Source organism: Streptomyces sp. NPDC003034, from assembly GCF_053591375.1.
The window spans coordinates 1-57,671 of sequence record NZ_JBSFTS010000005.1 but is presented as its reverse complement, the minus strand read 5'-3'; the positions used below and the strand labels follow the sequence as shown (position 1 = coordinate 57,671).

Below are 57,671 nucleotides of genomic sequence, written 5' to 3'. Positions count from 1 at the left end.
CGGCACCACCCGGGTCCGCCTGCTGTCCGTCGATGCCTCGGGCCCCTTCCTGACCGCGGAACTGGAGGAGCTCCCCGAGGACCCGGGCGAGGGCGCCGCGACCCTGGCCGAAGGAGTCCTACGGGCCTTTCGCACCTACCAGAAGCGCCTGGCCGGGGCCCGCGAGCGGTCCCTGACCGGCGCGGAGCTGCCGGACGACCCGTCGGTGGTCTCGTACCTGGTGGCAGCGGCGGCGGTGCTGGACATCCCGGCCCGGCAGCGGCTGCTCCAGGCCCCGGACACGGCGACCCGGCTGGCCGAGGAACTGAAGCTGCTGCGCACGGAGACCGCGGTCATCCGCCACCTCCCGTCCCTGCCCGCGGTGGACCTCACCCGCGCCCCCACCAGCCCGAACTGATGGGGAAGAAGAAGCAGCAGCAGCCCGCCGGTACCCCGGCGATCGCCGCCCTCACGGCGGCGGGTGTCGCCTTCACCACGCACGCCTACGAGCACGACCCGGCGCACCCCTCCTACGGCGGGGAAGCCGCCGAGGCGATGGGCGTCGCACCGGAGCGTGTCTTCAAGACCCTGGTCACGGACGTGGACGGCGTCCTCACGGTGGCGGTGGTCCCGGTATCCGGCTCGCTGGACCTGAAGGCACTGGCGGCGGCGGTCGGCGGCAAGCGCGCGGCGATGGCCGACCCGGCGCTGGCGGAACGCACCACCGGATACGTGCGCGGCGGCATCTCCCCCCTGGGGCAGCGCAGGCGGCTGCCCACGGTCCTGGACGCGTCGGCCGCCGCGCGGGCCACGATCTGTGTGTCGGCCGGCCGCCGCGGCCTGGAGGTGGAGCTGTCCCCCGGGGACCTGACGGCGCTGACGCGGGCCGTGCTGGCGCCCATCGCCCGCCCGTAACCGCCCACCGGGCGCCCTCGCGTGGGCTCCGCCGGGGGTGTCAGCCGCGCGGCGGCTCCGGCGCGGCCGGGTCGGCGTGGACGTGCGGCGGCGGGTAGACCGCAGACCATCCGGCGGCCGGGTCCGGTACGGGATCCCGCGGCGACCACAGGGCGGTCAGGGCCAGATGCGCCGCCACCGCGGTCATCGGCCAGACCAGCAGCACCCCGTGCGCCAGCAACTGCAGCGGCGCCTCGAACGGAACCCCCTTGCCCGCCTTCGCCGCGGCCGCCGCCAGGTCCGTGCTCGGCCCCAGCCACAGCCCGAGCCGCCACCCCACCAGCGCGGCGAAGACCGATCCCGCGGCGAGCCCGAGCACCAGCGGTACGCCGCCCCGGCGGCGCCACAAGAAGGTGGCGACGGCGCTGAGCACGCCGAAGCCCACCGACAGCAGGAAGAACGCCCCGTCGGACCCGATCCGCGCCTCGCTCTCGGTGCTGCGCAGGAACACCGCCTCACCGTTGGAGACGTACTGCGCCCGCGGCGCCAGCCAGGCCCACAGCAGGGCGAGGAACACCCCGGCCACCGCCACCAGGATGGCGGTCGTGGCCCCGTCGCGGACGTCCCGCGCGGTGATCCGGTCGGCGGCGTCCCCCAGCTTCCCGTACGGGAAAGAAGGCGGGTCGAAGGAGGAGGGCGGGGTCACGGCGTCGGTCACCCTCACATCGTGCCAGGTACGCCCGCCGCCGGCGTCAGCGGACCGCTGCCCGCCGGTACGCCCAGGTCGCGACGGCCAGCGAGAGGACGCCGACGCCGGCGCACACGCCGAGGTCGAGCGCGACGGCCGCCCAGTCCGGGTGGGGGGCGAAGGTGGCCGCGAAGGCTTCCACGGCGTAGGTCGAGGGCAGCAGGTCCCGCGCCCACACGATGAGGTCCGGCATCCGCTCCGGCGGCAGCACCCCCAGCAGCAGTGCCGCCGACATGCCGAGCTGTCCGGCCAGCGTGGCGAGTTCCTGGCGCGGGGCCAGCAGCCCGAGGGCCGCCCCGAGCCCGGCCAGCGCGGCTCCGGCCAGGGGCACCACCGCGGCCAGGATCCACAGCGCGCCCATCGGCAGCCCGAACAGCACGCACCCGAAGACGGCGGTGACCAGGGTCCCCGGCAGCGTGAAGGAGGCGTACGCGCCCGCCGCGCCCAGCACCACCGAGGCGGGCGGCACCGGCAGCGTGGCGTAGTGGTCGAGCCCGCCCCCGGCGCGCAGCTGCCCGAAGTACTGGGCGAGCAGGTTCAGCGCGACGAAGGCGACGACGAGTACGGAGGAACCGGCGACGACGGCGCGGGCCTCCGAGCCGCCGTCCACCACGCCCCGCATGAGGATCATGATGCCGACCGACTGGAAGGTGGCGACGAACAGCAGCGGGATCCGCGCCACCCGCGCCCGGGACAGCTGCGCCCGGTAGACGGCGGCCAGCGCGGGGAAGAACCGTGCCCGCGGAGCCAGCGGCGCGGCGACGGCCGGACCCTCGGCCGGGGCCTGCACGACGGCCGGACCCTCGGCCGGGGCCGGTACGACTGCGCCCGTGGAGCGGTCGGTCACGACTTCACCAGCCCGTTCGTCCTGCCGCCGAGCGCGAGGTACACGTCCTCCAGGCTCGGGGTCGTCCATGTGAAATCGTCGAGCGCGGCGAAAGCCGGCCCTCCGGTGACGGCGGCCACCGCGGCCCGCGCCTGGTCCGGGGGCAGCCGCAGCACCCAGCGGCGCCCCGACTCGACCGCCAGCGGCGCCAGCGCGGCGACCTCCGGAACGTCCAGCGGGGCGGTGGAGCGCCACACCAGCTCCAGCCGGACCTCGCCCGAGACCCGCGCCTTCAGTCCGGCCGGGGTGTCGCAGGCGATGACCTGGCCCTGGTCCATGACGGCGACCCGGTCGAGGACCGTCTCCGCTTCGATGACGTTGTGCGTGACGAGCAGGACGGTGACGCCGTGCTGTGCGCGCCGCCGGTCGACGGCCGACCACACGGCCCGCCGGGCGACCGGGTCCATGCCCGTGGTGGGCTCGTCGAGGACCAGCACCGGGCGCTCCCCCACCAGCGCGGTGGCGAAGCACGCCAGCCGCCGCTGGCCGCCGGAGAGCTTCTTCAGGGGCCGCCCGGCGATCGCGGTCAGCCCCAGTTCCTCCAGTACGGCGTCCCGCGCGGCCTTCGCCGCCCGTGCCCCCAGTCCGCGCAGCCGTCCCGTCGTCTCGGCGGCCAGGGCCACGGTGAGCTCGTCGAGGGCGGTGGATTCCTGCCCGAGGTAGGCGAGCAGCCGGGCCGCCCGCTCGGGGTGGCGTACGAGGTCGTGGCCGAGGAGGGTCACGGTGCCCGAGTCGGGCCGCATGAGGCCGGTGAGCTGGCGGACCAAAGTCGACTTGCCGGCGCCGTTGGGGCCGAGCAGGCCGAAGACCTCGCCGCGCCGGACGTCCAGGCAGACGCCGTCGGTCGCGCGGGTCTCCGGCAGGGCGGGGGCCCCGCGCCGTCCCCGTACCGCGGGATAGGTCCTGACCAGGTCACGCACCGCGCAGACGACGTCGCGGGCCCCGCGCGCGGTCGCTGCCGCCGTCGTGCCCGCCTGTGCTGTGCCCGTACTCACGAGGGAGCAGCCTACGTGCTCGCCGCCCCTACTCGGCTGCCGGGGCCCCGGGCCCGGCGGCGGGTACGGCGCCCGCTCCGGCGGCCACGTGGTCGGCCGCGGCCCGGACGTCGATCTCCCGCCAGAAACCGGCCCGGATGGCATACCGGTCGTGCTCGTCGATCTGGTCGTCCTTGTGCGCGAGCAGGCCGAACCGGGCGGCGTAGCGCAGCAGCTCCCCGTCGATCCGGTGCGGGATCCGCGGGTACATCGTCGCCAGCTTCTGCAGGTGCACGTTCTCCGGGAGGCGTTCCATCCACCGGCGGGCGAAGACCTGTCCCACCTCGAACGGGTCACCGCCGACGGTGGTGATGTCCTCCTCCCGGTCCGCCCAGCGCTGTTCGGCGCTGGTGAGCTGGGCCAGGGTGGGCAGGGAGGCGGTCTCGGCCGGTTCGCCGAGCGGTCCGGCCCGGTCGATCCACCCCTTGTCGGAGGACCAGCGCAGGGCGCTGCCGGCCGGGGGCTGCTGGGCGTGCTGCCCGGCCTGCTGGCCCGGCGCGCGCAGCGAGCCGGCGAGGTCCTTGGGCGTGGGTACGGCCCTGCCGCCGGGGCCGACGGGCGCCGGTACGGGGCCGCCGTCCCCGGCGCTCTCCCCGGCGGCGGCGGAGCCGTTGCGGGCGGCCTCGGCGAGGGCCGCCTCGGGCAGCGGGGCGGAGAGGATGGCGGCGATGTCGGGGCGCGGCGCGGGCGGCGGGGAGCACAGGCCGGTGAAGTCCTTGGCCCGGACGGCCCGGGTGATCCAGGCCCGGTCCAGGACGCGGCGTTCGTCCGCCTCGGCGACGAGGTCCTCGGACTGGTTGTAGTCCCCGTCGGCGGCCTGGACGGCCCACAGGTGGACGGCGACGCCGTGTTCCTTGGCGGACATCAAGCCGGGCAGCAGGTCGCCGTCGCCGGTCACCAGGACCACGTCGGAGCAGGCGCGGTTGCGGGCCAGTTCGGTCAGCTCGGCGTGCATGGCGGCGTCGACGCCCTTCTGGGCCCAGCGCCCGTCACTGCGGGTCAGGGCGCCGAGGCGCACGGTGACGCGGGGCATGACGCGCAGCCGCCGGTGTTCGGGCTGCGGCACCCGGTCGGGTGCACCGTCGAACCAGTAGATGCGCAGCAGCGGCTGTTCGGTGTCGGCTTCGGCGCGTTCGCGCAGGCCCTGGATGAGGGCGGCGTGGTCGACGGTGATGCGGGAGCGGGAGGGCTCCCCTGCGAGAAGGCTCGCGGCGGCGCCCAGCAGATAGCCGGCGTCCACCAGGACGACGCAGCGGTCCACGCGTTCCACCCTCTTCCCTGGGGGTCCTCTGGATATTCCCCGAGTCTGCCCGACGGCAAGGGTGTTGAAGGCCGGAACTCGATCACCGGCGTGGCGGATCTCCCGTGCCGGAGGAGAAGGATCACCGGTTACGAACAGCAATGATCCAAAATGCGCGGTTTCCGGTGCTGTGTGAGTGTGAAGGCGGTCCTGGCCCCTAGACCCTCATGGAGGCTCCACCATGGCCAAGAACAAGAACCAGAAGCAGCCGGCGAAGTCCCAGGAACGCGCCTCGGCGCAGGATCCGGGCAGGAGTCCGGCGCACTCCGGCAGCGAGTCGGTGTCGCCGTCGCCGAGTCCCATGGACCTGGCCCACAAGAGCAGGCAGAAGAAGTTCGGCCACAACTGATCCGGCCGCTCCGGTCAGGAGCGGCGCGGAACGGGAAGGGTCCGCCCGGCGGCGCCGGTCGGGCCCTTCCGTCCGTTCCGCGGCGGTCTCATCCCGCCAGGCAGGACGGCCCGAGCAGCACCTTGAGGTCCCCGAAGAGCGCCGGGTCGGGCTGTACGCGGTGCTTGTCGAGGCGCAGCACGGTCGTGGTCCGCGGTCCCTGGAGCTTGATCCGCACCTCGGTGTTGCCCCGGTGGTGGCGCAGGATCTCCCCCAGCCGGGTCACCATCGGAGGCGTGACCTTGACGGTGGGGATGGTGAGCACGACGGGGGCGTTGGTTCCGGCGGACGTGAGGTCGGGGACCATCAGCTCCATGGCGACCAGCCGGGGGACGTCCTCGCGCTTGTCGAGGCGGCCCTTGACGAAGACGACGGTGTCCTCGACCAGCTGGGTGGAGACGAGCTGGTAGGTCGCGGGGAAGAACATGCACTCGATGGAGCCGGCCAGGTCCTCGACGGTGGCGATGGCCCAGGCGTTGCCCTGCTTGGTCATCTTGCGCTGGAGGCCGGAGATGATGCCGCCGATGGTGACGACCGCGCCGTCGGAGTGCTCGCCGCCGGTCAGCTGGGAGATTCCGGCGTCCGTCTTGTCGGAGAGCACGTGCTCCAGGCCGAAGAGGGGGTGGTCGGAGACGTAGAGGCCGAGCATCTCGCGCTCCTGGGCGAGCAGGTAGGACTTCTCCCACTCGACGTCGGAGAACTCGACGTCCAGGCCGAAGCCCGGCTCGTCGCTCGCGCTCTCGTCGCCCATCGCGCCGAAGAGGTCGAACTGCCCCTCCGCCTCCTTGCGCTTGACCGCGACGACGTTGTCGATCATCTGTTCGTGGTGGGCGACGAGCCCCTTGCGGGTGTGGCCCATCTCGTCGAAGGCGCCGGCCTTGATCAGCGATTCGATGGTGCGCTTGTTGCAGACGACGGCCTCGACCTTGTCCAGGAAGTCGGGGAAGGAGGAGAACTTCCCCTTCGCCTTCCGGGTCTTGATGATCGATTCCACGACGTTCTGGCCGACGTTGCGGACGGCGGTGAGCCCGAAGAGGATCACGTCGTCGCCCTGGGCGGCGAAGTTCGGCTCCGACTCGTTCACGTTCGGCGGCAGGACCTTGATGCCCATCCGGCGGCATTCGTTCAGGTAGATCGCGGACTTGTCCTTGTCGTCCTTGACCGAGGTGAGCAGGCCGGCCATGTACTCGGCCGGGTAGTTCGCCTTGAGGTAGGCGGTCCAGTAGGAGACCAGGCCGTAGGCGGCGGAGTGGGCCTTGTTGAAGGCGTAGCCGGCGAAGGGGACCAGGACGTCCCACAGGGCCTGGATCGCCTGGTCGGTGTAGCCGTTCTTCCGGGCGCCCTCCTGGAAGATGGTGAAGTTCTTCGCCAGTTCCTCGGGCTTCTTCTTGCCCATCACGCGGCGCAGGATGTCGGCCTCGCCGAGCGAGTAGCCGGCGATGATCTGGGCGGCCTTCTGCACCTGCTCCTGGTAGACGATCAGGCCGTAGGTGACCGCGAGCACCTCTTCGAGGGGCTTCTCCAGCTCCGGGTGGATCGGGGTGATCTCCTGCTGCTTGTTCTTGCGCAGGGCGTAGTTCGTGTGCGAGTTCATGCCCATCGGACCCGGCCGGTACAGGGCCGAGACGGCGGAGATGTCCTCGAAGTTGTCGGGCTTCATCAGCCGCAGCAGGGCCCGCATGGGGCCGCCGTCGAACTGGAAGACGCCGAGGGTGTCGCCCCGGCCGAGCAGTTCGAAGGTCTTGGGGTCGTCGAGCGGCAGGGCCAGGAGATCGATGTCGATCCCCTTGTTGGCCTTCACCATCTTGACGGCGTCGTCCATGATCGTGAGGTTGCGCAGGCCGAGGAAGTCCATCTTCAGCAGGCCGAGCGCCTCGCAGCTCGGGTAGTCCCACTGGGTGATGGTGACCTGGTCGGTGTGCCTGACCCAGACGGGCACGTGGTCGGTGATCGTCTCGCTGGACATGATCACGCCGGCGGCGTGCACGCCCATCTGGCGGACCAGGCCCTCGACGCCCATGGCGGTGTCGATGACCTTCTTCACGTCGGGCTCGTTCTCGTACATCCCGCGGATCTCGCCGGCCTCGCCGTAGCGCGGGTGCTTCGGGTCGAGGATGCCGGAGAGCGGGATGCCCTTGCCGAGGACGTCGGCGGGCATGGCCTTGGTGAGCCGGTCGCCCATGGCGTACGGGTAGCCCAGGACGCGGGCGGAGTCCTTGATCGCGTTCTTGGCCTTGATCGTGCCGTAGGTGCCGATCATGGCGACCTTGTCCTGGCCGTACTTCTCGGTCACGTACCTGATCACCTCGACGCGCCTGCGCTCGTCGAAGTCGATGTCGACGTCGGGCATGGAGACGCGCTCGGGGTTCAGGAACCGCTCGAAGATCAGACCGTGGGTGAGCGGGTCGAGGTCGGTGATGCCCATGGCGTACGCGACGATCGAACCGGCCGCGGAGCCTCGGCCCGGGCCGACCGCGATGCCCTGGTTCTTGGCCCACATGATGAAGTCGGCGACCACGAGGAAGTAGCCCGGGAAGCCCATCGAGATGATCGTGTCCATCTCGTACTCGGCCTGCTTCATCCGGTCCTCCGGAATGCCCCCGGGGTAGCGGCGGTGCATGCCGCGCATGGTCTCCTCGCGGAACCAGGTGACCTCGGTGTAACCCTCCGGGATGTCGAACTTCGGCATCAGGTTGCGGAACTGGAACATGCCCTCGGTGTCGACCTGCTCCGCGACCCGCCACGTATTGGCGCAGCCCTCCTGCCAGGCGTCAGAGGAGTCGATGGCGTACATCTCCTCCGTGGACTTCAGGTAGTAGCCGGTGCCGTCGAAGCGGAAGCGGTCCGGGTCCGAGAGGTTCTTGCCGGTCTGGATGCAGAGCAGCGCGTCGTGGGCGCCGGCCTCGCTGGCGTAGGTGTAGTGCGAGTCGTTGGTCACCAGCGGCGGGATGCCGAGCTTCTTGCCGATCTCCAGCAGCCCGTCGCGGACGCGGCGTTCGATCTCGATGCCGTGGTCCATCAGCTCCAGGAAGTACCGCTCCTTGCCGAAGATGTCCTGGTACTCGGAGGCCGCCTTCAGGGCCTCGTCGAACTGGCCGAGGCGCAGCCGCGTCTGGACCTCGCCGGAGGGGCAGCCGGTGGAGGCGATCAGCCCCTCGGACCACTTGCTGATGGTCTCCTTGTCCATGCGCGGCCACTTCGTGAGCCAGCCCTCGGCGTACGCGTCGGAGGACAGCCGGAAGAGGTTGTGCAGGCCGGTTGCGTTGGCCGCCCAGATCGTCTTGTGGGTGTAACCGCCGGAGCCGGAGACGTCGTCGCGCTTCTGGTGCGGCTGGCCCCACTGGATCCTGCGCTTGTTGCGCCGGGACTCGGGGGCGACGTAGGCCTCGATGCCGATGATCGGCGTGATGCCGGCCTTCTTCGCGGAGTGGAAGAAGTCGTACGCCCCGTGCAGGTTGCCGTGGTCGGACATGGCGATGTGCGTCATGCCCATCTCGTTGCACGCGTTGAACATGTCCTTCAGCCGCGCGGCACCGTCCAGCAGCGAGTACTGGGTGTGGACGTGCAGGTGCGTGAACGGCTGCTTGGTCACGGTGGGAGCCTCCGGAGGGCAGAGAGGGTGGCAGCTTCGAATCCTACGTCGGCCGGGTGACAGGTCCCGGGCACCGACGGGTACGGTCATCCGTTGCAGAGCCAGGACACCCGTCCGCCGGTTCGGGATCCCACCGCGGTCCGACCGTGCTCCACCAGCGCCACCAGGAGGCATCCGCCATGGCGGTTCCCGAGACGACCGACGAGCAGCGCGCCGAGCGGATCCTCGACGTGTTCGACACCGCGTTCGGTGAGCTGCTCGCCGCCGATCCCGCCGCCTTCCAGGTCAAATTCCGGAAGATGGCGGCCTCCGCCTTCGCCTTCTACCGGGGCACGGCCTGCCTCTTCTACGCCGACCTGGAGGGCGACCGGCAGGCCGGCCCGTACCTGGACGAGCGGACGGGCCGGGTGTGGATCCACGGTGATCTGCACGCGGAGAACTTCGGCACGTACATGGACTCGACCGGCCGGCTGATCTTCAACGTCAACGATTTCGACGAGGCCTACGTCGGCCCCTTCACCTGGGACCTCAAGCGGTTCGCCGCCTCCATCGCCCTGATCGGCTACACCAAGGCGCTCAGCGACGAGCAGATCAGCGAGCTGGTGCGGGTCTACGCGGGCGCCTACCGGGAGCGCATCCACCGCCTGGCCACCGGCGCCAAGGTGGAGGAGGTGCCCTCCTTCACCCTGGACACCGCCGAGGGCCCGCTGCTGGCCGCGCTGCGCTCGGCCCGTTCCCGGACCAGGTTCTCCCTGCTGGACTCCATGACGGAGATCCGCGAGTACGAGCGCCGCTTCACCGCCGGCGGGGGCACCATCGAGCTGGACGCCGCCACCCGCTACAAGGTGCTGGCCGCCTTCGACGGGTACCTGGAGACCCTGCCCGACGAATCGCTCGTGCGGCCGGACTCCTACCGGGTCAAGGACGTGGTGGGCCGCCGCGGCGTCGGCATCGGCTCGGCGGGCCTGCCCTCCTACAACATCCTGCTGGAGGGCCACAGCGACGCCCTGGAGAACGACGTCGTGATCTACCTCAAGCAGGCGCAGACCCCGGCGGTGTCCCGGCACATCACGGACCGGGCCGTGCGGGACTACTTCCGCCACGAGGGGCACCGCACGGTCATCTCCCAGCGGGCCCTACAGGCCCATGCCGACCCGTGGCTGGGCTGGACGGAGCTGGACGGGTCCGGGCAGCTGGTGGCCGAGGTCTCCCCGTACGCGGTGGACCTGGACTGGTCCGACCTGGACGACCCGGAGCAGATCGCCGCCGTGGTCGCGGACCTGGGCCGGGCGACGGCGACCATGCACGGGGCGGCCGACGAGGACGAGAGCGGGCACACCCTGGTCCCCTTCTCCACCGAGCGCGCCATCGACGCGGCGATCGCGGCCGACGAGGAGGGCTTCGCGAAGCTCCTGGTCGACTTCGCCCACACCTACGGGGCCCGGGCGCGCGCCGACCACCAGATCTTCGTGGACCTCTTCCGCAACGGCCGGCTGACCGCGTAGAAGAGCCCTGGTGGTCACCCGGGCGCCGGCCCGCAGGGGCTGGGTGACGGCCCCCGCGCGCCTGTTCCGGGCCTGGCGCTCCCTTCCACAGGGACGCATGGCACACTCGCGACGATGGACATATCAGGGGTGAGGCTCCGAGGGCTGCGGGCGGCGCTGTTCAGCGCGCTCGTCGTGCTGCTCTCGGCCGGCTCGCACGTCCTCATGTCCCAGGTGCCCCTGCCGCCCGCGCTGGTGGCCGGGGCCTTCGCCGGCGTCTTCGTGATCGCCTACGCCCTGGCGGGCCGCGAGCGCGGCTTCGGCGCGATCGCCGGGCTGCTCGTACCACTGGAGCTGGCCGCCGACACCGTCTTCACCGCCGGACAGCACCTCTGCTACGGCCCGGCCGGCGGCCCGGTCTCCGGTCCCCTGCGCGCGATGGGCCTGCACGAGTTGTGCGGCGGCGCCCCGGTGGGCGGGCCGCTGACCGAGGTCGCCGGGCCCGCCGCCGATCCGGCGGCGCTGCTGGTTGCGCCCGGCCCCTGGACGCCCTGGCTCCTGCTCGGGGCGCACGTCTCGGTCGGCCTGCTGGCCGCGGGCTGGCTCCGCTACGGCGAGCGCGCCCTGGGGCAGCTGCTGCGTGCGGTGGCCGCCTTCGCCTTCCGCCCGCTGCTGCTGGCGGTGGCCTCGGTGGCGGCGGCCGCGGGGCCCGCGCGGCGGGCGCCGCGGCCGGTCCTTCCGGGCACGGGGGCCCGTACGCGCTTCCCCGCCCACTCCGTGGGACGGCGGGGACCTCCCGTGCTCGGCGCGCTCACCAGCGCCTGACGCACGTACGGCAGTCCCCTCTTTCCATCCCACATCCCACGGAGATCACCATGAGTGCACGCAACAGCCAGGCGAACAAGGCCGCCGCCCGCGAGCGGCTGCGGGCGGAGCGCGAGAAGCAAGCCAAGAAGGACAAGGTGCGCCGCCAGGTCATCGTGGGCGGTGCGGTCGCCGCGGTCCTGGCCCTGGCGGGCGGCGTCGGTTACCTGGTCATGCAGAGCGCCCAGCCCGGCCCCTGGGAGAAGGCCGCCAAGGCGGAACTGGTCAAGCCGAAGAACACCACGGGTGAGGACGGCACCACGGTCGTCGTCGGCAAGCCCGAGGCGAAGAAGACCCTGGAACTCTACGAGGACTCCCGCTGCCCGGCGTGCGCCACCTTCGAACAGGCGGTCGGCGAGCAGGTCAAGAAGGACGTGGACGCCGGCAAGTACAAGCTCCAGTACGTCGGCGCCACCTTCATCGACAACGCCGTCAAGGGCAACGGCTCGAAGAACGCGCTGAGCGCGCTGGGCGCGGCGCTGAACGTCAGCCCCGAGGCCTTCCTCGACTTCAAGGCGGCGCTGTACTCCAAGGAGCTGCACCCCGAGGAGACGGTCGACAGCTTCGCCAAGGACGACTACCTGCTGAAGGTGGCGGACGAGGTCCCGGCGCTCAAGGGCAACGCCGAGTTCAAGAAGGCCGTAGAGGACGGTACGTACGACCGGTGGGCGCTGGAGATGTCGAAGGCCTTCGACAAGTCCGGGGTGAAGGGCACGCCGACGCTGAAGATGGACGGCAAGAAGATCGACACCCCCTCGACCGCCGAGGCGTTCACGGTGGCGATCGACAAGGCGCTGCAGGGCTGAGACCCGGCCATTCCCTGAGCCGCTTTTCCGGACAGGACTCCCCAACAGGCGGGCGGACTACCAGAGTTCGCCCGCCTGTTACGTTTTCAGCCCTGCGTCCGGAGCTGTACCCGTCGGTAATATGATCATCCGTGACCAGTCATCTCACCCCCTCTTCGGCCGCGGCAACTCCGCGCCGCCGTACGGTAGTCCTCGCCGCCGCGGCCACCGCCGCGCTGGCCCCCCTGACCTCGCTCGGCACCACGGCCGCCCACGCCGCGGGCGCCGCCGCCGGCACCGCGACACCGGCCTTCCTGCACGGCGTCGCCTCCGGCGATCCGCTGCCCGACGGGGTCCTGCTGTGGACCCGCGTCACCCCCACCCCCGAGGCCGTGCCCGGCTCCGGCGCCGGTCCGGCCGTACAGGTGGCCTGGGAGGTGGCCGCGGACAAGGCCTTCTCGCGGGTCGTCGCCGCGGGCACCGTCACCGCCTCCGCCGCCACCGACCACACCGTCAAGGTGGACGTGCGCGGCCTGCGGCCGCGGACGCCGTACTGGTACCGGTTCACCTCGGGCACCGCCGTCTCCCCCGTCGGCCGCACCCTGACCACCGCGGGCCACGACGTGACGACGGCCGGGGTCCGCTTCGGCGTGGTCTCGTGCGCCAACTGGGAGGCCGGCTACTTCTCCGCCTACCGCCACCTGGCGGCCCGCACGGATCTGGACGCGGTCCTGCATCTGGGCGACTACATATACGAGTACCAGTCAGGGGGATATCCGGAGGCGAAGTACGTCGTACGCCCGCACGAGCCGCGGCACGAGATCGTCTCACTCGCCGATTACCGCACCCGCCACGGCAAGTACAAGACGGACGGCGACCTCCAGGCACTGCACTCGGCGCACCCGGTGATCGCGGTCTGGGACGACCACGAGTTCGCGGACAACGCCTGGGAAGGAGGCGCCGGCAACCACACGCCGGAGAGCGAGGGCGCGTGGGCGGCCCGCGCGGCCGCCGCCAAGCAGGCGTACTTCGAGTGGATGCCCGTGCGCGCCTCCATCACCGGCACCGTCTACCGGCGCCTGCGCTTCGGCACCCTCGCCGATCTGCACCTGCTGGACCTGCGCTCCTTCCGCTCGCAGCAGGTCAAGGCCGGCAGCGGTTCGGTGGACGATCCGGAGCGCACCCTGACCGGCCGCGCCCAGCTGGACTGGCTCAAGTCAGGCCTGGCGGGCTCGAACGCGACCTGGAAGCTGGTCGGCACGTCGGTGATGATCTCGCCGGTGGCCGTCGCCTCGCTGCCCGCGCACCTGCTCAAGCCGCTCGCCAAGCTGCTCGGCCTGCCCGAGGGCGGACTCGCGGTCAATGTGGACCAATGGGACGGCTACACGGACGACCGCAGGGAACTCCTGAGCCACCTGAAGGAGCGGAACGTCAAGAACACGGTGTTCCTGACCGGCGACATCCACATGGCGTGGGCGAACGAGGTCCCGGTGAACATGGCGACCTACCCGGGATCGGGGACGGCGGCGACCGAGTTCGTGGTCACCTCGGTGACCTCCGACAACCTCGACGACATCCTGCACGTGCCGGCGGGCAGCGCCTCACTCGTGGCGGAATCGGCCGTCAAGGCCGCCAACTGGCACGTCAAGTGGCTCGATATGGACGCGCACGGCTTCGGCGTGCTGGACGTGACGGCCGAGCGCTCACAGATGGACTACTACGTGGTCTCCGACAAGCGGCGGGCCGACGCCACCGCCGCGTGGACCCGCTCCTACCGGACCCTGAGCGGGACTCAGCAGGTGGAGCGGGTGCACCAGCCGGTCCGCTAGCAGATCCGCATTTGACTGACTGACCGTCAATTTTACGGCCGCATGGGGCGCTTGGTGCAGACCAAGCGCCCCATGCGCATCAGAAGCAACAAATGTTTAACGTAAAAGTCTTGACCGGATTATGTCATGCACACATAAGCTTCGCGCCAGCGTGAGGAGATCCCTCCGCTACATCCCCCACCGCGAGGAGCACTCGTGCGCGCTCTTGCCCGCATATCCCCCCTTCTCCGCCGCCGCCTGATGGGTACGGCAGTACTGGCCGCAACCCTGGCCTTCACCCCGCTCGCCGCCCCCACCACGCTCGCCGCCGCCAAGACCCCCGCCGAGGTGTGCGCCGAGGAGGAGACCACCGGGGCAGCCAACGCCCGCGTCTCCCGCGAGCACGAGGAGCACGCGGACGAGCCCAACGAGGTCACCGAGGCCCAGGCCAAGGCCATGGACGCCGACCTCAAGGCGAAGCTGGACAAGGCCTCCAAGCAGCAGCGCAGCCTCCGCGCCGCCGAGGCCGTCGTGAACATCCCCGTGTACTTCCACGTCGTGCACTCCGGCACCGCCGGAAAGCTGACGGCCACCGAGGTCAACAGCCAGCTGGCCGTCCTGAACTCGGCATACGGCGGCCAGGGCACCGGCAATGTGAACTCCAACTTCCAGTTCACCCTGGCGGCGACCGACTACACCGACAACGCCGCCTGGTACAACCTGGCTTCCGGCTCCACCGCCGAGAAGGACATGAAGAACACCCTGCGCCAGGGCGGTCCGGGCGCGCTCAACGTCTACACCGCCAAGCTCTCCGGCGGGCTGCTCGGGTGGGCGACCTTCCCGACCTCCTACGCCTCCAACCCCAAGATGGACGGCGTGGTCCTGCTCGACAGCTCACTGCCGGGCGGCTCCTCGGCCAACTACAACGAGGGCGACACCGCGACCCACGAGGTGGGCCACTGGCTGGGCCTGTACCACACCTTCCAGGGCGGCTGCAACGGCAACGGCGACTACGTCGCCGACACCCCGGCCGAGAAGAGCGCCGCCTACGAGTGCCCGGAAGGCCGCGACAGCTGCGCCAGCAAGAGCGGCGCGGACCCGATCCGCAACTTCATGGACTACACGTACGACGCCTGCATGTACCAGTTCTCCGCCGGCCAGGTGAGCCGCATGCAGAGCAGCTGGACCGCGTACCGGGCGGGCTGAACCGGCGCTGCCCCTCCCCGGCGCCATGAGCGCGCCGGGGAGGCGTGAGCGAGGGGCGGTCCGGGCTGCTCGGACCGGCCTCGCCAGGTTCGGCCTAGAGGGTGCCCAGGAAGCCGATCGCGACCTTCCAGGCCTGCTCGGCCGCCTCGGCGTCGTAGTCGTCGAGCTCCGGGTCCGTGAACAGGTGCCCGGCCCCCGGGTAGGTATGGACCTCCACATCGGCCCCGGCCCGCCGCATCCGCAGGTACCACGCGGTCAGCCAGTCGTGCGGCTCGAAGGGGTCCGGGTCGGCGATGTGCAGCTGCACCGGCAGCTCGTCCACCGAGGCGCCGTCCTCCAGGTCCGCCGTCCCGTGCAGGAGCAGCAGCCCGCGCGCCTTGTCGTCGGCCATCGCCAGGTGCTGGGCGACGGAGCCGCCGAAGGAGAGGCCCGCGTAGACCAGGCCCTCGTCGGAGTAGGGGGCGGCGGCCAGCACCGCGCGCTTGAGCAGCTCGTCGCGGCCGATCTCGTCCCGGTGCGCCATGCCCTCTTCGACGGTGTCGAAGGTGCGGCCCCCGAAGAGATCCGGCACCTGCACCTGGTGCCCGGCCGCGCGCAGCCGGTCGGCCGCCGCGTGCACCGCGGGCCGCAGCCCGTACGTCGAATGGAAAAGCATGATGTTCATGCCTCCCATCGTGCCAGTTTCCGGCAGCACCTTCCGGTTACGTTCTTACGCATGGAGATGGAGAACGTGCTGCGCCCGCTCACGGTCATCGGCGGTTCGCTGCTCATCACCCTGCTCGCGGGGTGGGTGCTGGACCTGCTGCTGCGCCGCGCCGACGCCCGGCACAGCGAAACTCCCCTGTGGGGCCTGCTGCGCCGCTGCCGACTGCCCTTCCAGCTCGTCCTGTGCACCGCGCTCCTGCGGGGTTCGCACCGCCAGGCGGGCATCCTCCCCGACCACGGGGTCGGAGTCGGCCGGGCCCTGACCCTCGTCCTGATCGCCTCGGCGGCCTGGCTGCTGGTGCGGATCGCGGCGGCGATCGTCGACTCCGCGTACGACCACTACGCCGCCGGCGCCCCCGACCTCGCCCGGGTCCGCCGGGTCCGGACCCAGGTGACGCTGATCCAGCGGGTGGTGACGGCGGTGGTCGTCGTCGTGGCCATCGCCGCGATGCTGCTGACCTTCCCGCCGATGCGGACGGTCGGGACCTCCCTGCTGGCCTCGGCCGGCGTCCTCGGCATCGTCGCGGGCATCGCCGCCCAGTCCGCACTGGGCAACCTCTTCGCCGGCCTCCAGATCGCCTTCGGCGACACCGTCCGCATCGGCGACACGGTGGTGGTGGACAAGGAGTGGGGCACGGTGGAGGAGATCACCCTGACCTTCCTCACGGTCCGCACCTGGGACGAACGGCGCATCACCATGCCGGTCTCGTACTTCACGAGCAAGCCGTACGAGAACTGGTCGCGCGGCGGCGCGCAGATGACCGGGACCGTCTTCTGGCACCTGGACCACAGCGCCCCGGTGGACCTGATGCGAAATCAGCTCCGGCGGATCCTGAAGGACATCCCCGAATGGGACGGCCGCGGCGCCGGCCTGGCCGTCACGGACACGACCCCGCACACCATCCAGGTCAGGGCGGTGGTCACGGCGCAGAACGCGGACGACGTCTGGACCGTCCGCTGCGCGGTCCGCGAACGCCTGATCGCCTGGCTGGTGGAGCACCACCCGTACGCCCTCCCCCGGATCACCACGTCCCCGTCGGCCCCCCAGCCCTCTCCCGCCACTCCCGCCGTCCCGGCCACCGACGGCTGAGGCCCCCGCACGCCCGGTCAGTTGGGCGGGGCCACGCGGCTTCCACGGCTGCCACGGGTTCGCCGTGCTGCCGGTCGACGCGGAGCGCACCGTCCTGCGGCACACCCTCGCCATGGGGACCACCGGCATCTCCCGCCTGACCTGGCCGCTGGCCTGGCGCCCGATGCACGACGCCTGCCCGGAGGACGGTCTGGACCGCGCCGAGTCCGCCTTCGCCGGCACCGCGCCCCGGTCCCGCTGGAGCCCGTACGCACGCTACCTCCGCGCCCTGGCGGCACGGTAGGGCGGCCCGCTACGGGTTGCGCAGGCTCCGTACGTCCAGGTGCCGCAGCACCCGGTCCACGATCTCCGGGTCGGCGCCGGGCTCGCTGCGCGCGGCCAGCACCTCGTGGCGGGCGGCCGACATCATCTCCCGCTGGATCCGCTGGACGCTGCGGATCCGCTCCACCCGCTGCGCGTAGGCCTCCCGGCGCTCCTCGTCCACCATGTCGGGGCTGATGCGGGCGCCCACGTCGTACGCACGCCGGTACAGGGTCTCCACCAGGTCCTCCGGGAGCTCCTCCGCATCCTCGATCTCCTTCAGCCGCCGCTTCGCGGCCTTGGCGGCGCGGACCGCCAACTGCCGTTCGATCTCCCGGTCGGCGTCCGTGTCCGCCTCCACCCCCAGCCGCCGCACCAGCCACGGCAGGGTCAGCCCCTGGCACAGCAGCGTCGCCATGATCACGGCGAAGGCGATGAAGACGATCTCGTCGCGCGCCGGGAAGGGTTCGCCGCCCTCCGTGTGCAGCGGGATGGCCAGGGCCAGCGCGACGGAGGCCACCCCCCGCATCCCGGCCCACCACATCACCACGCTCTCCCGCCAGCTCAGCGGGATCTCCTCGTCGTAGTCGCGCCGCGTGTGGAGCTTGTTGGCGAGCCAGCCGGCCGGCAGCAGCCACAGCAGCCGTACGCCGACCACCACCAGGATCACCGCCCCCGCCCACCCGGCCATCTCCCACTCGCGCCCCCGCGCCGTACCGAAGACGTTGTGCAGTTCGAGCCCGATCAGACCGAACGCCATCCCGGTGACCAGCATGTCGACGACTTCCCAGAAGGTGTGCCCGGCGAGGCGGCCCAGCACGTCGTCGGCGTCCGTCGCGTACTCGGCGAGGAACAGGGCCGTCGTCAGAACCGCCAGTACCCCGGACCCCTGGAACTCCTCGGCCAGCACGTACGCCACGAACGGCACCAGCAGGGTCAGCCCGATCTGCAGCGTGGCGTCACCGAGCCGCCCCATCAGGCGGGTGGTGGACCAGCCGAGGCCCAGGCCGACGGCCACGGCGACGACGGCGGACAGGACGAACTCGCCCAGCGCGGCGGGCCAGGAGAAGGTGCCGCTGACGGCGGCGGCTACGGCCACGTGGTAGAGCACGATGGCGGTCACGTCGTTGAAGAGGCCCTCGCCCTCCAGGATCGACACCAGGCGGCGGGGCAGCCCGAGGGATCCGGCGACGGCGGTGGCGGCGACCGGGTCGGGCGGGGCGACGAGCGCGCCGAGCGCGACGGCGGCGGCGATCGGCAGCCCGGGGACGACGGCGTGCGCGACGGCGGCGACGGCGGCGGTGGTGACGAACACCAGGGCGACGGCGAGCAGCAGGATGGGCCGGACGTTCGCGGCGAACTGCCGCCAGGAGGTGCGCTGCGCGGAGGCGTACAGCAGGGGCGGCAGCACCAGCGGGAGGATGTACTCGGGCGGGATGTCGACATTGGGCACGGCCGGCACCAGAGCGAGGACGACCCCGCCGATGGTCATCAGGACGGGCGCGGGCAGCCCCAGCCGGTCCCCGAGCGGGACGGTGACGACGGCCCCGAGGAGCACCACGAACAACAGAGCGAGCTGATCCACTCCCCCACCCTGCCAGCCGCCCCGCCCGGCGGCGCGCCGCAACGCCCCGCACCCCCCGTGTCGCCCCGGCCGGGGCCGCCGGGTCGGCACCGAAGGCCGAGATCAGAGCGCTGATGCGGTAGGGGTCGCGCAGATAGGCGAAGGTCAGCGCACCAGCTCGGTGGCCAGGAGGTCCATCAGGAGGCCGTCGTGCCAAGTGCCGTCCGTGCCACGCTCGTACTGCCGCATGATGCCGACGGGTTGGAAGCCGACCTTGGTGTAACAGCGGATCGCCGCAGTGTTGTCGGCTGCTGGGTCGATGATCAGACGGTGATAGCCGTGGGCGTCGATGAGATGGCGGGCCAGTGTCTGTACGGCGTCAGTGCCCAGACCTCTGCCGTGCACCGTGGGATCGAGGAAGAGGTCGATGCCGGCGTGCCGGTAGTCCGGATCTTCCTCGGCGTACCACTGGATCATGCCGATGATCCGCTGTTGGTAGTCGACAGTCAGGGACCTGGTGCCAGGGTCCTCGAGATCGGCGGCGATATCTGCCTCGAGATCGTCCCCGCCCTTCCACCGTGCACGCACCTCGGGTGTGGCCCGGATGGAGGCCAGGGTCGAGATGTCCTCGCAGACGGTGGGGCGAAGGGAGATGGAGGCGCCATGCAGCACGGTCATGGCCAGGAACTTTACGCGAGCGTGGCCTCGGAGTGGCTTGCGCGATCTCATGGGGAGCGTTGTGGGCGGTTGTCCCAGCGGTGGGTTGTCCAGGAGCGTCGGATCAGGCTGCGGATCCACTCGCCTCGGCGGTTGGGGATCGTCGTCGCCGAACAGGCGGTGTCCGCGATCGCCTCATAGGAGCAGCCGAACCGCAGGACCTGCAAGCAGCTTGTCGAAGACGACTCGGTCGCCGATCCGCCGCCGATGGCAGCCGAGCGGATGGGACAGATCGAACTCCGCGCGCTCGGGCAACAGAACGGCGAAGTGTTCCCACAGCGGTTCGGTCAGCCGTGATGGCAGGACAGGCACAGGTCTTCCGATGATCACAGAGCGTCGCAACTCCATGATCAAGGAACCTGTGCCTGCCTCACATGCCACCCCACCCTGGCCATCGCCAATCTGCGCGACCTAAGTCACACAGACATCATCAACGACAACCCCGGCCAGCGGAAGTGATCCAAACGAACCGGCCTAGGTGTAGGCCGCGGCCGGGGTCACCAGGACCGCGAAGGCGGTCACTCGCTCTCGGCCCGGATCACATCTAGGGCGTGCTGGAGGTCCGCCGGGTACGTGCTCTCGAACTCCACCCACTGGCCGTCCGACGGGTGCTCGAAGCCCAGCCGGACCGCGTGCAGCCACTGCCGGGTCAGTCCCAGCCGCTTGGCGACGGTCGGGTCGGCGCCGTAGGTGAGGTCGCCGACGCAGGGGTGCCGGTGCGCGGCCATGTGCACGCGGATCTGGTGCGTGCGCCCGGTCTCCAGCTTGATGTCCAGCAGCGAGGCCGCGCGGAAGGCCTCGATCAGGTCGTAGTGGGTGACCGAGGGCTTCCCCTCCTGGGTCACGGCCCACTTGTAGTCCGCGGTGGGGTGCCGCCCGATCGGCGCGTCGATGGTGCCGCTCATCGGGTCCGGGTGGCCCTGCACCAGCGCGTGGTAGCGCTTGTCCACGACCCGCTCGCGGAACTGGTTCTTCAGGGAGGTGTACGCGCGCTCCGACTTCGCGACGGCCATCAGACCGGAGGTGCCGACGTCGAGGCGGTGCACGATGCCACGGCGCTCGGCCGCGCCGGAGGTGGAGATACGGTAGCCGGCGGCGGCGAGGCCGCCGATGACGGTGGTGCCGGTCCAGCCGGGGCTCGGATGGGCGGCGACGCCCACCGGCTTCATGATGACGACGACGTCGTCGTCATCATGGATGATCTCCATGCCCGGAACCGGCTCGGCGATGACCTCGACCGGCCGCGGCGGAGCGGGCATCTCGACTTCGAGCCAGGCGCCACCGTGCACGCGCTCGGACTTCCCGACGACGCTGCCGTCGACCGCCACCTTCCCCGCGGCCGCGAGTTCGGCCGCCTTCGTCCGGGAAAATCCGAACATACGGGCGATGGCGGCGTCGACGCGCTCGCCCTCAAGGCCATCGGGAACGGGCAGGGTGCGGATCTCGGGAATCGTACTCACCCGTCGAGTATGCAGGACTCGGCCGGCCCCGGGCCCCGCGCCCGCTCCCCGGTCAGTCCTTGTGGACGGTGCCGTCCGGGTCCAGGCCCTTGAACGACAGCAGCACGATCAGGATGCCGCCGCACACGATCGCCGAGTCCGCGAGGTTGAAGACGGCGAAGTGGGCGGGCGCGATGAAGTCGACGACCGCGCCCCTGAACACGCCGGGCGAACGGAAGATCCGGTCGGTCAGATTGCCCAGCGCGCCACCGAGCAGCAGGCCCAGCGCGATCGCCCACGGCAGGCTGTAGAGCTTGCGGGCCAGTCGGACGATCACCACGATCACGGTGGCCGCGATGCAGGTGAAGAGGATGGTGAAGGCTTCACCGAAGCCGAAGGCGGCGCCGGGATTGCGGATGGCCTCGAACCTCAGCAGGTCACCGATGATCTCGATCGGGGGCTGGTGCTCCAGCTTCGCGACGACCACCATCTTGCTGCCCAGGTCGAGCAGGTAGGCGAGCACGGAAACGACGACCAGGGCCGTGATCCGCCGCCGCCTCTTGGGCTCGACGGACTCCGGCTCGGCTTCGTCCCCGACCTCCGGCGTACCGATGATGCTCCCCGCCTCTGCCACGTGAGTCCCTCGAACTAGCTCGAACCAGGTTGCCGACGACACAGCCCTGCCAGGTTCCTGGACCCTGACGAGACAGAGGGTACGTCAGGGCACCGGCGGACCGCCCGCCCAGTACCGCCCTACGCCCGGTGCCCGGACACGCCCTAGTGCCGCCGCTCCTGCTTCTGCTTGCAGTCCACGCACAGCGTGGCCCGCGGGAAGGCCTGCATCCTGGCCTTGCCGATGGGCTTCCCGCAGTTCTCGCAGAGTCCGTACGTGCCCGCCTCCAGCCGTTCCAGCGCCCGCTCGGTCTGCTCCAGCATCGAGCTGGCGTTGGCCGCCAGTGCCAGTTCGGACTCCCTGGTGATGTTCTTGGTGCCCGTGTCGGCGTCGTCGTCGCCCGCGCCGTCCCCCGAGTCCCGCATCAGGCCCGAGATGGCCACCTCGGACGCCTCCAGTTCGTTGCGCAGCCGCACCACCTCCGCCGACAGGCCGGTACGGGCTTCCTCGACCTCCTCCGGGGTCCAGGGCTCCTCCCCGGGCCGTACGGCGAGCTCGCCCGGCGCGGCGGCAGCCGTGGCACGGACCTTGGGAAGCCCACTCGTGGCGGCCGCGGCCGTCTTCCTGCCTGCACCCGTGCTCTTCTTGGCAACCACTTCGCGGACTCCCGTCTTCTGCGCGGCCTGCGCCGCCCCCTCGGCCACGGCCGCCTTGGCCGTGACCTTCCTCGCGGTCGTCGTCTTCTTGACGGCGGTCGCGTCGTTGGCCGGCGCCTTCCCGGCCGGTGCCTTCTTGGCCGCGGCCTTCCCGGCCGGTGCCTTCTCGGCCGCGGCTTTCCCGGCCGGAGCCTTCTTGGCCGCGGCCTTCTCGGCCGGTGCCTCGGCCGCCGCCTTCCCGGCCAGTGCCTTCTTGACCGGTGCCTTCCCGGCCGGAGCCCTGACCGCGTTCGCCTTCACAGCGGTCGCGTCCTTGGCCGGAGCCTTCCCTGCGGTCGCTTTCACGGCGTTCACCTTCTTGGCCTTGGCCGGAGCCTTCGCTGCCGCCGCCTTCCCGGCGGCGGTGGTCTTGCGGGGAGCGGCCTTCCGGGCAGCGGCCGCCTTCCCTGCCCGGGCATCGACCGGAGCCGTTTCCCCGGCCGTCGCCTTCCCGGCAGTACTCCCGGCGGTCTTCTTCGCCACCATGGCCGCGGCCCCTTCACATACTGTGATCATTGCTCGCGAATCGTGCCGGAACGATAAATCGGCTCCAGCCCCGCGGCAACGGGGCACGCATCCGTCGACGCGAACCTGCATCCGTTGTGCCCATCCGGAAGCCCGGTAATCCGCCCCATCCGCCCCACCGGAATCCGTACCGGCGCATCGGCCCGTCCGGGTCACCGCCGCGCCCTCGGCGGCGCCCGCCACGCCGCAGGCGGCGGCCCCTCCGGGGCCCCCGTAAAACGGTCTGCCGGGCGGCTCCCCGGCCCGTACACTGGCTCCAGCGAAAGGCATGGATGGGGACGAGTAGCGTCGGACGCAGCCAGGAGCGACCCGGGGACGGTGAGAGCCCGGGGGCGAGCGCGATGTGAAGGATCACCCCGGAGCCGCCGGAAGAAAGCGCGTACGGCACCCGCCCGGGCACCGTACGGCGAGTAGAACCGGCTTCGCACCCCAATGAGGGGGCCATCGGATCCGTCCGGCGGCCAAGGAGGGTGGTACCGCGGGAGCCGCAGGCTCTCGTCCCTCCGGACGGAAGTGACACCCCGCCGGAGGAAGAGTTCAGCCTCATGACCACACCGCCCCAGTACCGCCCGGTACCCGCCCAGGTCGACCTGCCCGCCCTCGAACACGCCGTCCTCGACTTCTGGCGCGAGAGCAAGACCTTCGCCAAGACCCTGGAGCAGTCGCAGGGCCGCCCCGAGTGGGTCTTCTACGAGGGCCCGCCCACAGCGAACGGCATGCCCGGCGCGCACCACATCGAGGCCCGCGTCTTCAAGGACGTCTTCCCCCGCTTCCGCACCATGCGGGGCTACCACGTGGCCCGCAAGGCCGGCTGGGACTGCCACGGACTGCCCGTCGAGCTGGCCGTCGAGAAGGAACTCGGCTTCAACGGCAAGCAGGACATCGAGGCGTACGGCATCGCCGAGTTCAACGCCAAGTGCCGCGAGTCCGTGACCCGCCACACCGACGCGTTCACCGAGCTCACGACCCGCATGGGCTACTGGGTCGACCTGGACGACGCCTACCGGACGATGGACCCCGAGTACGTCGAGTCCGTGTGGTGGTCGCTGAAGGAGATCTTCAACAAGGGCCTGCTCACCCAGGACCACCGGGTCGCCCCCTGGTGTCCGCGCTGCGGCACCGGCCTCTCGGACCACGAGCTGGCCCAGGGCTACGAGACGGTCGTCGACCCGTCGGTCTTCGTCCGCTTCCCGCTGACCTCCGGCCCCCTGGCCGGCCGGGCCGCGCTGCTGGTCTGGACGACGACCCCCTGGACGCTCGTCTCCAACACCGCCGTCGCCGCGCACCCGGACGTCACGTACGTGGTCGCCACCAACGGCGAGGAGCAGCTCGTCGTCGCCCAGCCGCTGCTGGAGAAGGCGCTCGGCGAGGGCTGGGAGCCCACCGGCGAGTCCTTCACGGGCCGGGACATGGAGCGCTGGACGTACCAGCGCCCCTTCGAGCTGGTCGAGTTCCCGGAGCCGGCGCACTACGTCGTCAACGCCGACTACGTCACCACCGAGGACGGCACCGGTCTGGTCCACCAGTCCCCCGCCTTCGGCGCCGACGACCTCGCGGTCTGCCGCGCGTACGGCCTGCCGGTCGTCAATCCGGTCCGCCCCGACGGCACCTTCGAGGAAGAGGTCCCGCTCGTCGGCGGCATCTTCTTCAAGAAGGCCGACGAGAAGCTGACCGCCGACCTCGACGCCCGCGGCCTGCTCTTCCGGCACATCGCCTACGAGCACAGCTACCCGCACTGCTGGCGCTGCCACACCGCGCTCCTCTACTACGCGCAGCCGTCCTGGTACATCCGCACCACCGCCGTCAAGGACGCGATGCTGCGGGAGAACGAGAAGACCAACTGGTTCCCGGAGTCGGTCAAGCAGGGCCGCTTCGGCGACTGGCTGAACAACAACATCGACTGGGCGCTGTCCCGCAACCGCTACTGGGGCACCCCCCTGCCCATCTGGCGCTGCGAGGAGAACCACCTCACGTGCGTCGGCTCGCGCGCGGAACTGAGCGAGCTGTCCGGCACGGACCAGTCCGCCCTGGACCCGCACCGCCCGTACATCGACGACGTCACCTTCACCTGCACGCACGAGGGCTGCTCCCTCACCTCGGTCCGCGTGCCGGAGGTCATCGACGCCTGGTACGACTCGGGCTCGATGCCGTTCGCGCAGTGGGGCTACCCGTACAAGAACAAGGAGGTCTTCGAGAAGCGCTACCCGGCGCAGTTCATCTCGGAGGCCATCGACCAGACGCGCGGCTGGTTCTACACGCTGATGGCGGTCGGCACGCTCGTCTTCGACAAGTCCTCTTACGAGAACGTGGTCTGCCTGGGCCACATCCTCGCCGAGGACGGCCGCAAGATGTCCAAGCACCTGGGCAACATCCTGCAGCCCATCCCGTTGATGGACCAGCACGGCGCGGACGCGGTCCGGTGGTTCATGGCGGCCGGCGGCTCCCCGTGGGCGGCCCGGCGCGTGGGCCACGGCACGATCCAGGAGGTCGTGCGCAAGACGCTCCTCACGTACTGGAACACGGTCGCCTTCCAGGCGCTGTACGCCCGCACCGCGAACTGGGCGCCGTCCGAGGCCGATCCGGCCCCGGCGGACCGCACCGTCCTCGACCGCTGGCTGCTCTCGGAACTGCACACGCTGACCTCCGAGGTCACCGAAGCGATGGAGTCGTACGACACGCAGCGCGCCGGCAAGCTGCTGTCCGCGTTCGTGGACGACCTGTCCAACTGGTACGTCCGGCGCTCGCGCCGCCGTTTCTGGCAGGGCGACGCCTCCGCGCTGCGCACGCTCCACGACGTCGTGGAGACGGTGACGCGGCTGATGGCCCCGCTGACCCCGTTCATCACCGAGCGGGTCTGGCAGGACATGATCGTCCCGGTCACTCCGGGTGCCCCCGAGTCGGTCCACCTCTCGACGTGGCCGGTCGCCGACACCGGCGCCGTCGACGGCGTCCTCTCGCAGCAGATGCAACTCGTACGCCGCCTCGTGGAGCTGGGGCGTGCGACGCGCGCGGAATCGGGCGTCAAGACGCGCCAGCCGCTGTCGCGCGCCCTGGTCGGAGCGGTGGGCTTCGACACCCTGTCCGCCGAGCTGCGGTCGCAGATCACGGAGGAGCTCAACGTGTCCTCCCTGGCCTCTCTCTCCGAGGTCGGCGGTTCCCTCGTGGACACCACGGCGAAGGCCAACTTCCGTGCGCTCGGGAAGCGTTTCGGCAAGGGCGTCCAGGACGTGGCGAAGGCGGTGGCCGCGGCCGACGCGGCGGCGCTGTCCCTGGCCCTGCGGTCCGGCTCTGCCGAGGTCGAGGTGAACGGCGAGCCGGTCACCCTGACTCCGGAGGAGGTCATCATCACCGAGACCCCGCGCGAGGGCTGGTCGGTGGCCTCGGACTCGGGCGCGACGGTCGCCCTGGACCTGGAGATCACCCCGGAGCTGCGGCTGGCGGGCCTGGCGCGTGACGCGATCCGGCTGATCCAGGAGGCCCGGAAGAACTCCGGCCTGGACGTGGCGGACCGGATCGCGCTGCGGTGGGTCTCCGAGGCGCCGGAGGTGGTCACGGCCCTGACGGACCACGCGGGGCTCATCGCGGACGAGGTGCTGGCGACGGACTTCGCGGAGGGCGTCGCGGACGCCACGTACGGCGAGGAGTTCACGGACGAGTCCCTGTCCCTGACCTTCCGCCTCCGCAAGGCGTAGCCCGGGACCGAGCGGCCCGTACCCCTCCCTCCCGGGGGGGGGACGGGCCGTCCGCGTCTGCGGGCCGGTGGCCCCGCCCTTGCCCTCGCCGGGCACTACCCCTGCTCTCCGGGTGCGGGCCGGTGGCCCCGCCCTTGCCCTGGCCGGGCACTACCCCTGCTCTCCGGGTGCGGGCCGGTGGCCCCGCCCTTGCCCTCGCCGGGCACTACCCCTGCTCTCCGGGTGCGGGCCGGTGGCCGCGCCTCAAGCGCCGGCGGGGCTGGGTTTGGTGCCCCTGGGCGGGGTCGGGTTCGGGGGGTGGGGGTGCGGTGCCGCCGGGGGGTGTCTCCTCGGCTCGGCGCGTGCGGGCACGTCACGGCCGTACGGCCTGGGTCGCGCGCTCGTCCTGCGGGGACACCCCCCACCGTCCCCGCACCCCCACCCCGGCGGATCCGCACCCCGTCTCGACGAAGCCGGGCCGTGGGTCGGGGACACTCCGGGGGCTCCCCGCAGGACGAGCGCGCAACCCGGGCCGTCTCGCCGAGACCTGGCCGCACGCGCCGAGCCGAGGAGAGCCCCCGGAGGGGCGCCGCCCCACCCGAAGCCACCGCTTGCCCGCCAGGTCACACCCCCGCCCAGGGAGACAAACCCAGCCCCGCCGGCATTTGAGGCGCGGCCACCGGACCGCAGCCGGAGGGCATGGGCATACGAAACGGGCCGGGCCCGGTGCCCCCGTGGGGGTACCGGGCCCGGCCCGAAAAGCTGGCGACTGCCGACAGAACGGCGGCGGCGCCTAGTTGTCGTCCTCGTCGATCAGAAAGCCCCGCATGGGAGACGGCGCCTGCTGCATCGGCTGCGGCGCGGCCGGCCGCACCGGAGCCATCGGCTGGGTCATCGCCGGGGACATCTGCTGCTGGCCGCCGTACGACGGGCCGCTCATCGGGGAGGGACCGCCCATGGGGGACGGGCCACCCATCGACGGGCCGCCCATCGAGTGGCCCATCGCTCCGGCCGGGGCCATCGACGGGGACGGCGACGGCGGCAGCGAGGGCGCACCCGGGTTGCGCGGCGGGGCCAGGGAGTCGTCGGCCTGGGTCTCCAGCTGACGCAGCTGCGACTCCAGGTAGGACTTCAGGCGCGTGCGGTACTCACGCTCGAAGCCCCGCAGGTCCTCGACCTTGCGCTCCAGCGTGGCGCGGGCGGACTCCAGGGAGCCCATCGCGACGCGGTGCTTCTCCTGCGCGTCCCGCTCCAGTGCGTCCGCCTTGGCGCGGGCGTCCCGCTCCAGGCCCTCGGCGCGCGAACGGGCCTCGCCGACGATCTTGTTGGCCTCGGAACGGGCCTCCGCGATCGCCTGGTCGGCGGTCTGCTGCGCCAGCGACAGGACGCGGGCGGCGCTGTCGCCACCGGGGCCCTGCTGCGGAAGCTGCTGGTGCTGCTGGTGCTGCTGCTGGTGCATCTGCTGGCCCATGGGCTGCATCTGCTGCCCCATCGGCTGCATCTGCTGGCCCATCTGCTGTCCGAGCGGGTTCTGGCCGCCCATGGACTGCTGCTGGCCCATGCCCTGCTGCTGACCCATGCCCTGCTGCTGCATCCCCTGCGGTCCGCCCATGGGGTGCTGCTGCATGGGGCCGCCCATCGGACCCGGACCCTGCGGTCCGTGTCCGCCGGGGCCGGCCGGCAGCTGCGGCTGGCCGCCGGGAAGCTGGGGCGGGCCCATCTGCTGCTGCTGTTGCGGCGGGCCGGATATGGCCGCGGGCACGGGGGCACCGGGGCCGCGCTGGTCCTGGGGTTCGGGCTTGCGCATGCCCTGCTGCTGCTGGTTCTGCGCGGCGGCACGCGTGGCGGCGGCCAGCTTGGCGCGCAGGTCCTCGTTCTCGCGCAGCAGGCGCGTCAGTTCGGACTCGACCTCGTCGAGGAAGGCATCGACCTCGTCCTCGTCATAGCCTTCTCGGAGGCGGACGGTCGTGAACTGCTTGTTCCGCACGTCCTCGGGAGTCAGCGGCATGTCTTCTTCACCTCTACGTAGTCGTCGGCAGTCGGCAAGACCGTATCGGGACTGTCCCCGCGCCCGCGGGGAAGCACATCGTTCACACGCTTCTCGCAGCGGTGCTCACGAAACTGATGAGGATGTAAACGATGATCATCAGAACGAAGAAGGACAGGTCGAGTGCCACGCCCCCGAGACGCAACGGCGGAATGAACCGCCGAAGAAGCTTGAGCGGTGGATCGGTGACAGTGTAGGTGGCCTCCAGAACGACCACCATCGCCTTGCCGGGTGTCCATGAACGTGCGAACTGGAACACGTAATCCATGACAAGTCGGAAGATCAGCACGATGAGGAAGCACATCAGCGCGATGTAGACCACTTGCAGTGCGACACCCATCCCGCGCTTCCCTCTCCCCTGCTTCCGCTCTGTTCCCGGTCCCGTGTCTGACGGATCGGTCTAGCTTTGGTTGAAGAACCCGCCCTCCGCGATGCGGGCCTTGTCCTCCGCCGTGACATCGACGTTAGCAGGCGACAGCAGGAACACCTTCTGTGTCACGCGTTCAATGCTGCCGTGCAGACCGAAGACGAGACCGGCCGCGAAGTCCACGAGACGCTTGGCGTCCGTGTCGTCCATCTCCGTGAGATTCATGATCACCGGAGTGCCCTCACGGAAGTGTTCCCCGATGGTACGGGCCTCGTTGTACGTCCGGGGGTGCAGCGTGGTGATGCGGTACGGCTCCCGCTCGGAGACGACCTTGGGCATGATCACGGGGGCGTTCTTCTCCATGTTGGTGCGTTCAGGTGTGATGGATGCCACGGGGGCGATTCGCGCAGGACGTCCGTTATCTACCGGCAAGGGGATGGGATCCCGTTGCGGCGGCGGCTGTACGGCTCGTACCGGTTCGTCCGTTACGGGTGGTTGGTGCACGAGCGGCTGCCGGCGATCCCGGTCCCGGGCTCGCTCCGGTTCCGGCTCGGGCTCGAACTCGTCGTCGGGGTCATACCCGGGGTTGTCGTACCGGTCGTCCTCCACGAGGCCGAGGTAGACCGCCATCTTGCGCATCGCGCCGGCCATTCTCTGAGTCCTCCGCTCTGTGGTGGATCGCCCTGTCGCAGGTGTCGCTGTGTGTCACCAAAGTCACCAACTGCCCGCGATCCACGTGGTCTGTCCCCACTTCTGCGGGAATGACCATATTTTCTGCTGTGGTCCGACTTTCTTCGCGACGTTACCCGAGCCCGGGTCTCGCGCCGAGTACCGCAGTGCCGACGCGTACATGTGTCGCACCGGCCGCGATGGCCTGTTCCAGGTCAGCGCTCATCCCGGCCGACACCATCGTGGCAGCCGGATGGTCCGCGCGCAGGCTGGATGACAATTCCATCAGACGCTCGAATGCGGCCTGTTCGCGCCCCGCGTACGGGCCGGACAGCGGGGCCACGGTCATCAGACCGTCGAGCCTCAGTCCGGGCGCACCGGCCACGAGGTCCGCCAACTCGGCGAGCTGCTCCGGCGCCGCGCCGCCTCGGGAGCCGCGCTCCCCCGATTCGGCGTCGAGGGCGATCTGCACGAGGCAGCCGAGTTCCCGCCCCGCGTTCGAGGCCGCCGCCGAGAGGGCGGTCACGAGCCTGGGACGGTCGACCGACTGCACCACATGCGCGTATCTGGCCACGGAACGGACTTTGTTCGTCTGCAACTGGCCGACGAAGTGCCAGCTGAGCGGCAGATCCGCGCAGGCCGCGGCCTTGGGGGCGGCGTCCTGGTCGCGGTTTTCCGCAACATGACGGACCCCCAGGTCCGCCAGCAGTCGTACGTCACTCGCCGGGTAGGTCTTGGTGACCACGATGAGCGTCACCTCTTCCCGCTCGCGTCCCGCCGCCGCGCAGGCGGACAAGATACGTTCCTCCACCCGCCCGAGGTTCTCGGCGAGCTGCGACTTGCGCTCTGTCATCAATCGTTTCCTGCCGGGGATCCGGGGGTTGCCCCCCGGGAAGACACCGTGTCCAGCCAGACGTATCCGGCAAGCCGCCCGGTCACCCGGTCGCGGCGGTACGAGAAGTGGTCCCGCGACTCCAGTGTGCAGACCGGGGAGCGGTGCCGATGGGCCACCCCCGCCTGCGCGAGCTGGGCGTGCACCGCGGCGACGACGTCGACGGACGGAGTCCCCCAGCTCGTCTCGGCCCACGCGGCGGGCACCACCTCGGCGACCGCGTCCCGCATCGCGGCGGGCACTTCGTAGCAGCGCCCGCACACCGCGGGGCCGGTGCGGGCGATGATCCGCCCGGGCTCCGCCCCGAGGGCGACCATCGCCGCGACCGCCGCGGGCACCACCCCCGCGACCAGTCCCGGCCGTCCGGCGTGCGCGGCGCCCGCGACTCCCGCCACGGGGTCGGCCAGCAGGACGGGTGTGCAGTCGGCGGTGAGCACCGCCAGGCCGAGTCCCCGGCGCGCGGTCACCACCGCGTCGACGGAGGGGACCTGCGCATCGGACCCCCAAGGGCCGTCGACCACCGCCACGTCCCGGCCGTGCACCTGGTTCATCCAGACCACCCGGCCCGGGTCGAGTCCCAGGGACTTCGCCGCGATCGCCCGGTTCGCGAGAACGGCGGCCGGGTCGTCTCCGACCGCGCCGCCGAGATTGAGCTCCTCGTACGGAACGGCGCTCACCCCGCCCCACCGGTCGGTGAAGGCGAAGTGGGCGCCGCTCTCGCTGTGCTGCCCCAGGGTCACTTCAAGAAGTCCGGGACATCCAGCTCTTCGGCCGGGCTGTCCTGGTACGGCCGGGCCGTCGGGACCTGCGGCGGAGTGCTCTGGGCCTCGATCGGAGCCGCCTCGACCGGAGCCGGGGGGTCCTCACGCGGGGTGACCGAGCCGAGTCCGCCGAAGGCCGGGCGGACCGGCTCGGGCGCGCGGACCGGAGCCGGCGCGGGCTCCTCGCGCTTGGTGGAGGCGGCGCCGATGACGTTGTCCCGGCGGGCCGGGGGCTGTCCGCCGTCGAACCCGGCCGCGATGACGGTGACCCGCACCTCGTCGCCGAGCGCGTCGTCGATGACGGCGCCGAAGATGATGTTCGCCTCGGGGTGCGCGGCCTCGCTCACCAGCTGGGCGGCCTCGTTGATCTCGAAGAGACCGAGGTCCGAGCCGCCGGAGATGGACAGCAGCACGCCACGAGCGCCGTCGATGGACGCCTCCAGCAGCGGCGAGGAGATGGCCATTTCCGCGGCGGCCACCGCGCGGTCGTCGCCGCGGGCCGAACCGATGCCCATGAGGGCCGAGCCGGCCTCGGACATCACGGACTTGACGTCGGCGAAGTCGAGGTTGATCAGGCCGGGGGTGGTGATGAGATCGGTGATGCCCTGGACGCCGGAGAGCAGGACCTGGTCGGCCGACTTGAAGGCGTCGAGCACGCTGACCTGGCGGTCCGAGATGGACAGCAGCCGGTCGTTGGGGATGACGATGAGGGTGTCGACCTCTTCGCGGAGCTCGGCGATGCCGTCCTCCGCCTGGTTCGCGCGGCGCCGGCCCTCGAAGGTGAACGGCCGGGTGACCACACCGATCGTCAGGGCGCCCAGGGAACGCGCGATGTTGGCGACGACGGGTGCGCCGCCGGTGCCGGTGCCGCCGCCCTCACCGGCGGTGACGAAGACCATGTCGGCCCCCTTGAGGACCTCCTCGATCTCCTCGCGGTGGTCCTCTGCCGCCTTGCGGCCGACGGCCGGGTTGGCGCCGGCGCCGAGGCCCCGGGTCAGTTCGCGGCCGACGTCGAGCTTGACGTCGGCGTCGCTCATCAACAGCGCCTGGGCGTCCGTGTTGATGGCGATGAACTCGACGCCCTTGAGACCGACCTCGATCATTCGGTTGATGGCATTGACACCACCGCCGCCGACACCGATGACCTTGATGACTGCGAGGTAGTTCTGCGGTGCTGCCACGTCGAAGGCCTCTCGCCTCGATTTACGTGTCGCCGCCTCGCGGGCCTGCGTTGCGACGACTGATGCCGAAATGGGGACGGTCCGAAGCGCCGACCCGAACCCTAACCCTAAAGTTTAGGGTTAGGGGTGTGTCTGTTCCATGGACTCTTCCGAACAGGACACTAAGTCGACAAGTAGCGCGTGTTCAACGAACACGCCGAACCTCCCGTTTTTCTTTTCACCCTATGTGATCACCCGGATCGCTGGCCAACCAGGGTGCGTCGGCGTTCGACCCGGAGTCAACTCTCCGACACGGCAGGGGCGGTGGGGACGCTCACGTCGAAGTGATCGCCCTTGGGCGCGGCTTTCAGCAGGGCGGTCAGTGCGCGCCCCTTGGCATCGCTCTGTTCGCCGCTTCCCCACCTCACCGTCCGCTCGCGGGTCAGCTCCAGCACGATGGAGTCGTACGACCCCACCGTGACCTGCACGGTCTCCTTGGAGATCGCCTCCGGAAGGCCCGCGGCGACGCGCACGGCCTCGTGCAGCAGCCGCTCTTCGTCGAAGCGGCGGGCGCTCGGGGACTGTCCCGCCTTCAATTCGAGGAGCGGAACACCCGTCGGCGCTTTCGCGACCGTGTCGAACCGCACACCGGAAGCGTCCACTTCCACGAAGTCGCCACCCTTTTCGATGAGCAGCACGGGTTCGCGTTCCGTCACTTTCAGCCCGATTCCATGAGGCCAGGCCCGCACCACGTCGACCGAATCGATACGGGGGAGCCGGCCGCGCACCCGGCTCTCGATCTCTTCCGTATCGATGGCCAGCAGGGGCGCGCCGACCGGGACGGCGGCGGCGGACAGGACCTGCTCCGCGGTGAGCACCTCGGTACCGGTGGCGGTGACCTTCTCGATCCGGAGCCAGGAGGAGCCGTAGAGCACCCAGGCGATGCCCGCGGCCGAAGTCACCGCGGCGAGGAGGAGGGCGAGCACGGGGCCCCGGCGCAGGCGCGTGCCGGGGCCCTGCGGGCCGGACCTCTGCGCGGACTTCGGCGAGCCCGAGGACGCCGAAGGCTTCGAGGAGTTCGAGGGGTCCGAGGACTCCGCGCGCTTCCAGAACCGGGCGAACCCGGACGGCTTCGGGGACTTGGGCGGCTTGGGAGAGCCGGAGCCCTTGCGGGCAGACCGGTCAGAGCCTGGGGTGCCGCGCTGTGCGGTCTTCGCTCCGGCCACTCCTGTGCCTCCTGCGTCTGTGCTTCGCCCCTCAGCGGGCTCTGTGGGCCGCGATCGCCTCGTACACCATGCCGACCAGCAGCTCGTCGGCGTCCCGGCGCCCGAACTCGCCTGCGGCGCGGGACATCTCGTACAGGCGGTGCGGATCGGACAGCACCGGAAGGACCTGGCCGAGCACCCACTCGGGCGTCAGCTCGGCGTCGTCCACGAGCAGGCCGCCGCCGGCCTTGACCACCGGCTGGGCGTTGAGCCGCTGTTCGCCGTTGCCGATCGGCAGCGGGACGTAGGCGGCGGGAAGCCCGACGGCGGACAGTTCGGCGACGGTCATCGCGCCCGCGCGACACAGCATCATGTCGGCGGCGGCGTACGCGAGATCCATCCGGTCCACGTACGGTACCGGCACATACGGCGGCATCCCGGGCATGTTGTCGACACGCGGCAGTTCGTTCTTCGGCCCGACGGCGTGCAGGATCTGGATCCCGGACCGCTGGAGGGTCGGCGCGACCTGCTGGATCACCTCGTTGAGGCGGCGGGCGCCCTGCGAGCCGCCGGAGACCAGCAGCGTCGGCAGGTTGGGGTCCAGGCCGAAGGCGGCGCGCGCCTCGGGGCGGACCGCCGCCCGGTCGAGGGTGGAGATGGAGCGCCGCAGCGGGATGCCCACGTAGCGGGCGCCGCGCAGCTTGCTGTCGGGGGTCGAGACCGCGACGGCGTGCGCGTACCGGGAGCCGATCTTATTGGCCAGCCCGGGCCGGGCATTGGCCTCGTGGACGATGATCGGCACCCCGAGCCGCTTGGCCGCGAGATAGCCGGGCAGCGCCACGTAGCCGCCGAAGCCGACGACGCAGTCGGCCTTGGTGCGCTCCAGGATCTGCTCGGCGGCCTTGATGGTGCCGCGCAGCCGCCCCGGAACGGTGATCAGCTCCGGGGTCGGCTTGCGGGGCAGCGGTACGGCGGGGATCAGCCCCAGTTCGTAACCGCGCTCCGGCACCAGGCGGGTTTCGAGTCCGCGCTCCGTGCCGAGGGCGGTGATGCCCACTGAAGGGTCCTGCCTGCGCAGGGCGTCCGCGAGGGCGAGCGCCGGCTCAATGTGGCCGGCGGTCCCCCCACCGGCGAGTACGACATGCACCGAAATTCACCGCTCTCCGGACGGACGCCTCTTGACGCGCCGTCTCATCGATTTCCATCTCACCCCGGTCCGCTTCCAGCCGGTCTTCGGCTGTCGCATCGCGAGGGCCGCACGCGCCGCCGGCTCTTCCCGCGCGAAGGCGATGAGCAGTCCGACCGCGAACATGGTCGGCAGCAGGGCTGACCCTCCGTAGGAGAACAGCGGGAGCGGGACTCCGGCGATCGGCAGCAGGCCGAGCACCGCACCGATGTTGATCACGGCCTGCGCCGTGATCCAGGTTGTCACGCCTCCCGCGGCAAACCGTACGAAGGAGTCCTCCGTGCGTCCGGCCACGCGGATACCCGCATAGCCTAGAGCCGCGAACAGGGCGAGCACCGACAGCGTGCCCGCCAGCCCCAGTTCCTCCCCGGTGATGGCGAAGATGAAGTCGGTGTGGGCTTCGGGTAGTTGCCCCCATTTTTCCACACTCGCACCCAGACCGGAACCGAACCATCCGCCGGAGGCCAGGGCATAGATCCCGTGGACGGCCTGCCAGCAAAGGTCGTTCTTGCCCGGTTCTGTCGCGCCGAGGCAGGCCAGCCGGTCCATGCGGTGCGGACTGGTTTTGATCAGCAGTGCGACGATCACACCCGCGAAGGCGAGTACGCCCACGAACAGCCGCGTCGGAGCCCCCGCGAGCCACAGCAGGCCGAACAGGATGGCGCCGAGGATCATCGCGGTGCCCATGTCCCCGCCCAGCATGATGAGCCCGAGGAGCAGGAAGGCCACCGGGACCAGCGGCACCAGCAGGTGCTTCCACTGGCTCAGTAGCCCCTTGTCGCCCTTGCGCGCCAGCAGGTCGGCGCCCCACAGGATCAGGGCCAGCTTGCCGAACTCACTGGGCTGCAGCATGAAGGGACCGCCGAGGGAGATCCAGTTCTGGTTGCCGTTGATCGACACTCCTATCCCGGGGACCTGGACCAGGACCATCAGGAAGAGCGTGCCGGCGAGCACCGGATAGGAGAGCGCCCGGTGCAGTTTGACCGGCATCCGGGAGGCGATCAGCAGCAGCCCGGCGCCCAGCAGGGCGGCCACGAACTGCTTCTTGAAGAAGTACGCGTCACCGAGGCCGAGCTGGAGAGCCTTGATCATGGAGGCCGAGTAGACCATCACGAGGCCGAGCACGGTGATGAGCAGCGAGCTGCCGAAAATCAGGTAATACGCGGTGAGCGGTCGGTCCCAGGCCTTGCGCAACTGCCCCTGCGTACGCCGCAACCGCGTCAGCGGCCCGCGCGCCGCGGGCCGCCTCGTCCTCACCACCGGGCGCGCCCGGACCCGTTCCTTCACCGTGGACGGCCGTCGCCCCGGCAGCACTTGCTTGGCCGGCATCTGTGATCTTCCCCTCCACTCGTACGAGGCGAGCAGCCGGCCGGAGGGACCTCTCCTGGAGCCCTTGGCCTAGGCGCTCTCGGCGGCCAGTTCGCGCACCGCGTCGGCGAATGCGTCCCCACGCTTGTTGTAGTTCGCGAACATGTCCATCGAGGCGCAGGCGGGCGCCAGCAGGACCGTGTCGCCGGGCTCGGCGAGCGTGGCCGCTTCCCGGACCGCTGCGAGCATCGCCCCAGTGTCGGTCCGGTCGAGGTCGACCACCGGTACCTCGGGGGCGTGTCGCGCCAGCGCCTCGGCGATCAGGGCGCGGTCGGCGCCCATGAGCACCACACCGCGCAGCCGCTTGGCCGACTTCTGTACGAGCTCGTCGAAGGTCGCGCCCTTGGCGAGGCCGCCGGCGATCCAGACGACCGGCTCGAAGGCGGCGAGCGAGGCCTCGGCCGCGTGCGTGTTGGTGGCTTTGGAGTCGTCGATGTAGGTGACGGAGGCGATCTCGTCCACGTACGAGACGCGGTGCGCGTCGGGGCGGAAGTCGCGCAGCCCGTCGCGGACCGCGCGCGGCTCCACGCCGAAGGCGCGGGCGAGGGCCGCCGCGGCGAGCGCGTTGGCGATGTTGTGCGGGGCGGGCGGGTTGACGTCCTCGACGTGCGCCAGCTCCTGGGCGTTCTTCTGCCGGTTCGCCACGAAGGCGCGGTCGACCAGGATGCCGTCCACGACGCCGAGCATGGAGGGACCGGGGGCGCCGAGGGTGAAGCCGATCGCCCGGCATCCCTCTTCGACGTCGGCCCGCTCGACGAGTTCCTCGGTCCGCGGGTCGGCCGCGTTGTAGACGCAGGCCACCGTGTTGCCCTCGTAGATGCGGCCCTTGTCCGCGGCGTACGCCTCCATCGTGCCGTGCCAGTCCAGGTGGTCCGGGGCCAGGTTGAGCACGGCCGCCGAGTGGGCGCGCAGCGAGGGCGCCCAGTGCAGCTGGTAGCTGGAGAGCTCGACGGCGAGGACGTCGTACGCGCCCTCGTCCAGCACCACGTCGATGATCGGGGTGCCGATGTTGCCGACGGCCGCGGTGCGCAGACCTGCGGCCTTGAGGATGGACGCCAGCATCTGGGTGGTGGTGGTCTTGCCGTTGGTCCCCGTGATCGCGAGCCAGGGGGCGGCCTTCGGGCCGCGCAGCTGCCAGGCGATCTCCACGTCCCCGACCACCTCGACGCCGGCCCGCGCGGCGGCCGCGAACAGCGGGCTGTCGGGCTTCCAGCCGGGCGAGGTGACGACCAGTTCCGTGCCCTCGGGAAGGGTTTCGGCCGCGGAGGTGCCGTCCGGCAGCGTACCGAGGCGTACGCAGACGCCCAGTGCCTCCAGTTCGGCGGCGCGGGCCCGGTTGGCCTCGCTGTCGACGCCGTCGACCACGGTCACCGATGCGCCGAAGCCGGCCAGGGCGCGGGCGGCGCTGATGCCGCTCACGCCGAGACCGGCGACGGTGATGTTCTTGCCGTGCCAGGAGGTCACTTGTCGGCTGCCCATCCCGCGTAGAAGATTCCGAGACCCACGATCACGCACATGCCCTGGATGATCCAGAAGCGGACCACGACGAGGACTTCGGACCAGCCCTTGAGTTCGAAGTGGTGCTGGAGCGGCGCCATGCGGAAGACCCGCTTCCCGGTCAGCTTGAAGGAGCCGACCTGGATGACGACCGACATGGTGATGAGGACGAAGAGCCCGCCCAGCAGCGCGACCAGCAGCTCGGTGCGCGAGCAGATGGCCAGGCCGGCGAGCGCGCCGCCCAGCGCCAGCGAACCCGTGTCACCCATGAAGATCTTGGCGGGTGAGGTGTTCCACCACAGGAAGCCGAAGCAGGCGCCCATCAGGGCGGAGGCGACGACCGCGAGGTCCAGCGGGTCGCGGACCTCGAAGCAGGCGCCCGGATTGGTCAGGGTCTGCGCGTTGGCACAGGCCTCCTGGTACTGCCACACGCCGATGAAGGTGTAGGCGCCGAAGACCATCACGGCGGCGCCGGTGGCCAGGCCGTCCAGACCGTCGGTCAGGTTCACGCCGTTGGACATCGCCAGGATCATGAACAGCGCCCAGACGACGAACAGCACCGGGCCGATCGACCAGCCGAAGTCGGTCACGAACGACAGCTTGGTGGAGGCCGGGGTGTTGCCGCGGCCGTCCGAGAACTGGAGCGCGAGCACCGCGAAGGCGATGCCGACGATCAGCTGGCCGGCCATCTTCGCCTTGGCCCGCAGGCCCAGCGAACGCTGCTTGACGATCTTGATGTAGTCGTCCAGGAAGCCGACCAGGCCCATGCCCGCCATCAGGAAGAGGACGAGTACGCCCGAGAAGGACGGGTCGCTGGAGGTGAGCACCTTCGTCAGGGCGTACGCGATGAGCGTGGCCAGGATGAAGGAGATGCCGCCCATGGTGGGCGTGCCCTTCTTCCCGGCGTGGCCGCGGGGGCCGTCGTCGCGGATGAACTGGCCGTAGCCCTTGCGGGCCAGACCCTTGATCAGCAGCGGGGTGCCTACGAGGGTGAGGAAGAGTCCGATGACTCCGGCGAACAGGATCTGCCTCATCGGTCGGAGACCTCGCCCTCGCGCTCCAGCAACGCCAGCGCGACCCGCTCCAGGCCGACCGACCTGGAAGCCTTCACCAGCACGACGTCACCCGGGCGCAGTTCACTGCGCAGCAGGTCGATCGCCGCCTGCGCGTCGGACACGAGCACCGACTCCTCACCCCACGAACCCTCGTTATATGCGCCCAGTTGCAGCCAGGACGCTTCCCTGCCCCCGACTGCGACGAGCTTGCTCACGTTGAGCCGGACGGCAAGCCGTCCCACCGCGTCGTGCTCGGCCAGCGACGCGTCACCGAGCTCGGCCATGGGACCGAGCACTGCCCACGTGCGTCCCCCGTCGGCCCTGGCGGCGCCGCCCATCGCGGCAAGCGCGCGCAGAGCGGCCCGCATGGACTCGGGATTCGCGTTGTAGGCGTCGTTGACGATCGTCACACCGTCCGCTCGCTCGGTGACCTCCATCCGCCACCGGGACAGCGAGCCCGCCTCGGAGAGCGCGGTGGCGATCTCCTTGACGGGCATGCCCAGTACGTGGGCGACGGCGGCCGCGGCGAGCGCGTTCGACACGTGGTGCTCACCGTACAGGCGCAAGGTCACTTCGCCGCACCCGGTGGGTGTGTGGAGTGTGAAGGAGGGTTGTCCCGCCGGTGTCATCCGGACCTCGGTGGCCCGTACGTCGGCCTCCTCGGCCTCTCCGAAGAGGACCGTACGGGCCTTCGTGCGGCTGGACATGGCGCGTACGAGCGGATCGTCGGCGTTGAGGACGGCGACTCCGCCGTCGGCCTCCGCCGGCAGGGCCTCGACCAGTTCGCCCTTGGCCTGGGCGATCTGCTCGCGGCCGCCGAACTCACCGATGTGGGCGCTGCCGACGTTGAGTACGAGTCCGATGCGCGGCGGGGTCAGACCGGTGAGGTAGGCGATGTGGCCGATGCCGCGGGCGCCCATCTCCAGCACCAGGTGACGGGTCTCCTCGGTGGCCTTCAGGGCGGTGAGGGGCAGCCCGATCTCGTTGTTGAGGGAGCCCGGGGTCCACACGGTGGGCGCGTGGGTCTGGAGCACCTGCGCGATGAGGTCCTTGGTGGAGGTCTTGCCGGCGGAACCGGTCAGGGCCACCACGTCGGTGCCCAGGCGCAGGGTGACCGCCCGGGCGAGGGCGCCGAGCGCCTTCTCCACGTCGGGGACGACGATGGCGGGCACGCCGACGGGCCGGGCGGCGAGGACGGCCGCCGCGCCCGCGGCGACCGCGCGCTCGGCGTAGTCGTGGCCGTCGACGTGCTCGCCGTCGAAGGCGGCGAAGAGGCTGCCGGCCTCGACCTGGCGGGAGTCGATGACGACGGGGCCGCTGATCCGCACCGACGGATCCGGTATGTCGTGGGGCCGCCCGCCGGTGATGTCGGCGATCTCGGCGAGGGAGAGGGGGATCACTGGTTCACCTCGGCCTGTCGGACGTTCGCGTCGTGGGTGTGCGCGGGGTGCGGGTGCGCCTGCGCGGCTTGGTCCTGCGCGGCCTGCCGGCGTTCGATCGCGGCGCGGAGCACCACGCGGTCGTCGAAAGGACGTACGACTCCCCCGGTGTCCTGGCCCTGCTCGTGGCCCTTGCCCGCCACCAGCACGGTGTCCCCCGGCTCGGCGCGCGCCACGGCGGCGGCGATGGCCGAGGCCCGGTCGGCGTCCACCAGGACGGCGGCCCGCTCGGCCGGCGGGACGGACACGGCGCCTTCCAGCATCGCGGCGAGGATCGCGAGGGGGTCCTCGGAGCGCGGGTTGTCGGAGGTCAGGACGGCGACGTCGGCGAACCGGGCGGCCGCGGCGCCCATCGGGGCGCGCTTGGTCGTGTCGCGGTCGCCGCCGCAGCCGAGGACGATGTGGAGCTTGCCGGTGGTGACCTCGCGCAGTGCGCGCAGGACCGATTCGACGGCGTCCGTCTTGTGCGCGTAGTCGACCACGGCGAGGTACGGCTGTCCCGCGTCCACCCGCTCCAGCCGGCCGGGGACCCCGGGGACCCGGGCGACGCCGTCGGCGGCGCTCTGCGGGTCGAGGCCGGCGGCGGCCAGGGTGACGACCGCCGCGACGGTGTTGGCGACGTTGAACGGGCCGGCCAGCGGCGCGGTGCACCGTACCCGCGCTCCGTCCGGCCCCACCAGGGTCAGGGTGGAGCTCGCGGGGCCGAAGACCACGTCCTGCGCGTACCAGTCGGCGTCCCGGTCGCCCTCGGCGGAGAAGGTGACGACCGGGACGGTCGCCTCCTTGGCCAGGCGGCGGCCGTACTCGTCGTCCACGTTGACCACGCCGAGGCGGGACCGGCGCGCGGTGAAGAGCTGCGCCTTCGCCTGGAAGTAGTCCTCCATGTCGGAGTGGAACTCCATGTGCTCCGGGCTCAGGTTGTTGAAGACGGCGACGTCGAAGACGCATCCGTCGACCCGGCCCAGCACCAGGGCGTGGCTGGAGACCTCCATGGCGACGGCCTCGACGCCGCGTTCGCGCATGACGGCGAAGAGGGCCTGGAGGTCGGTGGCCTCGGGGGTGGTCCGCTCGGACTTGATGCGCTCGTCGCCGATGCGCATCTCGACCGTGCCGATGAGGCCGGTCGCCCGTCCCGCCGCGCGCAGGCCGCCCTCGACGAGGTACGCCGTGGTGGTCTTGCCGGAGGTGCCGGTGATGCCGATCTGGAGCAGGTCATCGCCCGGCCGCCCGTAGATCGCGGCGGCGAGCTCGCCCATCCGGCCACGGGGGTCGGCGACGGTGAGCACCGGCAGCCCGGTCGCGGCGGCGCGTTCGGCGCCCGCCGGATCGGTCAGCACGGCGGCCGCGCCGAGTCCGGCCGCCTGGGCGGCGAAGTCTGCTCCGTGCAGCCTCGCGCCGGGCAGGGCCGCGTACAGGTCACCTGGGCGCACCGCACGGGAGTCGTGCGTGATGCCGGTGATCCGTGTGGCGCCTGGCTCGGGGAGACCCAGCAGGCCGGCCAGCTCGCCCAGGGGGGTCGGGCGGACGGACAGCGGCCGGGGCGCCCCCGGCGGCGCTGCCGGGGCGTCTTTCTGGGTGGTTCTGGGCTGATCAGCGTGGGACACGGCGGTGAGCGTACCGGGCGCGGCGGGCCCGTCGCGAAGCGAGGTGCCGGGCTCGGCTCCGGCGGCCGGCTGGTTCCCGGGTTCCGGGGTGATCGTTGTCACTGATGGTGCCTCACGCGTTCGTGGCGGGCCGGCCGGGCGGTGGGTCACCGACCGGGCTGCGGGCTGGGCTGCGGGTCGGGCTGACGGCCGGGCTGCTGGCCCGGATCGAAGGTGACCGGGAGCCCGGCGGGATCGGTTCCGGTGGGGGCGACCTGGAGGGTCTTGAGGGCGAACTCCATGACCTTCTTGTAGATGGGACCGCAGATCTGGCCGCCGAAGTAGCTGCCCTTCGTGGGGTTCTGGATGGCGCAGTAGACGGTGATGCGCGGTTTGTCGGCGGGCGCGAAACCGGCGAAGGAAGCCGTGTAGCCCTTGTAGCGGCCGGTGGCCGGATCCACCCGGTTGGAGGTACCGGTCTTGCCGCCGACCCGGTAGCCCGGGATCCGGGCCTTGGTGCCGGTGCCCTCCTCGTCGTCGACCACCGATTCCAGCATCTGCGCGAGGGTCTTGGCGGTCTCCGGGCTGACCACGCGGGTCTGCGCCGGAGCGGGGGCCGGGGTGAAACGGCCGTCGGGGCCCTTGGAGCCGCGCACCAGCGTCGGTTCGATGCGGACGCCTTCGTTGGCGATGGTCGAGTACACGGAGGCCGCCTGCATGGCGTTGACGGACAGGCCCTGGCCGAACGGAATCGTGTACTGCTGGGAGGTCGACCACTCCTCCGGTGGGGCGAGGATGCCGCGGGATTCGCCGGGGTAGTCCAGGCCGGTGGGCTGCCCGATGCCGAATTTGGTCAGGTAGGAATGCAGGACCTTGTTGGCCTCGGGCTGGGTGGCACCGAGCTGGCCGGTGGCCAGGATGGTGCCGATGTTGGAGGACTTGGCGAGGACGCCGTTGAGGGTCAGGTACCAGGTCGGGTGGTCGACGTCGTCCTTGAACAGCCGGTCCCCGCGGTGCAGGCGGTTGGGGACGGTGACGTGGGTGTCCGGGGTGGCCTTCTTCTCCTCCAGTACGGCGGCCATCGACATCACCTTGGCGGTGGAGCCGGGTTCGTACACGTCCTGGAGAGCGGCGTTGCCCATGGCGGTGGAACGGGCCCGGGTCAGGTCGTTCGGGTCAAAGCCGGGGGCGTTGGCCATGGCCAGCACCTCGCCGGTGCGGGTGTCCTGGACGATGACGTAGCCGCGGTCGGCCTCGGACTTCTGGACCTGCTCGGCGATGGCGCTCTGCGCGGCCCACTGGATGTCGCGGTCGATGGTGAGTTCGATGTTCTCGCCGGGCACGGCGGGCTTCCCGCTGGAGCCCGCGGTGGGGACGTGGCGGCCGCCGGACTGGGCGTAGGTCACCTGGCCGTCCTTGCCGGACAGCTTCTTGTCGAGGGAGGACTCCAGGCCGCCGCCGCCCTTGCCGTCGGCGTTGACGTACCCCAGTATCCCGGCGGCGAGGTCGCCGCCCGGGTACACGCGCTTGCTGCTGTTCTCGTTGAAGACGCCGGCCAGGACGTTGGCGCCGGGGCCGTTGTTCTTCTTGTCGGCCGCCGCCTTCTCCTTGAAGACCCGCTTGAGGTCCTTGATCTGGTTCCACACCTGGGGGGTCTGGCGGTGGGCCAGGACGACGTACCGGGTGTTCTTCGTCTTCAGCAGCTCGGTGAGCTCCTTGGCGTCCTTGCCCAGGATGGGGGCGAGGAGCGCTGCGGCCTGCTCGGGGGCGTCCGGGGCCTTGCTGTCCTGCGGGGTGAACATCTTCGGGTCGGCGGTGATGTCGTAAGCGTCGACGCTGGTCGCCAGGGCCACGCCCTTGCGGTCGGTGATCTCGCCGCGCTCGGCGGCCAGGGTGACGCTCGTGTAGCGGTTCTTGGAGGCCTCGGCGGAGAAGGCCGAGGCGTCCACGGCCTGCACCTGGAGCAGCCGGACGACGAAGGCGGCCATGACCAGGGTCAGGCCGACGCTGACGAGGCGCAGCCGGGGACGGGGGCTGCCGAGCCGGATCGTGTGGGGCTTGCGGGGTGCCGCGGGCCGCCGGGTCGCCGGGCGCGAGCCGGGGCGGCCGGTGGCGCGGGCCCGGTCGCCGGGCCGCGGCCCGGCGGGCCCGGGCAGCCGCCGCCGCGGCTCGCCGGCGCTCACGCGGCCACCGCCCGCGCGGGGCGGGGGCCGGCGGGCGGCGGAACGGCGGAAGCGCCTGCCATCGAAGTCACGACGTCACCTGCCTGGGTTGGGGGTGGGCTGCTGTGAGGGCGGCGGGGCCTGCGGCGGGCTCTCAGCCGAGGCCGGGGCAGAGGCCGGGCCGGAAGCGGGGGCCGGAGCGGAAGCCGGGGCGGAGGCGGAGGCCGCGGTGGAGGGCCCCGTCGCACCCGGCGCGGGGACGGCGGCGGCCTCGGACGGCGGCGCGGACGGGGACGGCGGCGGAGGCGGAGGCGGAGGCGGAGGGGGTTCGGCCTCCGCCGCCATGCCGGTGACCTTGCCGTCCGCGCCGATGAAGACCGGGCTGCCGCCGGGCACCAGCCCCAGTTCCCGCGCCCGCCGCTGGAGCGCGTCCGGGGCCGAATGGGCGTCCACGTCCCGCTGGAGCGCCTGCTCCTCGTCCGTCAGGGTCGTGGTCTGCCTCTTGAGCTTGCTCAGCTGGAAGGAGCCCTCGTTCAGGGCGGAGTTCAGCAGCAGCAGGCTGATCAGGCCGCCGCCGAGCAGCGCCACGACCAGCAGGACGAACGGCATCTTGGCCGCCTGCCCGGCGGGGCCGCCCGCCCGGCCACCGGCGCCGCCACCGGTTCGCGTACCCGCCGCGGGCCGGCCGCCGAGCGCCCGACCGAGCCGGGCCGCCTGCCCGCGCGTCGCCGTGGCCACCTTGCCGGCCCGGCCGCCGCCCGCCGTCACAGGTTCGCCTCCCGGATGCGCTCGACCCCGCGGAACCTCGCCGGAGCGGCCCGCCGGTTCTCGGCGATCTCCTCCTCGGTGGGCAGCTCGGCCCCGCGCGTCAGCAGTTTCAGCTTCGGCTGGTACTTCTCCGGGACCACCGGCAGCCCGGGCGGGGCCGTGGTGGCCGCGCCGGCCGCGAACACCTGCTTGACCAGGCGGTCTTCCAGCGAGTGGTAGGAGAGCACCGCGATCCGGCCGCCGACGGCGATCCGGTCCACCGCCGCCGGAATGGCCCGCTCAAGCCCGGAGAGCTCGCCGTTCACCTCGATCCGCAGCGCCTGGAAGGTCCGCTTGGCCGGATTGCCGCCGGTCCGTTTGGCGGCCTGGGGCAGGGAGTCGCGGATGAGTTCGACCAGCCGGGCGCTGTTGGTGAAGGGGTCCTTCTCGCGCTCCTTGACGATCGCGGAGACGATGCGCTTGGCCTGCTTCTCCTCGCCGTACTGGCGCAGGATCCGTACGAGCTCGCCGGGCGCGTAGGTGTTGAGCACCTCGGCGGCGCTGATGCCCGTCGTCTGGTCCATCCGCATGTCCAGGGGTGCGTCCTGGGCGTACGCGAAGCCGCGGTCGGCCTCGTCCAGCTGCATGGAGGAGACGCCCAGGTCGAAGAGGATGCCCTGGACGGCGGGGATGCCCAGCCGGTCGAGCACCTCGGCGAGGTCCGCGTAGATCGCGTGGACGAGGGTGGCCCGGTCGCCGAAGCGCGCGAGCCGCTCGCCGGAGAGCCGCAGGGCCTCCTTGTCGCGGTCGAGGCCGATGAGGTGGACCTCGGGGAACCGGGTCAGCAGGGCCTCGCTGTGGCCGCCGAGGCCGAGGGTGCAGTCGACGACGACGGCCCCGGGCCTCTCCAGCGCCGGGGCCAACAGGTCCAGGCACCGCTGGAGCATCACCGGGACGTGTCGGGACTCGCTAGTCAAAGCGCCCTCTCAGATAACGGCGCGACAGGCGTACGCACCGCCGGGTCCCCGCCCGCCCTGAAAGGGACCGGTCCGCCGGCGCCGGGGAAGGTGGCGCCGGCCGGCCGGGAGCGGGAGGGGGCCGGGCCGTACGTACGCGCCGCGCACGCGGGGTGTTCATCGGGGGCCGGACGGCCGTCAGGGCCGGGCTCCGGCCGGTTGGCGCCACTTTAGTGCAACGGTCGCCGCGGTCAACGAACCGCCCCGCGCGCCGTGCACCGGGCCGCGACCGAACCCGCGAATGCCGCGAATCACCCGGACGGCCGCCTCCGTCCCACGCCTGTGGGTTAGCTCACAACCTGACACGTTGACCTTCTTTGTCCACTCTCACCGGCTGCCTTTACCAGCTGTGACCATTAACGTCGTACCCATGACGACTTCCGCATCCCTGCCCGCCGAATCCGCACCTCAGGCGCCCGGCGGCGGTTCCGTCATCGACCGCCTGGTCGAGGCGAACCGCGCGTACGCGGCCCAGTTCACCGACCCCGGCATGGACGCCCGACCCGTGCTGCAGGTGGCCGTCGTGGCCTGTATGGACGCCCGTCTGGACCTGCACGCCGCGCTGGGGCTGAAGCTCGGCGACTGCCACACCATCCGCAACGCCGGCGGCGTGGTCACCGACGACACCATCCGCTCGCTCACCATCAGCCAGCGGGCCCTCGGCACCCGCTCGGTGATCCTGATCCACCACACCGGCTGCGGTCTCGAAAAGCTGACCGAGGACTTCCGGCACGAGCTGGAGGACGAGGTCGGCCAGCGTCCCGCCTGGGCCGTGGAGGCCTTCCGGGACGTGGACCAGGACGTCCGCCAGTCCATGCAGCGGGTCCGGACGAACCCCTTCCTCCTCCACACGGACGATGTGCGAGGCTTCGTCTTCGACGTGCACACCGGGCTGCTGCGGGAGATCGATCCCACCTCGTGAGTGACACAACGCCGTGACGCCGTCAAGAATGCGGGAAGACGCCACCCGGGAACCCCCCGGGCCGGTGTCCGTGTTTCGGGGTGGGCCGGTCATGCGCCAAGGGCGTCGGCCCGGAGAAAGGGCCGAGGAGAACCAAGGTGACGACGTATGACGACCGAGCGAGCCTCGCGGATCTGACGAGCACGGCGGAGCGGGTGCGCCACTCGGTCGAGAGCGTTATCGAGGGCAAGCCCGAGGTCGTGCGCCTCGCGCTGACCGTGCTCCTCGCCGAGGGGCACCTGCTGATCGAGGACGTACCGGGCGTCGGCAAGACGATGCTCGCCAAGACCCTCGCGAAGTCCATCGACTGCTCCGTGCAGCGCATCCAGTTCACGCCGGACCTGCTGCCCTCCGACATCACCGGCGTGAGCATCTACGACCAGCAGCGCCGCGAGTTCGAGTTCAAGCCGGGCGCGATCTTCGCCCAGATCGTCATCGGCGACGAGATCAACCGGGCCTCGCCGAAGACGCAGTCCGCGCTCCTGGAGTCGATGGAGGAGCGCCAGGTCACCATCGACGGCACGACCTACGCGCTGCCGAGCCCCTTCATGGTGGTCGCCACCCAGAACCCGGTCGAGATGGAGGGCACCTACCCCCTCCCCGAGGCCCAGCGCGACCGCTTCATGGCCCGGGTCTCCGTCGGCTACCCCAGCCCCGAGGCCGAGCTCCAGATGCTCGACGTGCACGGCGGGCTCTCCCCGCTCGACGACCTCCAGGCCGTCGCGCACGCCCACGACATCGTCAAGCTGATCGAGGCGGTCCGCGAGGTGTACGTCGCCGACCCCGTCCGCCGCTACGTCGTGGACCTGGTCTCCGCCACCCGCGCCCACCCCGATCTGCGCCTCGGCGCCTCTCCCCGCGCCACCCTGCACCTGCTGCGCGCCGTGAAGGCCTCGGCCGCGCTCTCCGGCCGGGACTACGTCCTGCCCGACGACGTCCAGGCCCTGGCCGGCCCGGTCCTCGCGCACCGGCTGCTGCCCACCGCGCAGGCCCAGCTGAACCGGCGCACGGCCGAGCAGGTCGTCGTGGAGATCCTCCAGCGCACACCGGTCCCGGCCGCTCACGTACGCGGCGAGATGCCGCCCGGCGCGGGCATCCGGGGCTTCTGATGAGCGCCGGTGCCCCGCGCGGCGCCGGTGGCCGGGCCGATGGCGAGCAGGGAGGCGGCGGGCTGCGCGCGTCCCTGTCGGGACTGACCACCCGCGGCCGCTCCTTCCTGGCCGCGGGCATCGCCGCCGCCGCGTGCGCGTACGTGCTCGGGCAGGGCGAGCTGCTACGGGTCGGACTGCTGCTCGCCGTCCTTCCGCTGATCTGCGTCTGCGCCCTGCACCGCACCCGCCACCGCGTCACCGGCAGCCGCCGACTGACCCCCGGGCGGGTGCCCGCGGGCGACGAGGCCCGCGTGCAGCTGCGCCTGGAGAACGTCTCCCGGCTGCCCACCGGTCTGCTCATGCTCCAGGACCGGGTGCCCTACGTCCTGGGGCCGCGGCCCCGCTTCGTCCTGGACCGGGTCGAGCCCGGCGGGCGCCGCGAGGTGTCCTACCGGGTCCGCTCGGACCTGCGCGGCCGCTATCCGCTGGGCCCGCTCCAGCTGCGGCTGAACGACCCCTTCGGCCTGGTCGAACTGACCCGCTCCTTCAGCGCGTACGACACCCTGACGGTCATCCCGCGCACCGAGCCGCTGCCGCCGGTCCGCCTCACCGGCGAGGCCTCCGGCTACGGCGACGGCAGCCGCCGCTCGCTGGCCCTGGCCGGCGATGACGATGTCATCCCGCGCGGCTACCGGCGGGGCGACGACCTGCGCCGGGTGCACTGGCGCTCCACCGCCCGCTACGGGGAGCTGATGGTGCGCCGCGAGGAGCAGCCGCAGCGCAGCCGTGCCACCGTGCTGCTGGACACCCGCCGCGTCGCCTTCGACGGCGCCGGCCCCGACTCGGCCTTCGAGTGGGCCGTGTCCGCGGCCGCCTCCACCCTGGTCCACCTCCTCGAACAGAGCTTCTCCGTACGGCTGCTGACCGACACCGGGAGCTCGGTTCCCGGCGCGGGCGGCGGCGGGTTCTCCTCGGGCGGGCAGGAATCCGCGGAGGCGGCCGGGCTGATGATGGACACCCTCGCGGTCGTCGGCCACTCCGACGGCGCGGGGCTCTCGCGGGCCTACGACGCGGTGCGCGGCGGCGGCAGCGGCTTCGGCGCGGCAGGCGGTGAGGGGATCCTCATCGCCTTCTTCGGCGACCTGGACGACGTACAGACGGAAATGGCGGCCAAGATGTGCCGTCGCGGCGGCGCGGTGGCCTTCGTACTGGACTCGGCGGCCTGGGCCGGGCGCCCCGCGCCGGGGCAGGCACCGCTCCCCTTGGAGGAGCGGCTGCGCCGACTGCGCGACGCGGGCTGGACGGCGCTGGCCGCGGCGCCCGGCACGGCCTTCGGTGAGCTGTGGCGGCAGGCCGGGAACGCTCCGCTCGGTACGGGTACTTCCGGAGGTTGGGGATGAGCGGGCGGGCGAGACTGACGCTCTTCGCGATGCTGGCGACGCTGCTCACCTCGTGGTCGCTGGCCGCGCTGGTGGAATCGGCGGGCTGGCTGGCGCAGGCGGCGCTGCTGCTGGGCGTGCAGAGCGCGGTGGGGGCGGGGGCCCGGCGGGTACCGCTGGGGCGGTCCTTGACCGTGGCGGCGCAGCTGCTGGTGTCGCTGCTGCTGCTCACCTTCCTCTTCGGCGGGAAGGGCGAGTCCACCGGGACCGGGCCGCTGGCCTACCTGGTGACGGACTTCGGCGCCCTGTTCAGCCGCGGTGTCCAGGACGTGGGCCAGTACGCGATCCCGGCCCCCCTGACGGACGGCATCCGGCTGCTCCTGGTGTCCGGGGTGCTGGTGATCGGGCTGCTGGTGGACCTGCTGGCGGTGACCCTGCGCACGGCCGCCGCGGCCGGGCTGCCGCTGCTCGCGCTGTACTCGGTGGCCGCCGGCCTGTCGGACGGGGGCGGGGCCTCCTGGCTCTCCTTCCTGCTGGCGGGTTCCGGCTACCTGATGCTGCTGCTGGCCGAGGGCCGCGACCGGCTCGCGCAGTGGGGCCGGGTCTTCGGCGCGGCCCCGCGCGAGCGGGTGTCGGCCGCCTCCGGCCTGGGAGGCGGCGCGGGCGGGCAGGCGACGGCTTCGGTGCGCACCGGGCGGCGGATCGGCGCGCTGGCCCTGGGTGTGGCGCTGGCGGTACCGGCGGCCCTGCCCGCGCTCGGCGGCGGTTTGCTGGGGGCGCGGGGCGGCGACGACGGCGGGGCGGGCGGCGGGACGATCTCGGCGGTCAACCCGCTGGTGTCCTTGCAGGGCAATCTGAACGCGCAGGACAACCGGGTGGTGCTGCGGTACCGGACGGACAGCCCGCAGCAGGGCGAGCAGTACTTGCGCATCCTGGCGCTGGACGAGTTCAACGGGGTCAAGTGGGAGGCCTCCGGGCGGCCGCTGGTCGACGTCCCGAAGCGGATGCCCGTCCCGCCCGGGCTCGCCGAAGCGGTCCGGGCGGACGCGGCCGAGGTGCAGACCAGCATCTCCGCCGCGGAGGGCTACACCCAGCGCTACCTGCCCATGCCGTATCCGGCGACGGCCGTGGACATCGGCGGGAAGTGGCGCTTCGAGCCGGCCGGCCGGACGCTGGTCGGGGACCAGCTGGGCAACGACCGGTTCCAGAGCGTGCAGGGCGCCAGTTACCTGGTGCGCAGCCTGCTGCTGCGGCCGACGGCGCAGCAGTTGCAGAGCGCCCCGCAGCCGAATCCGGCGATCCGGGCCGAGTACACGAAGGTGCCGGACAATCTGCCGCCGGTGGTCGGCGAGACGGCCCGCGAGGTCACGCAGGGCTCGAAGGACGACTACACCCGGGCGGTCCGGCTCCAGGACTACTTCGCCGTGAAGGGTGGCTTCCGCTACAACACCCGGACGGCGTCGGGCACGGGTCCGGAGGCCGTCGGCCGGTTCCTCGCCGACAAGGAGGGCTTCTGCGTCCACTTCGCCTTCTCGATGGCGGCGATGTCCCGTTCCCTGGGCATTCCGGCGCGGGTCGCGGTCGGGTTCACGCCCGGTGAGAAGCAGCCGGACGGCAGCGTGAACGTGTCGATGCGCGACGCGCACGCCTGGCCGGAGCTCTACTTCGAGGGCGTGGGCTGGACGCGGTTCGAGCCGACGCCGCGGTCGGGCCTCACGGTGCCGGACTACTCACGTCCGCAGGCGCCGGCGGTCCAGCCGTCCGCGCCGGCGCCGCTGCCCTCGCAGGGCGCGGCCGAGCCGTCGGCGGCCCCGTCCACGAACGAGGACTGCCCGCCGGAGCTGAAGAAGCTCGGCGAGTGCGGCGCCGCGGCGCCGGATGGGAACACGGCTTCGGGTGACGGCGGTCCCTCGCCGGTGACGGTCCTCGGCTGGGTGGCCGCCGTGCTGGCGGTGGTGGGTCTTGTGCTGCTGCCGGTGCTGTGGCGCGGCCGGCTGCGGACCCGCCGCCTCGGGACCGGGGAGGTGTCGGCGGCCTGGCGGGAGCTGGGCGACGCCGCCTGGGACGTGGGCATCACCCCGGACGAGGCGCTGTCCCCGCGCCGGGCGGCGGCTCGCGTGGTGGAACTGGGCCGTCTGGAGCCGGATGCGGCCGCGGCCGTGCACCGGGTGGCGGGCGCGCTGGAGCGGTCCCTCTACGCGCCGCCGGGCGCGGAGGTCCCGTACGAGGCGCTGGCCGGGGACGTGCTGCTGGCCCGGGCCGGGCTGCTGGCGGCGGTGAACCGCCGTACGCGGCTGCGCGCCCTGCTGCTGCCGCCCTCCGCGGCGCGCGTGGGCTGGGAGGTCTCGGCCCGCTGGGCCGCGCTGGCCTCGGCGGTGTCCACCCGGCTCACGGACGCCGGCGCGCGGCTCCGGCTCCCGCTGCGGCGCGGCTGACGCCCCGGCCCCCGGCGGCCTGTCGGACCGGGCTGCCGGACCGGGCTGGCGGACGGCGGTGAGTGGCGGGGCCGACGCCCGGGCGTCAACCGCTGTGACGAGAAGAAACGCCGGTGCGGCGAGGCTCGATCCCCCCGAGCCCCGCCGCACCGGCGTTGTGTGTCACCGGGTTCCCATCCCCCTCCCGGCCCCCGGAAGGAGGTACCCGGTCCGCTCCGCAGCCCCGTGTCGGCGGTGCGGACCAGGCCTCCTGTCCGTTGCTCCCAGTCTGGCGTCCGCGCAGGTGGGAGGCATCCGTGCGGGTACTCATCTCCGTGCCTAGGTACGGATACTCAGTCGCCGCGGCGGGCCCCACCAGTTGTACGGGCCGCCGTGCCCGCGCGGCACCGCCGACCGGGGGTCGCGGAGCCGGACGGGCCCGCCTGGGCGGTCAGCGGTTGCCGCTGACCCGGCCCCGCAGCAGCAGCGACAGCGCCGAGTGGACATCGTCGAGGGACCGCTCGCTCTGGAACGACTGCCAGTCCAGAGCGGCCACCAGCACCATCCCGACCAGCGCGGCCGCGGTGAGCGGAACGTCGATCTCACCGCTCAGCTCGCCCCGCTCGACGCCCTCCCGCAGCACCGTCTCCACGACCGCCACCGCCTCCTGCCGGACCACCATGAGCGTGGACTGCCAGGTCCGGTTGGTCCGCCACAGTTCGGCGACGTACAGCTGGGTGAAGGCCGGGTACCGGTCGATGAAGACCAGGCCCGCCCGGATCATCGCGTCGAGGGACTCGACGCGGCTGCCGCCCCGGGCCTCGGTCTCCTGCGCCGCCGTCCGCAGCGAGACCGTGAGCAGTCCGACGCCGTGCCGCAGCAGCTCCTCGAAGAGGTCGTTCTTGCTGGCGAAGTTGTAGTAGACGGTGCCCTTGGCGACACCCGCCCGCTCGGCGATCTCCTCGACCGTGGTCGCGGAGAAACCCTGTTCGGCGATCAGGGTGACGGCCGCTTCGTAGAGCTTCTGCCGCGTGGCCTGGCGCCGGCCGCCACCCGCGGCCGTACCGGTGCTGCTGCTTTCCATGGCGCTGATTCTCACAGGTCGCACTTCTTTCACAGGCACGGTTCTCACCGGCACGGTTCTCACGGGCACGGTTCAGAGGCTCAGTTCCGGGTGCAGCCGGTCCATCGTCCACACCTGCTTGCCGCGGGCGGCGAGCGCGGTGAGGGCGAGGGCGCCCGCAGTGAAGGCGGCCAGGACGGCGCAGCCCTGCCAGACGGGGGTGAGGTCGCCGCCGGTGATGAGTTTGCGCAGGCCCTCGACGACGTACGACATCGGCAGGTACGGGTGGACGGCGTTGAAGAAGTCCGGACTGGTCTCGACGGGGTAGGTGCCGCCCGCCGAGGTCAGCTGGAGCATCAGCACGGCGAGGACCAGGATCCGCCCGGCGGCCCCGAACTTGGCGTTGAGCCACTGGACGATGGCCGCGAAGCAGCCGGTGACCAGCATCAGGAAGGCGACGGTGAGGGCCGGGCGGGCCATCTCCAGGCCCAGGCCCCAGTGGAGTACGGACATCAGCGCGCCCACCTGGAGGACGCCGAGGCCCGCCACGGGCAGCCAGCCGGCGAAGGCGATCCGCCAGGGTGAGGCGCCGGAGGCCAGGGCGCGCCGGTTCATCGGGGCGATCAGCATGTAGGCGACCATCGCGCCGACCCACAGCGAGAGCGGGATGAAGTACGGGGCGAAGCCGGTGCCGTAGTTGGGCGCCTTGTGCAGCGACTGGTTGGCGAGCTGCACCGGGTCGGCCATGACCTGGGTGCGGGCGTCGCGCTGCTCCTTGTCGTAGTCGGGAATCTTCCCGGCGCCGTCGTGCAGGCCCCCGGCGAGCTCTCCGCTGCCGTCGACGAGCTTGAACATGCCGCCGTCCAGGGTGTGCGCGCCGGCGCCGAGCTTGCCGACGCCGGCGTCGATGCCGGCGGAGCCGTTGGTGGCCTTGCCGAGGCCGGTGTGCAGCTGGGCCATCCCGGTGGCGACCTTCTGGGCGCCGGTGTTGAGTGCGTTGACCTTGGCGACGGCCGCGTCGAGGTCGGCGGAGAGACCGGGAGCCGCCACGACGAGGTCCCGGGCCTTCTTCTCCAGGTCCGTCAGCTGGGTCCGGAGCTTGCCGACGTCACCGTTCGTGTTCTTGACCAGCGTGTCGACGTCCCCGGTGAGCTCGGCGGCCTCGGCCATGTCGTCCCTGATCCACTTCAGGTCGGAACAGGAGGCCAGGTGCGGCTCGGCGCCCACGGTGACGCAGTGCTGGGTGTAGTACGCGTCCGCGCGGGTGGAGGCCTTCTTGGCGGCGGATGCCGCGCGCGGGGCCTTCTCGGCGAACGCGCCGAGGTGGTTGTTCACCACCTTGGCGGTGTCCGCGACCAGCTCGGCGGTGTCCGCCAGGTTCTTGGGGTCCTTGACGAAGGGGCGGGCCTTGGACGCGGCGCCGTTGACCTTGTCGGCGAGGGTCTGGGTGCCCGCCGCGACGTCCCTCGTGCCGGTCTCCAACTGGCCGGCGGCCGAGTTGAGCTTCTTCAGTCCGCCGGCGAGCTCGCCGGTCTTCTCCTTGGCGGTGTCGAGGCCGTCCGCGAGTTGCTTGGCTCCCTCCTGCGCCTTGCCCGCGCCGTCCTTGAGCTTGTCGGCGCCGTCGGCGGCCTCGGCGGTCTTGTCGTGCAGGTCGGAGAAGGAGACGAAGATCTTGTCGAGGAAGCCCCTGGAGGCGTTGGCGGAGGCCGCCGAGCGGACCTCGGCGAAGACGGTGCGGGAGATCGAGCCGACGACGTAGTTGTTCGAGTCGTTGGTGCGGACCTGGAGGGCCCCGGTGGTGGGGTCCTCGCCGGAGCTGGAGGCGATCTTCGCGCTGAAGTCGGCGGGCATGGTGAGGGTCAGGTAGTACGTCCCGTCCTCCAGGCCCTCGGCCGCCTGCTCGGCGCTCACCTCGCGCCAGTCGAAGGTCCTGCTGTCGCGGAGCTTCTTGGTGATCTCACCGCCGGCGTCGAGGCGCTTGCCGTCGACGGTGGCGCCCTGGTCGGAGTTGACGAGGGCGACGGGCACCCGGTCGAGGCGGCTGTACGGGTCCCAGAAGGACCAGAGGTAGAGGGCTCCGTAGAGCAACGGCAGCAGGAGCAGCGCGACGAGAGCGGCCCTGGGCAGCTTCCCCCGCCCGAACCGCTTGAGCTCAAGCGCGGCGAGCTTCGGTGAACGCATCGTCCGCCCCCTTCGTGTCGTCCTCGTCGGTCGTGTCGTGGCCGGCCGGGCCGCTGTCGCCCGGGCCGTTGCCGGCGGCGTCCCGGTCGGCCGGGCCGCCGTCGGCCGGGGCTTCTTCGGCCGTCTCAGCGTCGGCCGTGTCCGCGTCGGCCGTCTCTTCGTCAGTCGCGGCGGTCTCGACTTCGTCGGCCGGGTCGTCGGCCGGGGCGTCGCTTCCGGTGGTGACGGTCCTCAGGACCGTCACGTCCTCGGGGGCCTCGCTGCACACCGCGATCACGGTGGTCCCGCGGGCGGCGACCGAGCGGAGCAAGGACCAGGCCTCGACGCGTTCGGCGTCCGACAGCTTGAGATCGAGGTCGTCCAGGGCCAGCAGCCGCGGGGATCCCAGCAGCGCGATGGCCACGGACAGCCGTACGCACTCCAGGCGCTCCAGATCGCGTACGGAGGTCCGCGGGCCCTTGGGCAGCGCCTCCAGATCCAGCCCCGTGGCGGCCAGCGCCGCGTCGATGCGGGCCCGGCGGGCCCGTCGGGCGGCGCGGGGGCGGAGCAGGGCGCGGATCGGGGCGCCGTAGTGGCGCTGGAGCAGTTCCCCCTCGCGCAGTTGCTCGGCGACGGTGAGGGCCTGGTCGAGCTCGTTGACGCCGCTGACCGGTCCGAGAGCGGCGATCCGGCGGACCGCGGCCATCTTCTTCGGCAGCCGGTGCCCGCCGATCTCGGCGTGGCCCTCGGTGGGCTTCATCCGGCCGGTGAGCGCGAGGAGCAGGCAGGTCCGCCCGGTGCCGGAAGGGCCTTCGAGCGCGATGAGCGATCCGGGCTCCGCGTCGATGCCGACGCCTCTGAAGATCCACCCCCGTGGGCCCTTGAGTCCGAAGTCCTCGGCTTTGACGGCCGCGCCGTGCGGGCTGTCCACGCCATCCCCTCCCTTTTGAACTGACCGGTCAGTTCAAAAACTAGCATCCCTCGGCGCATCAGGCCCGCAGAAGGGGGCAGTTGCCCGGAAGGAGAGGACGAAAACGCAGGTCAGCGTGATTGTCAGTGGGCACCGTCACGATGAATACGGATGCACGTACCGACAGGAGGTTCGTCATGGCCACACCGTCCCCGTCCCCTGTCCACCCCGTCCTGCGGCGGTCGATGGGCTCACCGGCCGCCCTCGACCTGCTCGCCAAGGCCCGCAGCGGTCTGGCCGAGGCCGCCCGGCTGAACCGGCCCAATGAGCGGTACGCCACCGCCCACCTGGCGGCGCTGCGCACGGCGGCCGCCGTGCTCGCCGCGCGCGGCCGCCCCGAACCGGCGAACCAGCGGCGGCGGCCCCGGATCCGCAGCGCCTGGGAGGTACTGCCGGAGATAGCGCCGGAGCTGGCCGAGTGGAGCGCGCTGTTCGCCTCCGGCGCCGAGCGGCGGGCGCGGGCCGAGGCCGGGATAGCGGATGCGGCCAGTGGCCGCGACGCCGACGACCTGGTGCGCGCCGTCTCCATGTTCCTGCGCCTGGTGGAGCGGATGCTGGCGCTCCAAGCCCTGCCGCAGCCACGCCCGGAGCCCGCCGACGCGGGGTGAGCTGCGCGGCTGCGGAAGGCCATAGGGTGGGGGCAGGGGCGGGGCAGCACCGCTCACCCCCTTATCCCTACCGCGTCGAGGAGCCATCAGCCGTGTCGGACACTTCCCGCCCCCGCGCCTCCCTCCGCACCGCTGTGGTGTGGGAGGTCCTCAAGGAGGCACTCGACCGCCGGGTGAAGGCGACCGGGCGGGATGTGCTGGACGTGCTGGACACCGGTGGCGGCACCGGCAAGTTCGCCGTGCCGGTGGCCCGTCTCGGCCACCGGGTCACCGTGGTGGACCCCAGCCCGAACGCGCTGTTCGGGCTGGAGCGCCGGGTCGCCGAGGCGGGTGTCGCCGACCTCGTACGCGGCGTTCAGGGTGACGCGCAGGGCCTGTTGGAGGTCGTCGACCGCGAGGCGTACGACGTGGTGCTCTGCCACGGCGTGCTGGAGTACGTGGACGACCCGGCCGAGGGGGTGGCCAACGCGGTCGCGGCTCTGCGCCCGGGCGGCACCCTCAGCCTGCTGGGCGCCGGCCTCGGCGGCGCCGTACTGGCCCGCGCGCTGGCCGGGCACTTCACGGAGGCCCGTACCGCCCTGACCGACCCGGCCGGCCGCTGGGGCTCCGGCGACCCGATGCCGCGCCGCTTCACCGCCGAGCAGCTCGGCGAGCTGGTCGCGGGGGCCGGTCTGGCCGTCGGCGCGGTGCACGGGGTCCGGATCTTCGCCGACCTCGTCCCGGGCGTCCTGGTCGACACCGAGCCGGGCGCGGTGGAGGCGCTGCTGCGACTGGAGGAGGCCGCGGCGGAGCTGCCCGCCTTCCATGCGGTGGCCACGCAGTTGCACGTCCTGGGCGAGAAGCGGGCCTGATCTGCGTTCTTCCGCGACGGAGTCGGCCGCAGACCCTCCGATCCTGCCCTCGGCCCCGTATGATCGGGGCAGTGACCGGCATGGTGGACGGGCCAGTGGGGAATAAGCGCCTCAGTGGCCGCTGCCGCGGTGGTCCGGAATCGCGCATGGTTTTGCAGACTGTGTCTTTTGGGCCTTGTCTTTTTGGAACGTGGCGTTGAGGGCGGGTATCACGGGGGCGATTCCCCGCCTATCCTGAAGGGGACCCCTGGTCGCTACCCCCCGCGACCGACGGATGAGGAGGACTCCCGTGCCGCTCTCGGAGCACGAGCAGCGAATGCTCGAGCAGATGGAGCGAGCGCTGTACGCCGAAGACCCCAAGTTCGCGACAGCGCTTGAGGGAAGCGGACTGCGTACGTACACCCGGCGACGGGTCTACCAGGCAGTCGCGGGCATTGTGGTGGGTATCGCGCTCCTCATGACCGGTGTGATCGTGCCGAACGTACTGTGGGTCAGCGTGGTGGGATTCCTCGTCATGCTCGGCTGCACGGTGCTCGCGGTCACCGGTTGGCGCAAGGCACCCAAGCCCGGCGAGCAGCCCGTCTCCGGCAGTGAAGGCGGTTCGGCCCACGGCCGGAACCGGCAGCGTCGGTCGATGATGACCCGTATCGAGGAACGGTGGCAGCGCCGCCGTGACGAACACGGGCAGTAGGCCCCGTACAACGTGAGTGGGGGGACGGCCGCCGACGGCGGC

48 protein-coding genes and 1 pseudogene (1 of these 49 running past the window's edge) are annotated in these 57,671 nt (G+C 71.6%); 18 read left to right on the top strand and 31 right to left on the bottom strand.

Annotation, left to right across the window (positions count from 1 at the left end; all coding sequences use genetic code 11):
* Together ACWDX7_RS08085 and ybaK are read left to right on the top strand one after the other, a co-directional pair.
* On the top strand, positions 1-397 hold the 3' portion of the coding sequence (locus tag ACWDX7_RS08085) for an LON peptidase substrate-binding domain-containing protein (RefSeq protein WP_451492641.1). Its footprint begins 341 nt before the window's first position; 397 of the gene's 738 nt are visible here — the last part of the coding sequence; its start codon lies beyond the left edge, outside the window; the stop codon is at positions 395-397.
* Positions 397-894 carry a Cys-tRNA(Pro) deacylase gene (gene ybaK / locus ACWDX7_RS08080; protein ID WP_451492642.1) on the top strand — a complete coding sequence of 166 codons (498 nt, stop codon included), beginning with the start codon at positions 397-399 and terminating at the stop codon, positions 892-894. Before ACWDX7_RS08085 ends, ybaK begins: the two co-directional genes overlap by 1 nt.
* 40 nt (positions 895-934) lie before the next feature.
* On the opposite strand, the gene ACWDX7_RS08075 is transcribed toward ybaK, so the two are convergent.
* Genes ACWDX7_RS08075 through ACWDX7_RS08060 form a run of 4 tightly spaced genes read right to left on the bottom strand, consistent with a single transcriptional unit; the run spans position 935 to position 4,811 of the window.
* Positions 935-1,591, bottom strand: coding sequence for a hypothetical protein (locus ACWDX7_RS08075; protein WP_451492643.1), 657 nt, complete (start codon positions 1,589-1,591; stop codon positions 935-937).
* A gap of 34 nt (positions 1,592-1,625) precedes the next feature.
* Positions 1,626-2,468, bottom strand: coding sequence for an ABC transporter permease (locus tag ACWDX7_RS08070; RefSeq protein ID WP_451492644.1), 843 nt, complete (start codon positions 2,466-2,468; stop codon positions 1,626-1,628).
* Positions 2,465-3,502, bottom strand: coding sequence for an ABC transporter ATP-binding protein (locus tag ACWDX7_RS08065; RefSeq protein ID WP_451492645.1), 1,038 nt, complete (start codon positions 3,500-3,502; stop codon positions 2,465-2,467). The genes ACWDX7_RS08070 and ACWDX7_RS08065 overlap by 4 nt, the downstream gene beginning before the upstream one ends.
* 28 nt (positions 3,503-3,530) lie before the next feature.
* A complete protein-coding gene (locus ACWDX7_RS08060) occupies positions 3,531-4,811 on the bottom strand; it encodes an NYN domain-containing protein (protein WP_451492646.1) in 1,281 nt (426 codons plus the stop codon).
* A gap of 211 nt (positions 4,812-5,022) precedes the next feature.
* Between ACWDX7_RS08060 and ACWDX7_RS08055 the strand changes: the two genes are divergently transcribed.
* A complete protein-coding gene (locus ACWDX7_RS08055; protein WP_451492647.1) occupies positions 5,023-5,190 on the top strand; it encodes a hypothetical protein in 168 nt (55 codons plus the stop codon).
* Positions 5,191-5,278: 88 nt separating this feature from the next.
* On the opposite strand, the gene dnaE is transcribed toward ACWDX7_RS08055, so the two are convergent.
* A complete protein-coding gene (gene dnaE, locus ACWDX7_RS08050) occupies positions 5,279-8,821 on the bottom strand; it encodes a DNA polymerase III subunit alpha (protein WP_451492648.1) in 3,543 nt (1,180 codons plus the stop codon).
* A 179-nt stretch (positions 8,822-9,000) separates the two neighbouring features.
* Between dnaE and ACWDX7_RS08045 the strand changes: the two genes are divergently transcribed.
* The 5 genes from ACWDX7_RS08045 to ACWDX7_RS08025 all read left to right on the top strand — a co-directional run bounded on the left by ACWDX7_RS08045 (position 9,001) and on the right by ACWDX7_RS08025 (position 14,968).
* The gene (locus tag ACWDX7_RS08045; RefSeq protein ID WP_451492649.1) at positions 9,001-10,326 is read left to right on the top strand and encodes a DUF2252 domain-containing protein; all 1,326 of its coding nucleotides are present in this window, start codon (positions 9,001-9,003) and stop codon (positions 10,324-10,326) included.
* A 114-nt stretch (positions 10,327-10,440) separates the two neighbouring features.
* Positions 10,441-11,130 (top strand): hypothetical protein, encoded by a 690-nt coding sequence (locus ACWDX7_RS08040; protein WP_451492650.1) that lies wholly within the window; start codon positions 10,441-10,443, stop codon positions 11,128-11,130.
* Between the two features lie 50 nt (positions 11,131-11,180).
* On the top strand, positions 11,181-11,975 hold the full coding sequence (locus ACWDX7_RS08035; protein WP_451492651.1) for a DsbA family protein: 795 nt from the start codon (positions 11,181-11,183) through the stop codon (positions 11,973-11,975).
* Positions 11,976-12,106: 131 nt separating this feature from the next.
* A complete protein-coding gene (locus ACWDX7_RS08030; RefSeq protein ID WP_451492652.1) occupies positions 12,107-13,783 on the top strand; it encodes an alkaline phosphatase D family protein in 1,677 nt (558 codons plus the stop codon).
* Between the two features lie 240 nt (positions 13,784-14,023).
* Positions 14,024-14,968 carry a zinc metalloprotease gene (locus ACWDX7_RS08025; RefSeq protein WP_451750020.1) on the top strand — a complete coding sequence of 315 codons (945 nt, stop codon included), beginning with the start codon at positions 14,024-14,026 and terminating at the stop codon, positions 14,966-14,968.
* Positions 14,969-15,062: 94 nt separating this feature from the next.
* Here ACWDX7_RS08025 and ACWDX7_RS08020 read toward each other — a convergent pair whose 3' ends face one another.
* Positions 15,063-15,641, bottom strand: coding sequence for a dienelactone hydrolase family protein (locus tag ACWDX7_RS08020; protein WP_451492434.1), 579 nt, complete (start codon positions 15,639-15,641; stop codon positions 15,063-15,065).
* A 48-nt stretch (positions 15,642-15,689) separates the two neighbouring features.
* Here ACWDX7_RS08020 and ACWDX7_RS08015 point away from each other — a divergent pair, with 48 nt between their 5' ends.
* Together ACWDX7_RS08015 and ACWDX7_RS08010 are read left to right on the top strand one after the other, a co-directional pair.
* Positions 15,690-16,763: a mechanosensitive ion channel family protein gene (locus tag ACWDX7_RS08015; protein WP_451492490.1), complete on the top strand. Its 1,074-nt coding sequence runs from the start codon at positions 15,690-15,692 to the stop codon at positions 16,761-16,763.
* Positions 16,764-16,827: 64 nt separating this feature from the next.
* Complete coding sequence (locus ACWDX7_RS08010; RefSeq protein ID WP_451492435.1) at positions 16,828-17,046, top strand: hypothetical protein; 219 nt, start codon at positions 16,828-16,830, stop codon at positions 17,044-17,046.
* Between the two features lie 9 nt (positions 17,047-17,055).
* On the opposite strand, the gene ACWDX7_RS08005 is transcribed toward ACWDX7_RS08010, so the two are convergent.
* From ACWDX7_RS08005 to ACWDX7_RS07980, 6 genes and pseudogenes are all read right to left on the bottom strand, one after another.
* Positions 17,056-18,648: a Na+/H+ antiporter gene (locus ACWDX7_RS08005; protein WP_451492436.1), complete on the bottom strand. Its 1,593-nt coding sequence runs from the start codon at positions 18,646-18,648 to the stop codon at positions 17,056-17,058.
* 144 nt (positions 18,649-18,792) lie between these two features.
* On the bottom strand, positions 18,793-19,305 hold the full coding sequence (locus tag ACWDX7_RS08000; protein WP_451492437.1) for a GNAT family N-acetyltransferase: 513 nt from the start codon (positions 19,303-19,305) through the stop codon (positions 18,793-18,795).
* A 110-nt stretch (positions 19,306-19,415) separates the two neighbouring features.
* Positions 19,416-19,656 (bottom strand): annotated as a pseudogene (locus tag ACWDX7_RS07995) (IS5/IS1182 family transposase); the annotation flags it as partial.
* 206 nt (positions 19,657-19,862) lie between these two features.
* Positions 19,863-20,804 carry an RluA family pseudouridine synthase gene (locus tag ACWDX7_RS07990; protein WP_451492438.1) on the bottom strand — a complete coding sequence of 314 codons (942 nt, stop codon included), beginning with the start codon at positions 20,802-20,804 and terminating at the stop codon, positions 19,863-19,865.
* 52 nt (positions 20,805-20,856) lie between these two features.
* Complete coding sequence (gene lspA, locus ACWDX7_RS07985) at positions 20,857-21,417, bottom strand: signal peptidase II (RefSeq protein ID WP_451492439.1); 561 nt, start codon at positions 21,415-21,417, stop codon at positions 20,857-20,859.
* A 143-nt stretch (positions 21,418-21,560) separates the two neighbouring features.
* The gene (locus ACWDX7_RS07980; protein ID WP_451749903.1) at positions 21,561-22,577 is read right to left on the bottom strand and encodes a TraR/DksA family transcriptional regulator; all 1,017 of its coding nucleotides are present in this window, start codon (positions 22,575-22,577) and stop codon (positions 21,561-21,563) included.
* Between the two features lie 584 nt (positions 22,578-23,161).
* Between ACWDX7_RS07980 and ileS the strand changes: the two genes are divergently transcribed.
* Positions 23,162-26,308 carry an isoleucine--tRNA ligase gene (ileS, locus tag ACWDX7_RS07975; RefSeq protein WP_451492441.1) on the top strand — a complete coding sequence of 1,049 codons (3,147 nt, stop codon included), beginning with the start codon at positions 23,162-23,164 and terminating at the stop codon, positions 26,306-26,308.
* Positions 26,309-27,080: 772 nt separating this feature from the next.
* On the opposite strand, the gene ACWDX7_RS07970 is transcribed toward ileS, so the two are convergent.
* The 16 genes from ACWDX7_RS07970 to rsmH form a co-directional block, all read right to left on the bottom strand.
* The gene (locus ACWDX7_RS07970) at positions 27,081-28,295 is read right to left on the bottom strand and encodes a DivIVA domain-containing protein (protein ID WP_451492442.1); all 1,215 of its coding nucleotides are present in this window, start codon (positions 28,293-28,295) and stop codon (positions 27,081-27,083) included.
* A gap of 82 nt (positions 28,296-28,377) precedes the next feature.
* Positions 28,378-28,674: a YggT family protein gene (locus tag ACWDX7_RS07965; protein ID WP_030155988.1), complete on the bottom strand. Its 297-nt coding sequence runs from the start codon at positions 28,672-28,674 to the stop codon at positions 28,378-28,380.
* 60 nt (positions 28,675-28,734) lie between these two features.
* Entirely contained in the window at positions 28,735-29,352 is a 618-nt protein-coding gene (locus ACWDX7_RS07960; RefSeq protein ID WP_451492443.1) for a cell division protein SepF, read from the bottom strand.
* Between the two features lie 151 nt (positions 29,353-29,503).
* On the bottom strand, positions 29,504-30,223 hold the full coding sequence (locus ACWDX7_RS07955) for a YggS family pyridoxal phosphate-dependent enzyme (RefSeq protein WP_451492444.1): 720 nt from the start codon (positions 30,221-30,223) through the stop codon (positions 29,504-29,506).
* On the bottom strand, positions 30,223-31,002 hold the full coding sequence (gene pgeF / locus ACWDX7_RS07950) for a peptidoglycan editing factor PgeF (RefSeq protein ID WP_451492445.1): 780 nt from the start codon (positions 31,000-31,002) through the stop codon (positions 30,223-30,225). Before pgeF ends, ACWDX7_RS07955 begins: the two co-directional genes overlap by 1 nt.
* Entirely contained in the window at positions 30,999-32,204 is a 1,206-nt protein-coding gene (gene ftsZ / locus ACWDX7_RS07945; RefSeq protein ID WP_451492446.1) for a cell division protein FtsZ, read from the bottom strand. Before ftsZ ends, pgeF begins: the two co-directional genes overlap by 4 nt.
* A 278-nt stretch (positions 32,205-32,482) precedes the next feature.
* Positions 32,483-33,184, bottom strand: coding sequence for a cell division protein FtsQ/DivIB (locus tag ACWDX7_RS07940; protein WP_451492491.1), 702 nt, complete (start codon positions 33,182-33,184; stop codon positions 32,483-32,485).
* A gap of 256 nt (positions 33,185-33,440) precedes the next feature.
* The gene (murG, locus tag ACWDX7_RS07935; protein ID WP_355412530.1) at positions 33,441-34,535 is read right to left on the bottom strand and encodes an undecaprenyldiphospho-muramoylpentapeptide beta-N-acetylglucosaminyltransferase; all 1,095 of its coding nucleotides are present in this window, start codon (positions 34,533-34,535) and stop codon (positions 33,441-33,443) included.
* 6 nt (positions 34,536-34,541) lie between these two features.
* Positions 34,542-35,903, bottom strand: coding sequence for a putative lipid II flippase FtsW (ftsW, locus tag ACWDX7_RS07930; protein WP_451492447.1), 1,362 nt, complete (start codon positions 35,901-35,903; stop codon positions 34,542-34,544).
* 69 nt (positions 35,904-35,972) lie between these two features.
* Positions 35,973-37,421 (bottom strand): UDP-N-acetylmuramoyl-L-alanine--D-glutamate ligase, encoded by a 1,449-nt coding sequence (murD, locus tag ACWDX7_RS07925; RefSeq protein ID WP_451492448.1) that lies wholly within the window; start codon positions 37,419-37,421, stop codon positions 35,973-35,975.
* A complete protein-coding gene (gene mraY, locus ACWDX7_RS07920; protein WP_451492449.1) occupies positions 37,403-38,473 on the bottom strand; it encodes a phospho-N-acetylmuramoyl-pentapeptide-transferase in 1,071 nt (356 codons plus the stop codon). Before mraY ends, murD begins: the two co-directional genes overlap by 19 nt.
* Entirely contained in the window at positions 38,470-39,894 is a 1,425-nt protein-coding gene (locus tag ACWDX7_RS07915) for a UDP-N-acetylmuramoyl-tripeptide--D-alanyl-D-alanine ligase (protein ID WP_451492450.1), read from the bottom strand. The genes mraY and ACWDX7_RS07915 overlap by 4 nt, the downstream gene beginning before the upstream one ends.
* Positions 39,891-41,639, bottom strand: coding sequence for a UDP-N-acetylmuramoyl-L-alanyl-D-glutamate--2,6-diaminopimelate ligase (locus ACWDX7_RS07910; RefSeq protein ID WP_451492451.1), 1,749 nt, complete (start codon positions 41,637-41,639; stop codon positions 39,891-39,893). Before ACWDX7_RS07910 ends, ACWDX7_RS07915 begins: the two co-directional genes overlap by 4 nt.
* Before the next feature lie 44 nt (positions 41,640-41,683).
* A complete protein-coding gene (locus ACWDX7_RS07905) occupies positions 41,684-43,699 on the bottom strand; it encodes a peptidoglycan D,D-transpeptidase FtsI family protein (RefSeq protein ID WP_451492452.1) in 2,016 nt (671 codons plus the stop codon).
* A gap of 75 nt (positions 43,700-43,774) precedes the next feature.
* Positions 43,775-44,446, bottom strand: coding sequence for a septum formation initiator (locus ACWDX7_RS07900; RefSeq protein ID WP_451492453.1), 672 nt, complete (start codon positions 44,444-44,446; stop codon positions 43,775-43,777).
* Positions 44,443-45,372, bottom strand: coding sequence for a 16S rRNA (cytosine(1402)-N(4))-methyltransferase RsmH (rsmH, locus tag ACWDX7_RS07895; RefSeq protein ID WP_451492492.1), 930 nt, complete (start codon positions 45,370-45,372; stop codon positions 44,443-44,445). Before rsmH ends, ACWDX7_RS07900 begins: the two co-directional genes overlap by 4 nt.
* A 439-nt stretch (positions 45,373-45,811) precedes the next feature.
* Here rsmH and ACWDX7_RS07890 point away from each other — a divergent pair, with 439 nt between their 5' ends.
* The 4 genes from ACWDX7_RS07890 to ACWDX7_RS07875 all read left to right on the top strand — a co-directional run bounded on the left by ACWDX7_RS07890 (position 45,812) and on the right by ACWDX7_RS07875 (position 51,307).
* Positions 45,812-46,363, top strand: a complete 552-nt coding sequence (locus ACWDX7_RS07890; protein WP_451492454.1) for a beta-class carbonic anhydrase — start codon at positions 45,812-45,814, stop codon at positions 46,361-46,363.
* A 137-nt stretch (positions 46,364-46,500) separates the two neighbouring features.
* On the top strand, positions 46,501-47,511 hold the full coding sequence (locus ACWDX7_RS07885) for an AAA family ATPase (protein WP_451492455.1): 1,011 nt from the start codon (positions 46,501-46,503) through the stop codon (positions 47,509-47,511).
* Positions 47,511-48,893: a DUF58 domain-containing protein gene (locus ACWDX7_RS07880; protein WP_451492456.1), complete on the top strand. Its 1,383-nt coding sequence runs from the start codon at positions 47,511-47,513 to the stop codon at positions 48,891-48,893. The genes ACWDX7_RS07885 and ACWDX7_RS07880 overlap by 1 nt, the downstream gene beginning before the upstream one ends.
* The gene (locus ACWDX7_RS07875; protein WP_451492457.1) at positions 48,890-51,307 is read left to right on the top strand and encodes a transglutaminaseTgpA domain-containing protein; all 2,418 of its coding nucleotides are present in this window, start codon (positions 48,890-48,892) and stop codon (positions 51,305-51,307) included. Before ACWDX7_RS07880 ends, ACWDX7_RS07875 begins: the two co-directional genes overlap by 4 nt.
* A 430-nt stretch (positions 51,308-51,737) precedes the next feature.
* Here ACWDX7_RS07875 and ACWDX7_RS07870 read toward each other — a convergent pair whose 3' ends face one another.
* The 3 genes from ACWDX7_RS07870 to ACWDX7_RS07860 form a co-directional block, all read right to left on the bottom strand.
* On the bottom strand, positions 51,738-52,370 hold the full coding sequence (locus tag ACWDX7_RS07870; protein ID WP_451492458.1) for a TetR/AcrR family transcriptional regulator: 633 nt from the start codon (positions 52,368-52,370) through the stop codon (positions 51,738-51,740).
* Between the two features lie 72 nt (positions 52,371-52,442).
* Entirely contained in the window at positions 52,443-54,530 is a 2,088-nt protein-coding gene (locus ACWDX7_RS07865; RefSeq protein ID WP_451492459.1) for a YhgE/Pip family protein, read from the bottom strand.
* Positions 54,502-55,440 (bottom strand): ATP-binding cassette domain-containing protein, encoded by a 939-nt coding sequence (locus tag ACWDX7_RS07860; protein WP_451492460.1) that lies wholly within the window; start codon positions 55,438-55,440, stop codon positions 54,502-54,504. Before ACWDX7_RS07860 ends, ACWDX7_RS07865 begins: the two co-directional genes overlap by 29 nt.
* A 176-nt stretch (positions 55,441-55,616) precedes the next feature.
* On the opposite strand from ACWDX7_RS07860, the gene ACWDX7_RS07855 reads away from it, so the two are divergent.
* From ACWDX7_RS07855 to ACWDX7_RS07845, 3 genes are all read left to right on the top strand, one after another.
* A complete protein-coding gene (locus ACWDX7_RS07855) occupies positions 55,617-56,087 on the top strand; it encodes an SAV_6107 family HEPN domain-containing protein (RefSeq protein WP_451492461.1) in 471 nt (156 codons plus the stop codon).
* A gap of 92 nt (positions 56,088-56,179) precedes the next feature.
* The gene (locus ACWDX7_RS07850) at positions 56,180-56,938 is read left to right on the top strand and encodes a class I SAM-dependent methyltransferase (RefSeq protein WP_451492462.1); all 759 of its coding nucleotides are present in this window, start codon (positions 56,180-56,182) and stop codon (positions 56,936-56,938) included.
* 289 nt (positions 56,939-57,227) lie between these two features.
* Positions 57,228-57,629: a DUF3040 domain-containing protein gene (locus ACWDX7_RS07845; protein WP_451492463.1), complete on the top strand. Its 402-nt coding sequence runs from the start codon at positions 57,228-57,230 to the stop codon at positions 57,627-57,629.
* The last annotated feature ends 42 nt before the right edge of the window (positions 57,630-57,671 follow it).

Excerpts from the sequence above, each read along its gene's own strand:
- ACWDX7_RS08045 (WP_451492649.1), top strand. The coding sequence starts at position 9,001 with ATGGCGGTTCCCGAGACGACCGACGAGCAGCGCGCCGAGCGGATCCTC.
- ACWDX7_RS08035 (WP_451492651.1), top strand. The coding sequence starts at position 11,181 with ATGAGTGCACGCAACAGCCAGGCGAACAAGGCCGCCGCCCGCGAGCGG.
- murD (WP_451492448.1), bottom strand. The coding sequence starts at position 37,421 with ATGGGCAGCCGACAAGTGACCTCCTGGCACGGCAAGAACATCACCGTC.
- ACWDX7_RS07855 (WP_451492461.1), top strand. The coding sequence starts at position 55,617 with ATGGCCACACCGTCCCCGTCCCCTGTCCACCCCGTCCTGCGGCGGTCG.
- ileS (WP_451492441.1), top strand. The coding sequence starts at position 23,162 with ATGACCACACCGCCCCAGTACCGCCCGGTACCCGCCCAGGTCGACCTG.
- ACWDX7_RS07890 (WP_451492454.1), top strand. The coding sequence starts at position 45,812 with ATGACGACTTCCGCATCCCTGCCCGCCGAATCCGCACCTCAGGCGCCC.
- ACWDX7_RS07875 (WP_451492457.1), top strand. The coding sequence starts at position 48,890 with ATGAGCGGGCGGGCGAGACTGACGCTCTTCGCGATGCTGGCGACGCTG.
- ACWDX7_RS07870 (WP_451492458.1), bottom strand. The coding sequence starts at position 52,370 with ATGGAAAGCAGCAGCACCGGTACGGCCGCGGGTGGCGGCCGGCGCCAG.
- ACWDX7_RS08020 (WP_451492434.1), bottom strand. The coding sequence starts at position 15,641 with ATGGGAGGCATGAACATCATGCTTTTCCATTCGACGTACGGGCTGCGG.
- ybaK (WP_451492642.1), top strand. The coding sequence starts at position 397 with ATGGGGAAGAAGAAGCAGCAGCAGCCCGCCGGTACCCCGGCGATCGCC.
- ACWDX7_RS08025 (WP_451750020.1), top strand. The coding sequence starts at position 14,024 with ATGGGTACGGCAGTACTGGCCGCAACCCTGGCCTTCACCCCGCTCGCC.
- ACWDX7_RS07880 (WP_451492456.1), top strand. The coding sequence starts at position 47,511 with ATGAGCGCCGGTGCCCCGCGCGGCGCCGGTGGCCGGGCCGATGGCGAG.
- mraY (WP_451492449.1), bottom strand. The coding sequence starts at position 38,473 with ATGAGGCAGATCCTGTTCGCCGGAGTCATCGGACTCTTCCTCACCCTC.
- rsmH (WP_451492492.1), bottom strand. The coding sequence starts at position 45,372 with ATGCTCCAGCGGTGCCTGGACCTGTTGGCCCCGGCGCTGGAGAGGCCC.
- ACWDX7_RS07970 (WP_451492442.1), bottom strand. The coding sequence starts at position 28,295 with ATGCCGCTGACTCCCGAGGACGTGCGGAACAAGCAGTTCACGACCGTC.
- ACWDX7_RS08015 (WP_451492490.1), top strand. The coding sequence starts at position 15,690 with ATGGAGAACGTGCTGCGCCCGCTCACGGTCATCGGCGGTTCGCTGCTC.
- ACWDX7_RS07955 (WP_451492444.1), bottom strand. The coding sequence starts at position 30,223 with ATGACAGAGCGCAAGTCGCAGCTCGCCGAGAACCTCGGGCGGGTGGAG.
- ACWDX7_RS08055 (WP_451492647.1), top strand. The coding sequence starts at position 5,023 with ATGGCCAAGAACAAGAACCAGAAGCAGCCGGCGAAGTCCCAGGAACGC.
- ACWDX7_RS07865 (WP_451492459.1), bottom strand. The coding sequence starts at position 54,530 with ATGCGTTCACCGAAGCTCGCCGCGCTTGAGCTCAAGCGGTTCGGGCGG.
- ACWDX7_RS08040 (WP_451492650.1), top strand. The coding sequence starts at position 10,441 with ATGGACATATCAGGGGTGAGGCTCCGAGGGCTGCGGGCGGCGCTGTTC.
- ACWDX7_RS07960 (WP_451492443.1), bottom strand. The coding sequence starts at position 29,352 with ATGGCCGGCGCGATGCGCAAGATGGCGGTCTACCTCGGCCTCGTGGAG.
- ftsW (WP_451492447.1), bottom strand. The coding sequence starts at position 35,903 with ATGCCGGCCAAGCAAGTGCTGCCGGGGCGACGGCCGTCCACGGTGAAG.
- ACWDX7_RS08000 (WP_451492437.1), bottom strand. The coding sequence starts at position 19,305 with ATGACCGTGCTGCATGGCGCCTCCATCTCCCTTCGCCCCACCGTCTGC.
- ACWDX7_RS07980 (WP_451749903.1), bottom strand. The coding sequence starts at position 22,577 with ATGGTGGCGAAGAAGACCGCCGGGAGTACTGCCGGGAAGGCGACGGCC.
- ACWDX7_RS07965 (WP_030155988.1), bottom strand. The coding sequence starts at position 28,674 with ATGGGTGTCGCACTGCAAGTGGTCTACATCGCGCTGATGTGCTTCCTC.